Below are 55,925 nucleotides of genomic sequence, written 5' to 3' on the forward strand. Positions count from 1 at the left end.
CGTGAAAGAGGAGAGGGACGACACGGTCGAGAAGGTCGAGAAGGTCGAGAAGGTCGAGAAGGTCGAGAAGGTCGAGAAGGTCGAGAAGGTCGAGAAGGTCGAGAAAGTCGAGAAGGTCGAGAAGGTCGAGAAGGTCGAGAAGGTCGAGAAAGTCGAGAAGGTCGAGAAGGTCGAGAAGGTCGAGAAGGTCGAGAAAGTTGAGAAGGTCGAGAAAGTCGAGAAGCCCGAGAAAGTAGAAAAAGTAGAAAAGCCTGAACGGGTCGAAAAGGTGGAGTTACCAGAGAAAGTTGAAAAGGTGGAGAGGCCGGAAAAGGCAGAGACGGTGGAAAAAGTTGAGCATCCAGAGCGATCCGGGCGTTAGCCAACTAGGCTGGGTAAGTCTGGCCATGCTTCCCGAAAGAGTACTGAGTTGCAAATGAGACCCACGCTCCCTCTGTTCGCCTGTTTGCTCTCGTGCACCTGCGTGTCGGCGCTGGCCGATACCTTCAGTGCCGCCATTGGCATGGATTATTCAAGTGGCGACTATGGTACCGGCACCACTTCGGAAATCTGGTATGTGCCGGTGGTCGGCAAGTATGAGAGCGGCCCCATGACCTACAAGGTTACCGTGCCTTGGTTGCGTATCACCAACCCCGAAGTCGGCCCCAATGGTGACCCCTTGCCCGGTGGTTGCCGAGACGTGGAAAGCGGGTTGGGTGACACGGTTGCCAGCGCCGCCTATGCACTGCTCGATGGTCGTGACGGCGGCCTGATGCTGGACCTGATCGGCAAGGTCAAATTCCCTACCGCTGATGAAGACCAGTGCCTGGGCACCGGCCAGTACGATTACACCACCCAGGTCGACATAGCCAAGGGCTTTGGCCCGGTCACCGGTTTCGCGACGCTGGGTTGGAAGAAGTTCGGTGACCCGCCCGATAGCGACTTCGATGACCCGGTATTTGCCAGTCTCGGCTTTGCCCTGCCGGTGGCGGTCGGTACTTCGGCCGGCGCCTCCTACGATTGGCGGCAGAAAGTGGTCTCGACCGGGGCGCAGATCAAGGAGCTTACCCTGTTCCTCACCCACAAGCTCAACCAGCAGTGGAAAGTCCAACTCTATGCAGTCAAAGGCTTCTCGGATGCCAGCCCGGATGCCGAGGGCGGCCTGATGCTGTTTCACACGTTCTGACAAAAAAGCCCCTGCGCCGGTCATTCCCTATGGAGAACGCCGGGGCAGGGGCTTTGCAGGCTTCAGCCGTTTTAGATGGGTTCAGCCCACATGTCGTACTCGTCGGCATCCACCACACGGCAACGCACTTTGTCGCCTGGCTTGAAACCATGGTCGCCATCGATGAACACGCTGCCATCGATTTCCGGTGCATCGAAGAAGCTGCGGCCAACCGAACCTTGTTCCTCGACTTCGTCGATCAGCACGTCGATTTCCTTGCCGATGCGCAATTGCAGGCGGGCAGCACTGATGGCCTGCTGGTGGGCCATGAAGCGGTCCCAGCGCTCTTGCTTGACGTCGTCCGGTACTTCGGCCAGGCCCAGGTCGTTGGCCGGGGCGCCTTCCACCGGCGAGTACTGGAAGCAGCCCACGCGGTCGAGCTGGGCTTCGGTCAGCCAGTCCAGCAGGTACTGGAAGTCTTCCTCGGTCTCGCCCGGGAAGCCGACGATGAAGGTGGAGCGGATCACCAGCTCAGGGCACTGCTCGCGCCAGTTCTTGATGCGCGCCAGGGTGCGGTCTTCGAAGGCCGGGCGCTTCATCGACTTGAGCACTTTCGGGCTGGCGTGCTGGAACGGGATGTCCAGGTACGGCAGGATCTTGCCGGCAGCCATCAGCGGGATCACGTCGTCAACGTTCGGGTAAGGGTACACATAGTGCAGGCGGACCCAGGCGCCCAGGCTGCTCAGTGCTTCGCACAGCTCGAGCATGCGGGTCTTCACCGGGCGGCCGTTCCAGAAGTCGGTCTTGTACTTGACGTCGACGCCGTAGGCGCTGGTGTCCTGGGAAATCACCAGGATTTCCTTCACCCCGGCCTTGACCAGGCGCTCGGCCTCGCTCAGCACTTCACCCACCGGGCGGCTGACCAGCTTGCCGCGCATCGACGGGATGATGCAGAAGCTGCAGCTGTGGTTGCAGCCTTCGGAGATCTTCAGGTAGGCATAGTGGCGCGGGGTCAGCTTGACGCCCTGTGGCGGCACCAGGTCGATCAGCGGGTTGTGGTCCTGACGCGGCGGCACCACTTCGTGAACGGCGTTGACTACCTGCTCGTACTGCTGCGGGCCAGTGACCGACAGCACGCTTGGGTGCACGTCACGGATGCTGCCTTCTTCGACGCCCATGCAGCCGGTGACGATCACCTTGCCGTTTTCCTTGATGGCTTCGCCGATCACTTCCAGCGATTCGGCCTTGGCGCTGTCGATGAAGCCGCAGGTGTTGACCACCACCACGTCGGCGTCCTCGTAGGTGGGTACGACTTCATAGCCTTCCATGCGCAGCTGGGTCAGGATGCGCTCGGAGTCGACCAGGGCTTTTGGGCAACCCAGGCTTACGAAACCTACCTTGGGGGTGGCGGGCGTGGTGGACATGACTAACCTCGGTATTGAATACAGGTCGCCCGGCCGGAATCGGGGGCGAACTTGACGGGCGCTTTTGGCGCCTCTGATCAAAAAGTGCGCAATTCTAGCGAGCGCAAGGGCGCTTGACCAGCAGAAATACGACGAACGCTGCGCTATGCTTCGCGCCGTTGCGCCGGGGTACCTTCCAGGGCCTGGTGGCAGATTGATTACCAAGGGCCGTGAAGGCCGTTTGCGGGAGTGGTCGATGGTTCAGGCAAGCAGTCACGCTGAGGGCGGGCACGAGGGGAAGCAGGGTGCGTCACGGTCGGTGGGCCTGCTCGTGGCGGCGGTCGGGGTAGTTTATGGCGATATCGGCACCAGCCCGTTGTATACCCTCAAGGAAGTCTTTACCGGCGGCTACGGGGTGTCGGTCAACCATGATGGCGTGCTGGGGATCCTGTCGCTGATCCTTTGGTCGTTGTTGTGGGTGGTGTCATTCAAGTATGTGATGTTCATCTTGCGTGCCGATAACCAGGGGGAGGGCGGCACCATGGCGTTGACCGCTCTGGCGCGGCGGGCCACGGCGGCGTACCCGCGGCTGCGCACACTGATGGTGATCTGTGGCTTGATCGGCGCTTCGCTGTTCTATGGCGACAGTATGATCACCCCGGCGGTGTCGGTGCTGTCGGCGGTGGAGGGCGTGGGCCTGGCCTTCGACGGTATCGACCACTGGGTGGTGCCAATTTCGCTGGTGGTGCTGGTGGCACTGTTCCTGGTACAGCGGCACGGCACCGAGAAGATCGGCAAGCTGTTTGGTCCTATCATGGTTACCTGGTTCCTGGCGCTGGGCGCGCTGGGTGTGCATGGCATCTCGCAGAGCCCGGAAGTACTCAAGGCGTTCAGCCCGGTCTGGGCAGTCAATTTCTTCGTGGTGCACCCTGGCATCGGCGTGGCCATTCTCGGCGCGGTCGTGCTGGCGCTGACGGGGGCCGAGGCGCTGTACGCCGACATGGGGCACTTTGGCCGCAAGCCGATTGCCCGGGCCTGGTTCATCCTGGTGCTCCCGGCGCTGGTGCTCAATTACTTTGGCCAGGGTGCATTGCTGCTGCAAAACCCGGAGGCCGCGCGCAACCCGTTCTACCTGCTGGCGCCGGGCTGGGCGCTGCTGCCTTTGGTCGGGCTGGCCACCATGGCCACGGTTATCGCTTCGCAGGCGGTGATTTCTGGGGCCTTCTCCTTGACACGCCAGGCCATCCAGCTGGGCTATATCCCGCGTATGCACATTCAGCACACTTCAAGCGACGAGCAGGGGCAGATCTACATTGGTGCGGTGAACTGGACGTTGATGGTGGGCGTGGTGTTGCTGGTCATCGGTTTCGAGTCGTCAGGCGCACTGGCGGCTGCCTACGGGGTTGCGGTGACCGGTACCATGCTGATCACCACCGTCCTGGTGTCAGCGGTGATGCTGCTGCTGTGGAAGTGGCCGCCGCTGCTCGCAGTGCCGATTCTGGTCGGCTTCCTGCTTGTCGACGGGCTGTTCTTCGCCGCCAACGTGCCGAAAATTGCTCAGGGCGGTGCCTTCCCGGTGTTGGCCGGTGGTGTGCTGTACCTGCTGATGAGCACCTGGAAGCGCGGCAAGCAGATTCTGGTCGAGCGCATCGATGAAGGTGCCCTGCCATTGCCATTGTTCATCAGCAGCATCCGCATTCAGCCACCGCACCGGGTCGAGGGTACGGCGGTGTTTCTGACGGCACGCTCCGATGCCGTGCCGCATGCGCTGTTGCACAACATGTTGCACAACCAGGTGTTGCACAGCCAGGTGGTGCTGCTGACTGTGGTCAGCGAAGACCGGCCGCGGGTACCGGAACATGAGCGTTTCGAGGTGGAAGCCTATGGCGACGGATTCTTCCGTGTGTTGCTGCACTTTGGGTTCATGGATGAGCCGGACGTGCCTGCCGCGTTGAAGCTGTGTCATCTGGATGACCTGGACTTCACGCCAATGCGCACTACCTACTTCCTCAGCCGCGAGACGGTGATCGCGTCACGGCTGGAGGGGATGTCGCGCTGGCGGGGCAACCTGTTCGCGTTCCTGCTGAAAAATGCCAACGGCAACTTGCGCTTCTTCAACCTGCCGTTGAACCGGGTGATCGAACTGGGGACGCAGGTCGAGATCTGAATGGGTTTGCACAGCAAGGGTCCGGGCCGCAGAGCGGCCCTGACCCTTGTCAGTTCTGCTCAGCTACGCTGGTCTTGCCTTGGCGCGTCTCGATCTCGCCAATCAACCGCTTGGCAAGTGCCGGGTAGTTCTCGTCGAAGTGGTGACCACCAGGCAGTTTCAGGCGCTCACCCACTGCCGTCTTTTCCGTGCAACCGCTCTCGTCGGTTTCCTCGACGCCATATACGCACACGACCTTGGATGCTGGCAGCTTGGCCATTTCCGGCCCGGTTGGCGCTTCCTGGCCTTCCTTGCCCAGCCAACCCTCGACCTCGATCTCGAAGCTGCCACTGCGCGCAAAGGCTAGCAGCACCACCGCGTCGATACGCTGCTGGTCCTCGACGGGCAGGCGGTTGTAGATTGCCGGCAGCACGTCGGCGCCGAACGAATAGCCGGTCAATACGAAGCGCTTGGTACCCCACTTCTGCCGGTAGTGATGCATCAGCTCGGAAAGGTCGGCGGCGCTTTGTTCCGGGGTCTTGTGCTGCCAGTAGTAGCGCAGCGTGTCGATGCCCACCACCGGGTAACCCAGCTTGGCCATTTCCCCGGCCACGTCGCGGTCCAGGTCGCGCCAGCCGCCATCACCAGAGAGGAACAAGGTAACCGTGTCTGTGGTTTGCCCGGCCGGCACTTCGACCACCGGGATGGCCAGTGCGTTACCGTCGCGGCCGACCAGGGCTTGGGTCAGTTGCGCCTTGAGCACTTGTGGCAAGTGGATGTCGTAGTCGCTGATGCTGGTTTCGGCGTTGGCCTGGTCGCGCACGAAGGCGGCGCTGGCGTCATCCGGGTTGTCGTTCCAGGCGACGTTCCAGTGGCCATGGGCAGCCGATTTGGGCAGCGGAGCCTGGCAGTCAGGCTGTTCTAGGGTGAAGCCCACGGAAATGGCCCGCGCCTTGTCATCTTTCTGGCTGGCCAGCCAGCGCCAGGCCTGGGTGGCACCGGGACCGATGCCGGCGACCAAGGTCGGTTTTTCCTGCAGTTGGGTCAGCGCCTGGTCCATGGCCTGCTGCTGCTTGCTGCAGTCGCCAGGCGGCAGAATCACCTGCACCAGCTGGGCTTCACCGGCCTGGCTCAGGTCGAGCAGTTGCTTGCCCGTCAGTGCCTGGTCTTGTGGCACGCCGATGGCCACCCGGGCCTTGGGGTGCACGCCAGGGGTAACACGGGTGATGCTGGTGTCATTGATGCTCATTTGCTCCAGGCGCGCCTCGGGGGCCGGGCGCGTCCACAGCCAGAAGGCCAGCCCACCACCCAGGGCGGCCAGCAGCAGGGGAACCAGCAGGTACAGCCAAAAGCGTCGGGTCATCAGCGTTTCACCAATCCAGTCAGGCCGCCTGCAATCAGGGCGGCGGTGTCGGCCAGTGCCACCAGCGGGTCGAGCCCGGCTGGCACGGCCATGTAGCGGGGTTCCCAGTCCGGCTGGAACTTGTCCTTGAAGCGTCGAAGCCCCTGGAAGTTGTAAAGCTGTTCACCACGGCGGAACACCAGCGAACCCAAGCGTTGGGTCAAGGGAGCGCCGCGCCTGGGTTGCAGGCCGGACAGCGGTACCATGCCCAGGCTGAAACGCCCGTAGTCATGGCTTTTGTAGTGCAGGATCAAGCCGATCATCATGAACTCCATGGTCAGCTTTGGCGCTTCGGGGTGCGCACGCATCAGGTCGAGGCTGGCCAGCTCGTTTCCATGGGTTTCCAGCAAGTTGGCGAAGGCTACCGGGCGGCCCTGGAAGCGAATCAGGGCTATGCGGAAGTGCTGCAGGTAGTCTGGGCTGAAGCGCCCCAGCGAGAAGCCTTTCTCGCGCACGTTTTTACCGCCGAGCCAGGCGTCTGAGATTTCCTTCAGCTCAGCCAACGGGGCGTGGCCGGGCTCATGGATCTCCAGGCTCAGGCCATCGCGTCCACCGCGGTTCCAGGTGTAGCGCAGGTCTTTCATCTCCTTGCCTTTGGCTTCAAGGTCGAAGCGGCGCAAGTCGACCCGGGCTTCTTCGCCGAGCTTCAATGCGGTCAGGCCGATGTCCATGTAGAACGGCAGGTTCTCCGCGCGTACCTGGTAGAACACGGGCCGTGCGTGGTGCAGGTCGCACAGGTCGCGGAACTGCCAGATCATCTCGGCGCGTTCCTGGGCCGGGCCTATCGGGTCGTACAGCGCCACCAGGCTGCGGCCGCGCCGGGCGTACATGAGGAACGCGTTACCACGCGGGTGGAACAGCAACGCCTTGTCGCCAGTCAGCGCCAAGCCGCCGTCGGGCTGGTCGGAGGCCTGCAGGATGCGGCTGGCGCGTTGCAGCTCTTCTTCATCGGGCAGGTGGATCACTGGCGGCGCTGTGCGCAACAGCCACGTCAGTGCCACGGCAGCCAACAGCAAGGCACTGCCCATGGCGGCGCGCAGGCCCCGTGGCGCGTCGGCATCGAGGGTGAACTGCCACCACAGCTGATGGCTGTAAGGCACATCCTGGTAGGCGAACAGCAGAAGCCACACTGATGCGCCCACCGTACAGGCGCTGGCCACCAGGAAAACCGGCGAGAAGGGCAGCTCCAGCAGTCGGCTGGGGCGATAGAACGAGCGGCGGAACAGCGCGAGCAGGGCGGCGGTAAAGGTCAGCAGGCAAGCCTCTTCCCAGTCAAAGCCCTTCAACAGCGACAGCAGGGCGCCGACCAGCAACAGCACGGTGGTCAGTAGCCAGGCGGCGGACAGGCGCCGGCGTAGGCCTTGGGCCAGCAGCAGGCATAGCACACCGATCAGGCTGGCGCCGAAATGAGAGGCGTCGATCAGCCGGTGTGGCACCAGGAAACCCATATGCTCCAGGCGCGTATCTATCTCGGGCGTGGCACCGGAAAAAAGCAGCACCACGCCGGACAGGAACACCAGAATCGACAGGATCGGTGCGGCCAGACCTGAAGCGGCCTTGATGGCCTGTTGCGCAAACAGCAGGCGTCGGGCTTCATTGGCCAGCAGCAACACGCAGGCCAGCAGCAGTGGCAGCACCACATAGATCAGCCGGTACAGCAGCAAGGCAGCCGCCAGCGGTGCGGCACCGAGCTGGTCGGCAAAGGCCGCCAGCAGGATTGCTTCGAACACCCCGACGCCGCCCGGTACGTGGCTGAGCACGCCCGCGGCCAAGGCCAGCAGGTACACCAGCACGAACGCGCCGAAAGGAGGGGCTTCGGGCAGCAACAGGTAGAGCACGGTGGCCGCCGCCGCCACATCCAGCGCGGTTATCAGCAATTGCAGGGCCGCCAGGCGTGCATCCGGCAGCCGAAGTGTGCGCCGCCCCAGTTGAACGAGCAGGTTATTGGCCGCCGGTTGCTCGGCCAGGCGTCGGCGGTACAAGCCAATTACCAGTAAGGCAGACACCACCAGCACGGCGCTGGCAACAGCTGCCAGCAGGCCGGGCGCCAACCCGAGCGCTGTCGAGGCCGCCGGCAGGTTGCTCAATGTCGCCAAGGCGGCCAGGGGCGGCAGCGCGCAGCCCAGTGACAGGCTGGCAAACACGGTCATGCGTGCGACTTCGCCAGCACCAAGCCCTTGCCGTGCGTACAGGCGATAGCGAACCGAGCCGCCAGAGAGCATCGACAGGCCGATGGCGTTGCCGATGGCAAAGGCGCTGAAGCCGCCCAGTGCCAGGCTGCGTGCTGGCAGTTTCACGCCCGCATAGCGGCTGGCCGACCACTCGTAGCCCAGCAGGATCACAAAGCCGATCACCGTTGCCAGCAAGGCGCCCAGCAATGACTGGGTGGGCACGCTGAGCATGGCATCGTGCAAGGCATAGATGTCCAGCTCGCTCAGCAGGTGGCGGCAGGCAATCAAGGCCATCGTGAACAGTAACAGGGTCACCATCAGGCCTATGGGCTGGCGGTAGCGACTCAGGCGTTCGAGTAGGGGTAGGCGCTGCACAGCACCGGGTAGCGCCGTAGCGAGTGGCACCGGCGGTTCGGGATTGTGCGAAGTCATGAGTTGCCCCGGGCATGCGGCGCGAGGTGAAGGAAAGGTGCGGCCAAGTGAAAGTCCCTTAAGAAAACGTATCCAATGTTACTCCGGCCTCAAGCGTTTGCAGCGGCTTGGCAGGGTTAAAGATAGTTCATCCTGGGCACGACATCTCAAGCCTGCGGGTTGGCATGAGGGGAGGGAAAATCGAGGCGACGAAAATCAGGGAGGTATAAAGCAACAAACCCCGCGCTGCTTTTACACAGGCGGGGTTTGTTCTGACGAGTATGGTTGCGGGAGCCGGATTTGAACCGACGACCTTCGGGTTATGAGCCCGACGAGCTACCAGGCTGCTCCATCCCGCGTCAGTGGGGCGGATTCTACAGCGTATGGTTTGTATGTCAAGCGCTAGGCTTTGATTTTTCGACGTTTTTTCGCAAATGCTTATCAGCAGGCAAAGAAAAAGGCCACTGTGTTAACAGTGGCCTTTTCTTGAATCTGGTTGCGGGAGCCGGATTTGAACCGACGACCTTCGGGTTATGAGCCCGACGAGCTACCAGGCTGCTCCATCCCGCGTCAGTGGGGCGGATTCTACAGCGTGTAGTTTATATGTCAAGCGCTAGGCTTTGATTTTTCGAGGCTTTTTCGGAAAAGCTTTTTAACGGGCAAAGAAAAAGGCCACTGCGTTAACAGTGGCCTTTTCTCGAATCTGGTTGCGGGAGCCGGATTTGAACCGACGACCTTCGGGTTATGAGCCCGACGAGCTACCAGGCTGCTCCATCCCGCGCCTGTGAGATCGAATTCTACGGATTTACGCACTGATGTCAAGCAATTGTTTTGGAAAAACCTTTTTTGTTCAAACCCTTAGCGCTTCATAACAGTGTACAGCTCAGTCACGGCGGGGCTTTCAGGCCGATTATCGTGTAGCAAAGCAGGTGAGCTGTTTCAGAAGAGGGCGCATGCGATACTATCTGTATGAATTTACAGTGCTGACGGTCGTCCATGTCCTTGCGCAAGATCATCCACGTCGACTGCGATTGTTTCTACGCTGCGATCGAGATGCGTGATGACCCGCGCCTGGCCGGTCGCCCCATGGCGGTGGGGGGCTCGCCCGACCATCGCGGGGTAATCGCCACCTGCAACTATGAAGCGCGTGCCTATGGCGTGCGCTCGGCCATGTCATCGCGGCATGCGCTGAAGCTCTGCCCCGATCTGTTGATCGTCAAGCCGCGCTTCGAGGCCTACCGTGAGGCCTCGCGGGAAATCCACACGATCTTTCGCGACTACACAGAGCTCATCGAGCCTTTGTCCCTGGACGAAGCCTATCTGGATGTAAGCGACAGCCAGTGGTATTCGGGCAGCGCCACGCGCATTGCCGAGGATATACGCCGGCGTGTTGCCCGCACCCTGCATATCACCGTGTCGGCTGGCGTGGCGCCTAACAAGTTTCTGGCCAAGATCGCCAGTGACTGGCGCAAACCCAACGGGCTGTTCGTGATTACCCCAAATGAAGTGGAAACGTTCGTTGCAGCCTTGCCGGTGGCCAGGTTGCATGGGGTGGGTAAGGTGACGGCCGACAAACTGACGCGGCTGGGCATCGAAACCTGCCTGCATTTGCGTGAGTGGTCACGGCTGGCATTGGTGCGCGAGTTCGGCAGTTTTGGCGAGCGGTTGTGGGGGTTGGCGCGGGGGATTGATGAGCGTGCAGTGCATAACGACAGCCGACGCCAGTCGGTGAGTGTGGAAAACACCTACGACACCGACCTGCCAGACCTGGCCAGTTGCTTGGCGCGGCTGCCAGATCTGCTGGCTAGCCTGAACGAACGCATCGCTCGAATGGACAGCAGTTACCGGCCAGACAAGCCGTTCGTCAAGGTCAAGTTCCATGACTTCAGCCAGACCACCATGGAGCAAGCCGGGGCCGGCCGGGACCTGGAGAGTTATCGGCAATTGCTGGGGCAGGCGTTCGCCCGTGGCGGCAAGCCGGTACGCTTGCTAGGGGTAGGGGTGAGGTTGCGTGACTTGCGGGGCGCGCATGAACAGCTGGAGCTGTTCCCGCCTAAATGAAAGGGGCTGCAATGCAGCCCCTTCTATTAATGCACGCCTGGATCCGCCACCAACCGGCCAGTGGCCTTGGTCAGCGACTGTAGGAACTCCTGTTGCAGCTCCGGATCGTTGCGGGTCAGCTCGATCAGGCTCTGTTCCATTTCACTGGCTTCCTCTTCAAGGCCCAGTTCGGACAGGCGCTTGACCCGGTGCACCCACTGGCCGACATCATCATCTTCGAGGTCATCGAAGATCAGCTCATGGGCTTCGAGCAGCTTATTGCGCAGGGTAGCGCTGACCAACAGGCTGGCATCGCCTCGTACCGCATTGTCCTCGTCAAGTACTTGCAGGTGCAGGGTGCCGACGTGGTTGAGGTTTTGCTCGGAGAACGGGCTGTCGAGCAGGTTCAGGCGCAGCACGCCGTTGCGGTCCGTGGTCAGCTCGTGGGTCATCTTGCCGGCCTTGACCTCGACCAGGCGCTCGCTCCAGGGCAGGCTGGTGGATTCCTCTCGCTGGCCTTTCTGCACTTCGCTGATCCCGGCCAGGTTCTGCTGGGCGCGGCCGTTGGATGGCACGTTCATGAACGGATTGAGCCCATCCACGCCATAGCTGAGCCAGTCGTGGGTGATACTTTGCGGCAGGTTACCCAAGGCGAAGACGTTGACCACATTGGCGCCGACACCCGCCACCACGGCCACTGCACCCAGCGGGATCTCGTAGATCTCCCTCCAGGGTTGGTAAGGCGTGTAGCGGTCATAGCGACGGGTCACTTCGAATTCGGTCACTTCGAAGCGCTTTTGCTCATGCACGCGCACACGTCGCTGCGGAAGCTCCATCACCTTCGGCTCGCCGACATCGATCTGCAGGGTGTGCTCGAGCAGTTTGCGCTCGACGCGCTCCTCATGGTCGCTGCGCTGGGACATCTGGTTGGCGCAGCCGCTGACGAGCAGGGCGCCGCACAGTGCGGCGCCCCCAAGGGTAAAGGTACTTCGCTTGTACATGATCACTCGTGCATTGGTTATCAGCGGCGAACGCGGGCCTGCAGGAAGGCCAGCACTTCATTGAGCGGCAACGCCTGGGCGTCCTGCTCGGTGCGGTGCTTGTACTCCAGGTTGCCTTCGGCCAGGCCGCGATCGCTGACGACGATGCGGTGTGGGATGCCGATCAGCTCCATGTCGGCAAACTTGATGCCTGGGCTGGTCTTCTTGTCGCGGTCGTCCAGCAGCACTTCGAAGCCGGCAGCAGTCAGTTCGGCGTACAGCTTGTCGGTTGCCTCACGGACCACCTCGGTTTCATAGCGCAGCGGTACCAGAGCGATCTGGAACGGGGCCAGGGCGTCGTTCCAGATGATGCCCTTGTCGTCATAGCTCTGCTCGATGGCCGCGGCGACCACGCGGGAAACGCCGATGCCATAGCAGCCCATCGACAGAACCACCGGCTTACCGTTCTCGCCCAGTACCTGGCATTTCAATGCCTCGCTGTACTTGGTACCCAGCTGGAAGATGTGGCCCACTTCGATGCCGCGCTTGATCACCAGGGTGCCCTGGCCATCCGGGCTTGGGTCGCCTTCGACCACGTTACGCAGGTCGGCAACCTGTGGCACCGGCAGGTCGCGTTCCCAGTTGACGCCGAAGTAGTGCTTGTCGTCGATGTTGGCGCCAATGCCGAAGTCGCTCATCAGGGCAACCGAGCGGTCGATGATGATTTCCAGTGGCAGGTTGAGCGGGCCGAGCGAGCCGGCGCCGGCGCCAATGGCGTCGCGCAGTTCGGCTTCGGTGGCCATGACCAGCGGGTCGGCAACCTGTTCCAGCTTGGTGGCCTTGATTTCGTTCAGTTCGTGGTCGCCACGGACGATCAGGGCAATCAGCTTGCCCTCTTCGGCACCGCGTACGATCAGGGTCTTGACGGTCTTTTCGATCGGCAGGCCGTGGTTTTCCACCAACTGGGCGATGGTCTTGGCGTTCGGGGTGTCGACCAGGCGCAGCTCCTCGGTAGGGGCAGGGCGCACGGTTTCACGCGGGATAGCCTCGGCTTTCTCGATGTTGGCGGCGTAGTCGGAGCTGTCGCTGAAGATCACGTCGTCTTCGCCGGACTCGGCCAGCACGTGGAACTCGTGCGAGTAGCTGCCACCGATCGAGCCGGTATCGGCCTGCACTGGGCGGAAGTCCAGGCCCAGGCGGGTGAACACATTGCTGTACGCCTGGTGCATGCGATCGTAGGTTTCCTGCAGGGAAGCCTGGTCGGCATGGAACGAGTAGGCGTCCTTCATGATGAACTCGCGGCCACGCATCAGGCCGAAGCGCGGGCGGATTTCGTCACGGAACTTGGTCTGGATCTGGTACAGGTTGAGCGGCAGCTGTTTATAGCTGGACAGCTCGTTACGGGCCAGGTCGGTGATCACTTCTTCGTGGGTAGGGCCGACGCAGAAGTCACGCTGGTGGCGGTCTTTCAGGCGCAGCAGCTCCGGGCCGTATTGCTCCCAGCGACCCGATTCCTGCCACAGCTCGGCGGGCTGGATGCTCGGCATCAGCACCTCCAGGGCGCCGGCGGCGTTCATTTCCTCACGCACCACGGCTTCGACCTTGCGCATTACCCGCAAGCCCATCGGCAGCCAGGTGTACAGGCCGGAGGCCAGTTTGCGGATCATGCCGGCACGCAGCATGAGCTGATGGCTGATGACCACTGCGTCGGCAGGGGTTTCTTTCTGGGTGGCGAGCAAATATTGACTGGTGCGCATGGTTAGCCGTGTCGATTGCCTAAGACGTTGAAATAGCCCCGCATTGTACGGGGGGGAAACGAAGGCGTACAGGATGCCCCAGGGCGTGACACTTGTCAGCCAAGAAAAAGCCCGGCGTGATTGCCGGGCTTTTTCAGGTGCGGGGCACTGCAAGCCAGGCTTACAGGATGCTCAGCGGGTACTCCACGATCAGGCGCAGTTCGTCGATCGATGGGGAATCGTAGTAGACACCATCGGAAGAACGGTAGGTGGCTTGACGCACGCGGAAGCTCAGGTCTTTCGCCGGGCCTTCCTGCAGCACGTACTTGATGTCGACGTCGCGTTCCCATTCTTTGCCGTTGGTGGTGCCGGCGACGTTGGCGTCGGAACCGCGTACATAACGGGTCATGAAGGTCAGGCCTGGAATGCCGTATTCGGCAAAGTTCAGGTCGTAGCGAGCCTGCCAGGATTTCTCGTCTTCGGCGTTGAAGTCGGAGCGGGCCACGGAGTTGGCCAGGAAGATGGTGCCGCCACCGTCGATACCATAACCATAGTCGCCGTCGCCGGTGACTTTCTGGTAGGCCAGGGTGAAGGTGTGAGCGCCGATGTTGTAGGCGCCCGACAGGCTGAACGCGCGGTTGTCCAGCTTCTCGCCATCGAATGCGCGGTACTCGGCAGAGCCTTCGCTCTTGGTGTCATAGATGTTGAAGTCGAACACCAGGCCTTGATTGTCGGAGATTGGCAGCGCCCAGTTGACGTTGGCGTAGTATTTGCGCCAGTAGTCTTCAACCTTCGAGTAGTACAGGCTGGTGCTGAGGTTGTCGGTGAAGGCGTAGGTGCCGCCGACCACGTTGGCTTCCTTCAGGCCGAAGCTGTCGCGGTTGGTTTGTTCCTGGGCAGTCAGGCTGGTGAAGTGACCAGCGTGCAGGGTCAGCCCTTCGATCTCGTTGCTGGTGATCAGGGTGCCCTGGGCGATTTCTGGCAGCAGGCGGCTGTCATCGGTGGCGAAGACCGGCAGCGCGGTGAACTGGTCACCCACTTTCAGCACGGTGTCGGAGATGCGGAATTTGACCGCGCCGCCGCCCTTGGAGTAGTCATCCTGCGAACGGCCGTCGGAACCGGTCGGGAACAGGCCGGTACCGGCACGGCCCTTGCCGCTGTCCAGTTTCAGGCCGAGCATGCCGATGGCGTCGACACCTACACCCACGGTGCCTTGGGTGAAGCCGGACTCGAAGGTGCCGACGAAGCCCAGGCCGGTTTCTTCGCGACGGCTCTGACCGCCTTCGTTGTTGCGGAAGTCACGGCTGAAATACAGCATGCGGGTCTTGACGCTCAGCTTGCTGTCTTCGATGAAACCTTTGGACTCGTCCTGTGCCGAGGCCATTGCCAACTGCGAGGTCCCTGCCGAAACGGCCAGGGCGATCATGCTCCACTTCATCACGCGCATCGTGATTTGCTCCTTTGGTTTTTAGGAAGAGTACCGCTGCGTCCAAGTCTTTTAGTTATATGGGGCAGCTCTTTCTTGTTATGTCGGCGAAAATGTATAGCACGCAGACTGTTGTTGGCGATATGGCTATAAGCACTCTTTGCGGAACTTTTTCACCGTGTCGCTTTTAAGTATTTCCATGTCGCAAATCACGCCCCGGTTCAGGGGCCGTATAACCTCAGCGCTGTTCCTGTCACCGTAATGAATCGGTAACTGCCGATTCCGGATGAGGAAACTCCCTGGTAACCCATGTCGCTGTTGTTATTTGTCGCGTACAGCTGCCACTGCAGGTGTCGTGCCGACTTGGCGTGAAGGGAATGCAACAAGCGTGCTCAAAATTCGCAACAGTTCATGAATTTTTCACAAAACTGGCTACCGAGGGTCGGAAAGTGCAGTAAATGCGGGACGAAGGCGGCTTGAGTGATTTTTTGGATCGAGAATCATTAAAATTTAAAAACCTGCCATTAGAGTCAAGGTGTTACCGCAACTTGTTAATCCGGCGTCGTTTGTGGGGTGGTCAGTGTGGGGAGGGCGGGCAGGTGGCCTCATTTTGGTGCGAAAAGTAGCGCTGTGTTACCGGGAGTGTGCAAGGTATCCTTGCTGGCCTGTTTTCCGCCTGAAGCGGGATGGTATTGCCTGAAGGAGATATGCCGTGTTCGTCCTCGATTCGCGTTTGCAGCAGGATTCGCTGGTGTTGGGAGAGTTTTCGCTGTGCCAGTTGCTGCTGAGCAAGGATGCCAATTACCCATGGTTCATTCTGGTGCCCAAGCGCGCTGGTGTCAGTGAGCTGTTCGAGCTGGATGCGGCAGAGCAACAGCAGTTGTGGCAGGAGACCACCTTGTTGGCAGAGGCGCTGAAGGCCAGCTATGGGGCCGACAAGATGAACGTGGCTACCTTGGGCAACGTGGTCAGCCAGTTGCACATGCATGTGATCGTGCGCCAGCGCGACGACGCCGCGTGGCCGGCACCGGTATGGGGCAAGTGTGCGCCTGTGGGCTACACCGATGATCAACTGCAAGCCGTTCGCCAGCGCCTGCGCGGGCTACAACTTGCTGGTTACCAAGAGGCCTGAGATGACACTGGAAATGCGGATGGTCGAACTGGAAACCCGTCAGGCGTTTCAGGATGACGCTATCCAGGCGCTGAATGACGTGGTGGTGGAGCAAGCGCGTGTGATCGAGCGGCTGCAATTGCAGATGGCCGAGCTGATCAGGCGCCATGAAGAGATGGTTGGCCAGTATGGCAGCGAAGGGGAAGAGGCCCCGCCTCCTCATTATTGAGTTGTTCCCGGCTGCTATCGCCGGCAAGCCAGCCCCCACAGGTGTGATGCTGCCTTCAGGTGCAGCACGGCCCTTGTGGGCGTTGGCTTGCCGTTGATAGCGTCGGCCGGTCAGCCGTTGGTCAGCGGCGGGTTACTGCAACCACGTCTTCGGCCTGCAGGCCCTTGTCGCGGTGCATCACCGAAAACTCCACGCGCTGGCCTTCGACCAGAATGCGGTGGCCCTCGCCGCGGATGGCCCGAAAGTGCACGAAAATGTCATCACCCGAGTCTCGGGAGATAAAACCAAAGCCTTTCGATGTGTTGAACCATTTGACGGTGCCGGTATCACGGTTGCCGGCATCTTGTGCAACGTGTTGACTGCCGCGTGCCTTGCGCGGGCTGCGGGCAAAGCCCACGGCCAGATGCAGGGCCACGGCCAGCGCCGCGCACACCAGGGCTGCCAGGTTGCCCATTTCCGGGCGGGCCAGTAGCGTCAGAGTCTGCAGCACGACGGCGACCACCAGCAGGGCGCAGGCCAGGTGCTGCAGTTGTTGCCGCGCGCCGCGATGATACAGCGGCACGACCGGGGCCAGCACCAGGTTGAGCAGGCCGAGCAGGGCCAGGTAGACCGCGTCGGGTTGCTGCAGGAAGGGTGTCGCATCGGTTTTCAGGCTGGGTATGAGCGATAGCAGCAAAGCTGCGACGCCCGTCACCAGATGGACGATCTTGAACATGGGGTTGGCTCACTGTTGATAAGGCCGATCACAGGAAGAGCTGGCAGCACGGTGCGCATGAGATATAGAGCGCGAACACGTGGCAGGCCAGCCTATGCACCCGGCAATGACAGTCCGCACGGGTGGCACAGTGCCTATTTAACAGTAAAGCCACAGCCTACTCAAACCGCGGGCCGCCCAGTGGCGATGTATTGCGCCATGTCACATGCGGGATGCGACAAGTGTTGCTACAGTGGTCGGCGCCCGCTTGAGTCTCAAGCCTTATGGAAAGGGGAGCTTCATGGCAATCGATATCGGTATCAGTGAAGAAGATCGCAAGTCCATCGTCGATGGGCTGTCCCGCCTGTTGTCGGATACCTACGTGCTGTATCTGAAAACCCATAACTTTCACTGGAACGTCACCGGCCCGTCGTTCCGCACCCTGCACCTGATGTTCGAAGAGCAGTACAACGAACTGGCGCTGGCAGTCGATTCGATCGCCGAGCGCATCCGTGCCTTGGGCTTCCCGGCACCGGGTTCGTATGCATTTTATGCACGGCACTCGTCGATCAAGGAGGAGGAAGGCGTCCCCCCGGCAGACGAGATGATCCGCCAGTTGGTTCAGGGACAGGAGGCCGTGGTACGCACTGCGCGCAGCATTTTCCCTGTGGTGGACAAGGTCAGTGACGAGCCGACCGCCGACCTGCTGACACAGCGCATGCAGGTACACGAGAAAACCGCCTGGATGCTGCGGGTACTGCTCGACGGCAAGTAACCGTTGCTCAAGGCGGAAAGCTTGCGCAACCGCTGTGGGAGCGGGCACGCCCGCGAACACCGGCGCAGCCGGTGCCCAACCATTCATCGGCAGCCGCCTGCCAGGTGCAGTGCGTTATACCTTGGTCGACGGGCACCTCTGCCACGAGGCCTGAGTAACCCCTGTGGGAGCGGCCTGTGTCGCGATAGGGCCGCAAAGCGGCCCCAGCAATCTATGCATGATGCCGAGATCCTGGGGCCGCTGCGCGGCCCTTTCGCGACGCAAGGCCGCTCCCACAGGCTCCGCCTGGCAATCCGGTATTTGCGAAGGAACATTTTGCCGCTGCTTTAAGCTCGCCCGTCAGCGCTTCATAGGCCACCTGGTACCTGTGACGAGGAAGTGTGGCGCATGATGCAAGCGAGCAAACGTATGGCTGGCCAGGGCAGCTGGCCAGGAAAACAGTGCATCGACCCGTTCAAGGCGGACTTCGACATGTTGCAGACGCAGCCGGTGTCACGTTCCGTGCGGCTCAACGGCTTTTCTACCTGTCTGCGCCTGGAGGCTGTCTACTGGGGTATCCTTGAGCGCATTGCTGCTGCCAACCGTTGTTCGGTCAGTGCGGTGTTGTCCTACGTGGACCGTGAAGTGCACCTGCGCCAGGGCGGAGTGCGCAATTTCAGCGGGCTGATCCGGGTAATCTGCGTGGCGTGGCTGCAGGACCCGCCAAGTGTGCGCTGATCGCCAGGCGGGCTGCGCAGTGCTTGCTAACCATATATAATCCCGCTTTTTGCTGCCCCCCGGCAGCCAGCGTTATGGTTGACGAGAGACACCCATGCCCCTTTATGACTATCAATGTGCGTCCTGCGAGCACCGCATGGAAGTGCTGCAGAAGATCAGCGCCGCGCCGCTGACCGATTGCCCGGCCTGTCAGGCGCCGGCACTGAAAAAGCTGCTGTCGGTGCCAGGCTTTCGCCTGAGCGGTAACGGTTGGTACGAAACCGACTTCAAGACCGGGGCGAAAAAGAATCTGGCAGGCGGCGACAAGGCCGACTGAGTTGAATGCTGTGACCGGGTCTTGCAGTATTAGCCCTCCGGGCGGCCAAGGCCTCCACCGAATACACGAATCACGAGAAGCGAAACCACCATCATGATGCGCAGCCATTATTGCGGCCAACTGAACGAGAGCCTGGACGGCCAGGAAGTCACCCTTTGCGGCTGGGTCCATCGTCGCCGCGACCACGGCGGGGTGATCTTCCTCGACATCCGTGACCGCGAAGGCATGGCCCAGGTCGTGTTCGACCCGGATCGCGCCGAAACCTTCGCTGCTGCCGACCGTGTGCGCAGCGAATACGTCGTGCAGATCACCGGCAAGGTCCGCAAGCGTCCTGAAGGTGCAGTGAATGCCAACATGGCATCCGGTGCCATCGAGATCCTCGGCTACCAGCTGAACGTGCTCAACGAAGCGGAAACCCCGCCGTTCCCCCTGAACGAATACTCTGACGTCGGCGAGGAAACCCGCCTGCGTTACCGCTTCATCGATCTGCGTCGCCCGGAAATGGCCGACAAGCTGCGCCTGCGCTCGCGCATCACCAGCAGCATTCGTCGCTTCCTCGACGAAAACGGCTTCCTCGACGTCGAAACCCCGATCCTCACCCGAGCCACGCCGGAAGGCGCGCGCGACTACCTGGTGCCAAGCCGTACCCACGCCGGTAGCTTCTTCGCCCTGCCGCAATCGCCACAGCTGTTCAAGCAGCTGCTGATGGTCGCTGGCTTCGACCGTTACTACCAGATCGCCAAGTGCTTCCGTGACGAAGACCTGCGTGCCGACCGTCAGCCGGAATTCACCCAGATCGACATCGAGACCAGTTTCCTCGATGAAAGCGAGATCATGGGCCTGACCGAAAGCATGATCCGCAAGCTGTTCAAGGAAGTGCTCGACCTGGAATTCGGCGAATTCCCGCACATGACCTTCGAAGAGGCCATGCGCCGCTACGGCTCCGACAAGCCAGACCTGCGTATTCCGCTGGAGCTGGTTGACGTTGCCGACCAGCTGAAGGATGTCGACTTCAAGGTGTTCGCCGGCCCGGCCAACGATCCGAAGTGCCGCGTTACCGCCCTGCGTCTGCCAGGTGGTGCCAGCATGCCGCGCAGCAAAATCGACGAGTACACCAAGTTCGTCGGTATCTACGGTGCCAAGGGGCTGGCCTACATCAAGGTCAACGAGCGCGCCAAGGGCGTCGAAGGCCTGCAGTCGCCGATCGTCAAGAACATCCCTGAGGCCAACCTCAACAACATCCTCGATCGCGTTGGCGCCGTAGACGGTGACATCGTGTTCTTCGGTGCCGACAAGTTCAAGGTGGTCAGCGAAGCCCTGGGTGCGCTGCGTATTCGTCTGGGTCACGACTTCGAGCTGCTGACCTGCGAGTGGGCGCCGATGTGGGTCGTCGACTTCCCAATGTTCGAAGAGAACGAAGACGGCAGCTTCACTGCATTGCACCACCCGTTCACCGCGCCGAAGTGCACCCCGGAGGAGCTCGAGGCCAACCCGGCCACTGCCCTGTCCCGTGCCTACGACATGGTGCTGAACGGTACCGAGCTGGGTGGCGGTTCGATCCGTATCCACCGTAAAGAGATGCAACAGGCGGTATTCCGTCTGTTGGGTATCGAGGCAGAAGAACAGGAAGAGAAGTTTGGCTTCCTGCTCGACGCTCTGAAGTTCGGGGCACCGCCTCACGGTGGCCTGGCGTTCGGTCTGGACCGTCTGGTCATGCTGATGACCGGCGCTCAGTCGATCCGTGAAGTGATCGCGTTCCCGAAAACCCAGAGCGCCGCATGCGTCATGACCCAGGCCCCTGGCATGGTCGACGCCAAGGCCCTGCGCGAGCTGCACATCCGACTGCGCGAACAGACCAAGGTCGAGTAAGCAGTCCCCGGGCGCATCCACATGGATGCGCCTTTGCGTTTCGACGCAGGTATTTTCCCGTCCCGCCCCGTCATGGGGCGGGGCTGTTTGTGATTCAAAGGATTCGGAGTCGTTATGGCTGGTCATTCCAAGTGGGCGAACATCAAGCACCGCAAAGAGCGCCAGGATGCCAAGAGGGGCAAGGTCTTCACCAAGTGGATCCGCGAACTGACGGTCGCAGCCAAGCAGGGTGGCCCTGATCCGGCATCCAACCCGCGCCTTCGCCTGGCGCTGGACAAGGCGTTGGGCGCCAACATGAGCCGCGACATCATCGATCGTGCCGTGGCCCGTGGTGCTGGCACCAATGAAAGCGACAATGTCGAAGAGCTTAGCTACGAAGGTTACGGCCCGGGTGGCGTGGCGATCATGGTCGAAGCCATGACCGACAACCGCAACCGTACCGCCGCGGCCGTGCGCCATGCCTTCACCAAGTGCGGCGGCAACCTGGGTACTGACGGTTCTGTGGCCTACCTGTTCGAACGCAAAGGCCAGATCAGCTTTGCTCCGGGCGTGGAAGAGGACGCGTTGATGGAAGCGGCAATGGAAGCCGATGCCGACGACGTGGTCGCCAACGACGACGGCTCCTTCGATGTGTTCACCTCGTTCAACAGCTTCTATGCCGTACGTAATGCCTTGGAAGAGGCTGGCTTCAAGGCCGCTGACGCGGAAATCGTCATGCAGCCGACCACCAGCGCCGAACTCGACCAGGACGGTGCCGAAAAGGTGCTCAAGCTGATCGACATGCTCGAAGACCTGGATGACGTGCAGAACGTTTACTCCAACGCCCAGATTTCCGATGAGATCATGGAAAACCTCGGCTAAGGTGATTTGGCATTTTGTGCCAACTCTGAGCGTTTGATAGCGCCTGTGCCGGCCCTTTCGCGGGTAAACCCGCTCCTACAGGTATTACGCCCATTTCAAATGTGGTGCAGTACCTGTAGGAGCGGGTTTACCCGCGAAAGGGCCGGCGCAGTTTGTAGAGATGCATCATTTTTTCGACGGGCTTTATGACTCTGATTCTAGGTATCGACCCCGGCTCGCGCATCACCGGCTATGGCGTGGTACGCCAGACCGCCCGTGGTTGCGAGTACGTGGCGTCGGGCTGCATCCGCACCGGCAGCGGTGAGCTGCACGAGCGGCTGCAGATTGTTTTTCGTGGTGTCAGTGAAATCATCGCTCAGCACGGCCCGGTGACCATGGGCATCGAACGGGTGTTCATGGCCCGCAACGCCGATTCGGCGCTCAAGCTTGGCCAGGCACGTGGCGCGGCTATCGTCGCCGCCGCCGAGGCCGGCCTGGAGATCGCCGAGTACAGCGCCACCCAGGTCAAGCAGGCCGTGGCCGGCACGGGGGGGGCCAACAAGGAGCAGGTGATGATGATGGTCATGCACCTGCTGAAATTGACGCAAAAACCGCAGATCGACGCTTCCGATGCCCTGGCCATCGCCCTGTGCCACGCCCACACCCGCTCCAGCCTGGTGCCGCATGGCTTGAGCACAGCGCGGCGACGCGGCGGGCGCTTGCGTCTGTAAGCGCTTCATGCGCTGATACACATTTTGTTCGGGTGATGCATTCACCCGCTGCATTTGCTGATAGGGTTGAGCGGTCTTTGACCGGCTCCCCGAGAGGAAGGATCGGAACGTGATTGGACGTTTGCGCGGCACCCTGGCGGAAAAACAACCGCCTCACCTGATTATCGACGTCAACGGCGTGGGTTACGAACTGGAAGTTCCCATGACCACGCTGTACCGTCTGCCCAAAGTGGGTGAAACCGTCACGGTGCATACCCACCTGGTCGTGCGCGAAGATGCCCACTTGCTCTACGGCTTTGCCGAAAAACGTGAGCGCGAGCTGTTCCGCGAGCTGATCCGCCTGAACGGCGTAGGGCCTAAGCTGGCCCTGGCGCTGATGTCCGGGCTGGAAGTGGATGAACTGGTGCGCTGCGTGCAGGCCCAGGACACCTCAGCCCTGGTGCGCGTGCCGGGCGTCGGCAAGAAAACCGCCGAGCGCTTGCTGGTCGAGCTCAAGGACCGTTTCAAGGCCTGGGAAACCTCGCCGGCCATGTTCACCCTGGTGTCCGATGGGCCTTTGCCGGTTGCCAGCGAGTCCAGTGCCGAGGCCGATGCAGTCAGTGCCTTGGTCTCGCTGGGCTACAAGCCGCAGGAAGCCAGCAAGGCAATTGCCGCGATCAAGGACAAGGCCGGCCTGAGCAGTGAAGAGCTGATCCGCCGTAGCCTGAAAGGGATGATTTCCAAGTGATCGAAGCCGACCGCCTGATCGCCGCCAGTGGCCGCGACCGCGAAGAAGTCCAGGACCGTGCGATTCGCCCGCTGAGCCTGGACGAGTACATTGGCCAGCCGGTGGTGCGCGAGCAGATGGCGCTGTTCATCCAGGCCGCCCGCGGCCGCGGCGAATCGCTTGACCACACGCTGATCTTCGGCCCGCCCGGCCTGGGCAAGACCACCCTGGCCAACATCATCGCCCATGAAATGGGCGTGTCGGTGAAGAGCACTTCGGGGCCGATTCTCGAGCGCCCCGGCGACCTGGCAGCCATGCTGACCAACCTCGAGCCGCACGACGTGCTGTTCATCGACGAAATCCACCGGCTGTCGCCTGTGGTCGAAGAAGTGCTTTACCCGGCCATGGAGGACTTCCAGCTCGACATCATGATCGGCGAAGGCCCGGCAGCCCGTTCTATCAAGCTCGATCTGCCACCCTTCACCCTGGTGGGGGCTACTACCCGTGCCGGCATGCTGACCAACCCGCTGCGTGACCGCTTCGGTATCGTGCAGCGCCTGGAGTTCTACAACGACAAGGATCTGAGCACCATTGTCAGCCGCTCGGCCAACATCCTTGGCCTGGCCATCGAAGACCAGGGGGCCTACGAGATCGCCCGCCGTGCCCGTGGCACGCCGCGCATCGCCAACCGCCTGCTGCGCCGCGTGCGTGACTATGCCGAGGTGCGCGGCAAGGGCCAGATCACCAAGGCCGTGGCTGACATGGCGCTGAACCTGCTGGATGTCGACGAGCGTGGTTTCGACCATTCGGACCGTCGCCTGCTGCTGACCATGATAGAGAAGTTCGACGGCGGCCCGGTGGGCGTGGACAACCTGGCTGCAGCCATCAGCGAAGAGCGTCATACCATCGAAGATGTGCTTGAGCCGTACCTGATTCAGCAGGGCTACATCATGCGCACGCCACGCGGCCGCGTGGTCACCCGGCATGCCTACCTGCACTTTGGGCTGAATATTCCCGGGCGCTTGGGGGAGGGGGGCGATTTTTCCGAGCCAGGCGATGAATGACAGATCAAAAGCGACTTTTCGTGGTCCTACCGCTGGCATGCCCTGGGTGCGCTGGCAATAAGACATTAATGAAGAAAAAACAGTTGCCACAGCGGATTGGCAAGCTGAGGAGTAAGCACTAGAGTATGCGCGCGCAAAATCAGCTCGAACCGTTCGCACACCGGTGTCGCGTCTATTACGAAGATACCGATGCGGGCGGCGTGGTGTATTACGTCAACTACCTGAAATTCATGGAGCGCGCGCGCACCGAACGCCTGCGGCACCTGGGCTTTTCCCAGTCGCAGCTGGCTGAAGACAACCTGCTGTTCGTGGTCCATTCCAGCGAAGCGCGCTATCACGCGCCGGCGCGGCTGGATGACGAATTGCGGGTGACCGCGCAAGTACTTGAACTCAATCGCGCCAGCTTGCGTTTCGTACAGCAGGTCTGGCGGGAAAAGGATGAAACGCTGCTTTGCGAAGGGCAGTTCCTGGTGGCTGCCGTGCGCGCCGACACTTTCAAACCCCGAGCCCTACCCCCCCAGCTGCGCGACGCCTTTGCGGCGGACGGCTCGGGTAATCAATCGAATGCAGGAGAATAAGCGTGGAAGCTAACGTCGTCGACCATACCTCCATGTGGAGTCTGGTCAGCAATGCCAGCGTGGTGGTACAGCTGGTAATGCTGACCCTGGTGGCCGCCTCGGTCACCTCATGGATCATGATCTTCCAGCGCAGCACCATGCTGCGCGCCGGTCGTCGTGCGCTGGATGCCTTCGAAGAGCGTTTCTGGTCAGGCATCGACCTGTCCAAGCTGTACCGCCAGGCAGGCAGCAACCCAGACCCGGACTCCGGCGTGGAGCAGGTGTTCCGTGCCGGTTTCAAGGAGTTCTCGCGCCTGCGCCAGCAGCCGGGTGTCGACCCGGACGCTGTCATGGAAGGTGTTGGCCGTGCCATGCGTGTGGCCATCTCGCGCGAGGAAGAAAAACTCGAGCAGAGCTTGCCGTTCCTGGCCACCGTTGGTTCGACCAGCCCGTACATCGGCCTGTTCGGCACCGTGTGGGGCATCATGAACTCCTTCCGCGGCCTGGCCAGCGCACAGCAGGCCACCCTGGCCACCGTTGCACCGGGCATTGCCGAAGCACTGATCGCAACCGCCATCGGCCTGTTCGCGGCAATCCCGGCTGTCATTGCCTACAACCGTTTCGCCGCGCGCAGTGAAATACTGATCGGCCGTTACTACACCTTCGCCGACGAGTTCCAGGCGATCCTGCACCGCAAAGTGCACACCAGCGAAGAGTAATCAGGTAGAAGCCCATGGCCCGAGTTCGCCACAAACGCAAGCCCGTCGCCGAGATGAACGTGGTGCCCTACATCGACGTGATGCTGGTGCTGCTGGTCATCTTCATGGTGACGGCGCCCATGCTCAACCAGGGCGTGAAGGTCGACCTGCCCAAGGTTTCCAGCGAAGCCTTGCCGCAGGACAACAACGTCCAGATCCTCACCATCTCCATCAAGGCCGATAAAACCTATTACTGGAACCTCGGCAGTGAAGTCGATACCGACAAGCAGATGGACAAGGCCATGACCTTGCCGGCCATGACCGACGCCGTTACCAAGATCATTGCTGCCGGCCGTGACCAGGGCAAGCAGACCCAGGTGTTCATTCGTGGCGACAAGGCTGTCGACTATGGCGCGGTCATGGGTGCCATGGGCGGGTTGCAGAAGGCCGGTGTCGGTAACGTTGGCCTGATTACCGAGGCGCCCTGATGCAACAGCGAGAGCCATCCGCCTCGGAAAGCTACTTCTGGCCCAGTGTCTGGGCCATCGGCCTGCATGTACTGGTGTTTGCCCTGCTGTTCGTCAGTTTTGCCATGACGCCTGAGCTGCCGCCTTCCAAGCCGATCGTTCAGGCTACCCTGTACCAGCTCAAGTCCAAGAGCCAGGCAACCACCCAGACCAATCAGAAGATTGCCGGGGAGGCGAAGAAAACCGCTTCGCGCCAGACCGAAGTCGAGCAGCTGGAACAGAAGAAGGTCGAGCAGGAGGCCGTGAAGGCCGCGGAACAAAAGAAAGCTGACGCCGCTCAAAAGGCCGAAGAGGCCCGCGAAGCCGCCGAGGCGAAAAAAGCCGAGGATGCTGCCAAGGCCGCCGAAGCTGCCAAGGCTGCCGAGGCCAAGAAAGCCGCCGAAGCCAAGAAAGCCGACGAGGCGAAGAAAGCCGCCGAGAAACAGCAGGCCGACATCGCCAAGAAAAAGGCTGAGGACGAAGCCAAGAAAAAAGCCGAAGAAGAGGCCAAGAAAGAGGCCGCTGAAGAGGCGAAGAAGCAAGCCGCCGAGGAAGCCAAGAAAAAGGCAGCCGAAGAGGCCAAGAAGAAAGCAGCCGAGGACGCCAAGAAGAAAGCGGCGGCCGAGGACGCGAAGAAGAAGGCAGCTGAAGAGGCCAAGAAAAAGGCCGCTGCAGATGCCCAGAAGAAGAAGGCACAGGAAGCGGCCCGCAAGGCGGCAGAAGACAAGAAAGCCCAGGCACTGGCCGAGCTGTTGTCTGATACCACCGAGCGGCAGCAGGCGCTGGCCGACGAGCAGGGTGACCAGGTGGCCGGCGACTTCGACGACCTGATCCGTATGCGCGCGGCCGAGGGCTGGGCACGTCCGCCTTCCGCGCGCAAGGGCATGACGGTGGTCCTGCAGATCAACATGTTGCCGGACGGTACCATCACCAGTGTCAGCGTGGCCCGTTCCAGTGGTGACGGCCCGTATGACAGTTCGGCGGTGGCTGCGGTGAAGAACATTGGTCGTTTGACCGAGATGCAGGGTATGAAGCCGAGCGATTTCAACCAATATCGTTCGTTCAAGATGACATTTACACCTGAGGATCTAGCGTTGTGATTAAACGTCTGAGAGGACTGCTGGTCATGCTCTGCTGCGTGGCAGGCATGGCGGTGGCAGAAGAAAAGAACATCCTGGTTACCAGCGGCAGTGATCGGGCCACGCCCATCGCGGTAGTGCCGTTCGGTCTGCAGGGCGGCAGCGTGCTGCCCGAAGACATCGCCGACATCATCGGTAATGACCTGCGCAACTCTGGCTACTACTCGCCAATTCCGCGGCAGAACATGATCAGCCAGCCGTCGCAGGCCAGCGAAGTGATCTTCCGTGACTGGAAAGCGCTGGGTGCACAATACGTGATGGTCGGCAGCATCGTGCCGTCGGGCGGTCGCCTGCAGGTGCAGTACGCGCTGTTCAACGTCGCCACCGAGCAGCAAGTGCTGACCGGCAGCGTGGCGGGCAGCACCGACCAGCTGCGCGACATGGCGCACTACATTGCCGACCAGTCGTTCGAGAAGCTGACCGGCATCAAGGGCGCGTTCTCTACGCGCATGCTGTACGTGACGGCTGAGCGTTTTTCCACCAACAACACCCGCTACACCCTCCAGCGTTCGGACTACGACGGTGCGCGTGCGGTGACCCTGCTGCAATCGCGTGAGCCGATCCTGTCGCCGCGCTTTGCGCCAGATGGCAAACGGATCGCCTACGTTTCGTTCGAGCAGAAGCGCCCACGTATCTTCGTGCAGAACATCGATACTGGCCGCCGCGAGCAGGTGACCAACTTCGAAGGCCTGAACGGTGCGCCAGCCTGGTCGCCAGACGGTTCGCGCCTGGCGTTCGTGCTGTCCAAGGACGGCAACCCGGACATCTACGTGATGAATGTGGCCTCGCGCCAGATCAGCCGTGTTACTGCAGGCCCGGGTATCAATACCGAGCCGTTCTGGGGCAAAGATGGCAACACCCTTTACTTCACTTCCGACCGTGGCGGCAAACCGCAGATCTATAAACAGTCGGTCAGTGGTGGTGGTGCCGAGCGCGTAACGTTCGTGGGTAACTACAACGCCAACCCGAAACTTTCGGCGGACGAAAAGACCCTGGTAATGATCCATCGCCAACAGGGCTTTACCAACTTCAAAGTGGCGGCACAGGACTTGCAGCGCGGAAGTGTAAAGATTCTGTCTGAAACAAGTCTTGATGAGTCTCCCACTGTTGCGCCAAACGGCACCATGCTAATCTACGCCACCCGCCAGCAGGGCCGGGGAGTCTTGATGCTCGTGTCGCTTAATGGCCGCGTGAGGCTCCCACTTCCTACCGCTCAAGGCGAAGTCAGAGAACCGTCCTGGTCCCCTTACCTGAACTGATTGCGGCGTAATACATTTTGCTTAACACACTGGGGTTTCATTAGGAGTTTCACGATGGAAATGCTGAAGTTTGGTAAATTTGCTGCGCTGGCCCTGGCCATGGCCGTAGCTGTAGGTTGCTCCTCGAAGGGCGGTGATAACGCAGGCGAAGGCGCTGCTGTAGACCCTAACGCTGGCTACGGTGCCAACACTGGCGCTGTTGACGGCTCCCTGAGCGAAGAAGCCGCCCTGCGCGCAATCACCACCTTCTACTTCGAATACGACAGCTCGGACCTGAAGCCAGAAGCCATGCGCGCTCTGGACGTTCACGCCAAGGACCTGAAAGCCAACGGCAACCGTGTTGTTCTGGAAGGTAACACCGACGAGCGCGGCACCCGCGAGTACAACATGGCTCTGGGTGAGCGTCGTGCGAAAGCCGTTCAGCGCTACCTGGTTCTGCAGGGCGTTTCCCCTGCTCAGCTGGAACTGGTTTCCTACGGCGAAGAGCGTCCAGTTGCTACCGGCAACGACGAGCAGTCCTGGGCTCAGAACCGTCGCGTAGAACTGCGTAAGTAAGTTCTTATGCGTATGTGCCGCCGTGTAGTAACCGTCCTCGCACTCAGCCTGCCGCTTGCGGCCTGGGCTGAGGTCCCTGTAGTAGATGACAACGCAGGCAGCTATCCGCCTGCGGGTTATGGCACGAGCGGCGCCTATGCCGGGTCAGGGGCTTCGGCCCCTGCCTCTGCACAGGGCCAGCTGTTCATGCAGCTGCAACAGATGCAGGATCAGCTTTCCCGCCAGCAAGGCATCATCGAAGAGCTGCAAAACGATGTGTCGCGCATGAAGCAGGAAAACCTGGAGCGTTACCAGGACCTGGACCGTCGCATCAACAGTGGCGCTGCGCCTGCCGCAACCCCTGATAATTCCTCCGGTGGTGGTGCGTCCAATGCCGCCCCCGATGCCGCAGCAGGTGCTGCTGCGCAACAACCGGCCGGCAGTAGCCAGCCCGGTGATCCGGCGAAAGAGAAGCTCTATTACGACGCAGCTTTCGACCTGATCAAACAGAAAGACTTCGACAAGGCCAGCCAGGCGTTCAACGCCTTCCTGCGCAAGTACCCCAACAGCCAGTACGCCGGTAATGCCCAGTACTGGTTAGGTGAAGTGAACCTGGCCAAGGGTGACCTGCAAGGCGCCAGCCAGGCTTTTGCCCAGGTCAGCCAAAAGTACCCGAAGCACAGCAAGGTGCCAGATTCGCTGTACAAACTGGCTGATGTCGAGCGCCGTATGGGCCATACCGACAAGGTAAAAGGCATCCTCCAGCAGGTCGTCACCCAGTACCCCGGCACCTCTGCCGCTCAACTGGCGCAGCGTGACCTGCAGAAGCTCTAGGCGTTGTCGCTGTACCGCTCGAAAGAAACCCGCGCCAGTCGCGGGTTTTTTCGTTAGAATCACTGCCCTTTTTTCGTAAACACGCTGCTGCGGATAACGCGATGTCGAGTCCGCGACAGTGCCTGACGGAGGCGGACAGCCTGTTTAGCTGTCACGCCCGTGGCGAGCATGCAAGACACATTACGCATCACCGAAGTCTTTTACTCTTTGCAGGGTGAGACGCGAACGGCCGGGCTGCCTACGGTATTTGTGCGCCTCACCGGTTGCCCCCTGCGTTGCCAGTACTGCGACAGTGCCTATGCCTTCAGTGGCGGTACCGTTCGCACCCTTGATTCGATCCTTGAGCAAGTGGCCGGCTTCAAGCCGCGCTACGTCTGTGTCACCGGTGGCGAACCGCTGGCCCAGCCCAACGCCTTGCCATTGCTGCAGCGGCTGTGTGACGCCGGTTACGAGGTGTCGCTGGAGACCAGCGGCGCGCTGGATATTGCCGGCACCGACACCCGCGTCAGCCGTGTGGTCGACCTGAAAACCCCAGGCTCCGAAGAGTCGCACCGTAATCGTTACGAGAACATCGAGCAGCTGACGCGCAACGACCAGGTCAAGTTCGTCATTTGTTCCCGTGAGGATTATGACTGGGCGGTATCCAAGCTGATCCAGTACAACCTGGCAGAGCGTGCCGGTGAGGTGTTGTTCTCACCCAGCCATCATCAGGTGAACGCCAGTGACCTGGCTGACTGGATCGTTGCTGACAACCTGCCCGTACGCTTCCAACTTCAGCTGCACAAGCTGCTGTGGAACGACGAGCCCGGACGTTGATTGAGGAGCACGTACACATGACAGAAAAACGCGCAGTAATCCTGTTGTCCGGCGGCCTGGACTCGGCCACCGTGGTTGCCATGGCCAAGGCCGAAGGCTACAGCTGCTACACCATGGGCTTCGACTACGGCCAGCGTCATCGCGCCGAGCTGAACGCCGCTGCCCGCGTGGCCCGCGACCTGGGTGTGGTCGAGCACAAGGTGATTGGGCTGAACCTCGACGGCATCGGCGGTTCGGCATTGACCGACAGCAGCATCGACGTGCCGGAAGCCCCGGGTGAAGGCATCCCGGTCACTTATGTGCCGGCGCGCAACACCGTGTTCCTTTCGCTGGCGCTGGGTTGGGCAGAAGTGCTGGAAGCGCGCGACATCTTCATTGGTGTCAACGCCGTCGATTACTCTGGCTACCCGGATTGCCGTCCCGAGTTCGTCGAGGCCTTCGAGCGCATGGCCAACCTGGCGACCAAGGCTGGCGTAGAAGGGCAGGGCTTCCGCATCCAGGCGCCGCTGCAGAACATGAGCAAGGCGCAGATCGTGCAGGCCGGTATGGCCCGTGGTGTGGACTACAGCCTGACTGTTTCCTGCTACCAGGCCGACGATGACGGCCGCGCCTGTGGCAAATGCGACAGCTGCCGCCTGCGCGCCGACGGTTTCAAGGCCGCCGGTATCGAAGACCCGACTCGGTATTTTTGAAAAAAATCGTGATGGGGTGTTGAATTCTCGTTAAAAATCAGTATTATACGCGCCATCAAATGGGTCGTTAGCTCAGTTGGTAGAGCAGTTGGCTTTTAACCAATTGGTCGTAGGTTCGAATCCTACACGACCCACCATACGCAGTCCGTGAAAGCCCGCTACCAGAAATGGTCGCGGGCTTTTTCGTTTGCGCTACGGGTTTCGGAAAAAGGGCGCAGCGCGCCCACACATTACTCGGCCCATTCCGGGTCGCCAGTGAACACCACTGTCAGCCAGCGGTCCGGCCCTTCGCCGCCTACCGCGTCGCCAATCTCGTTGCGCCAGGCATCCCATTCATCGATGGTCTTCGCCGCCATGGTTTTGGGCACGATGAAATACAGTTCGATCTCCCGCGAACGCCCGACCTTGGCGACATAGGCGCGGTAAGACTGCAGGCCGTGGCGAGCGACGAAGGCCTTGGCCACCTCATCTACGTGCAGCTTGAGGTCGCCAGGGGTGACCAGGAAGATTTCAGACAGCGCCTGACGCACCACCGACATCGGCAATGGCACGATCACCAGGCACACCAGCGCCAGCACCGCCGGGTCAATATAGGGTGATACCCATTCCAGCGAAGTGCCTTGCACGGCATAGCCAAAGCAGAAGGCGATCAGCAGTGCGGCAGTGATGCTGGCCGACATCACCCAGCCCTTGACGTCCATGCGCACGAAGTCTGACTTCAGTTTGCGGTTGGCGCGGGCCTCGATGACGGCGATGGTCACGCAGGTGATCACCGTCAGTGTCGCGTAGACCATGGCAATGCCGAACTCCAGGTGGCGCCCGCCTTGCAGCAGGCTGCTGACGGCATTGATCAGCGCGTAGATGGCCACGCCGCCGAGCAGAATGCCGTTGAGCGCCAGTACCATGGGTTCCAGGTGCCAGAAACCCATGGTGAAGCGCTCGCGCAGCTTGCGTGACATCTGCACGCTGGTGGTGTGCGAAGTGATCAGCTTGACCACCACCAGCGACAGCCCGCTCATGCTGGCGTCGACCAGCGAGTACACACCGTCGAAGACGATGGAGAACGAGCCGGAGGCAAGGCCGAAGGCGATGCCGATGGTGGCGATGAACAGGGTGGCGGCGATCGAGGTGCGTAAAAGCCCTTGTTCGCTGGTGATGTCGAAGAAGGTGGATCGGGTTGCGGTTTGCATGAGTAGTGCTCAGTAAAAACGATGATGCTGTTGTGTCTGTGCCGGCCTCTTCGCGGGCAAGCCCGCTCCTACAGGGGCTGGCGCCGCCTACAAGAGCAGTGCAAATCCCGTGTAGGAGCGGGTTTACCCGCGAAGAGGCCCTGACAGGCTAGACGCGAAACTGCTCCATTAGCGCTTGCTGCTGGTTGGCCAGCCGGTTCAGGGCCTGACTGATGCGTGCCGATTCATCGGCCTGCCCGGCCAGTGATTCTGTCACGTCTCGAATGCCGGCCACGTTACGGTTCACTTCCTCGGCCACCGCACTCTGCTCTTCCGCCGCCGAGGCTATCTGCAAATTCATGTCGCTGATCACCGCCACGGCCTCGCCAATACGCTGCAGTGCCGGTAATGCCTGCTCCATGCGTGCGGCGCTGTCCTGGGCCTGGCGTTGGCCTGCATGCATGGCCCCCACCACGTCCTGGGTGCCTTGCTGAAGGCCTTCGATGACCTGGCGAATTTCCTCTACCGAAACCTGCGTGCGCTGGGCCAGGCCGCGCACCTCATCGGCAACCACGGCGAAGCCACGCCCGGCTTCGCCTGCGCGGGCCGCTTCGATGGCGGCATTCAGTGCCAGCAGGTTGGTTTGCTCGGCAATGGTGCGGATCACTTCAAGTACCGAGCCGATTTGCCCGCTGCGGTCTTCCAGTGCCCGGGCCTCGTCCATGGCAGTGTTCATGCCTGCGGCCAGGCGGTCGATGCCCTGGCGCGTGCTGTCCACCAGTTGCAAGCCTTCCTGGCTGGCCTGATCCGCGGCGCGTGCGGCCTGGGCCGCCTGCGAGGCGTTGTGGGCGACATCCAGTGCGGTGGCGCTCATTTCATTGGCCGCTGTGGCCACCTGTTCGATTTCGCGATGCTGTTGCTGCATGCCGTTGCTGGTCTGGCTGGCGATGGCAGCCGATTGGTCGGCGGTGTCGCGGGCCTCCTGCAGCGACCCTTTGACCTGGGCAATGACCGGTTGCAACTTGTCGAGGAAGCGGTTGAACCAGCCGGTGAGCAGGCCCAGTTCATCCTGGCGGGCGTAGTCCAGGCGACGGGTAAGGTCGCCTTCGCCACTGGCAATGTCTTCCAGGCGTGCCGCCACGGCCAGGATTGGCCGGCTAACGCCGCGAGCGGTCAGCCACACCAGCAGCAAACCCACGATTGCCGTGCCAAGGCCTATCAGCAGGCTGGTGAGGTTGGCATTCTGGTTATGGGCATCAAGGCGCTGGTTGAGGGCTACGGCAGGGGCCTGCAGCACGCTTTCCGGCACTTCCAGCCATACCTGCCACGGGGCTGTGTCAGGGATTGGTGTGAAGGGGTGGGCCACGCGCAGCAGACCGTCGGCTGCCGCATTTGCCATGGGCTTGCCGAGCGTGCTGTCGTCGCGGCTGTTGCCCGCCAGCAGGCCGGCGGCGGTGGCGATACTCACCTGGCCCTGGCCGTCGAACAGGTCGCGGCGGCCGTCCACACTCAGTTGCTGCAGGTTGGCCAGGCCGATGTCCAGGCCGACCACGCCGACTACCTTGCCGTGTTCCAGCAATGGCAGAGCGATGCTGGTCATCAGCACCTGACGGCCGTTGACCTCGTCGAGGTACGGTTCGAGCATGCAGGTCCTGGCGGTGTCCTGCGGGCAGGTCAGCCAGCGGTTCTTCGCCGCGCCGTTGCTGCCGATGCTGGTGTCGCCGAGCATCGTTTCCGGCATGGCTTCAAGTTCCAGGGTGCCGGGGCTTGGTTGGGACCAGTACAGCGAGAAACGCCCGCTCTCATTGCTGCCCAGGGCGTCCTGCCCGAGGTAGTGGCTGTCCTGCTGGTCCAGGGCATTGGGCTGGAACACCAAATACAGGCCAATCACATCCGGGTTGCCGGCCAGGCTGGCACGCGCCTGGCGGGTCAGTTCGGCGCGCAGGTCGCTACCACCACGGGCCTTCAGCACGTGTACCAGGCGGGCAAAGCCATTGCCGTACTGGTAGGCGTCCATGAAGTAGCGCTGGATACGCAAGGCCTGGGTTTCGGCGTGGGCCTGCAGGCGCTGGCGGGCGCTGTCTTCGAGCATGGCAGTGTTGGCCTGGTTAACCAGGGCGGCGCTGCGATGGGCCTGGGTCAGCGAGGTGGCTACCAGCAAGGCGACAATGGCCAGCAGGCACAGGCCGGCGAGGAGTGTGATCTTCCACTGGATGGAGAGGCGACGCAGCGGCATGAGGGCTTTCCTTTTCGAACAAATGCAACGCCCGCGATCAGGCGCGGGCGTTGTTGGCAGCGTGGGTCATTCGGCGACGTAGTTGGGCGGTGCCGCGCGGAAGGCTTTGGTCAGCCAGCCCAGGTAGATCAATCCGAGCGCAGCCCAGATGCCGCCAAACATCAGCGAATGTGCGTTCAGGTCCAGCCACAGCGAGACGATGATGCAGAAGCCGATGGTCGGCAGCACCAGGTACTTCAACTGGTTGCTCAGGCCTTTGCGATTGCCTTCACGCAGGTAGCAGTGGTTGATGACCGACAGGTTGACGAAGCTGAACGCGACCAGGGCGCCGAAGTTGATGATGGAAGTGGCGGTGACCAGGTCGAAGAAGATCGCCGACAGCGAAATCAGCCCTACGACTGCAATGTTCAGCACTGGCGTCTTGTAGCGCGAATGCAGGCGGGCGAAGACGCTGGCCGGGATCACGTTGTCGCGGCCCATTACATACAGCAGCCGTGACACGCTGGTTTGCGAGGCCAGGCCCGAGGCGATGGTGTTGATCACGGTGCAGGCAATGAAGATCGACTGGAAGAGCTTGCCGCCAACGTACAGGGCAATTTCCGGCAGGGCTGCTTCCTGGTCGTGGAAGCGGGCCATGGTCGGGAAGTAGGCCTGGATGAAGTACGACACGGTGATGAACACCACACCGCCAATCAGTGCGGTGAGGAAGATTGCCCGGGGAATGGTCTTGGCCGGATCGCGGGTTTCCTCGGACAGGCAGGTGACCGCATCAAAGCCCAGGAACGAGAAGCACAGGATGGTTGCACCGGCGGCCAGGGCACTGAACTGGGTCTGGCTGTCGGCGAACGGTATCAGGCTCCAGGTGGTACCCAGCCCTTCACCCTGGTCCAGGCCGCGCACGCACAGGTAGATGAACACGGCGATGATCGCCACCTGTACACCCACGAACAGCAGGTTGAAGTGGGCCACCAGGTTTACGCTGCGCATGTTGATCAGGCTGATCAGGGTGACGAAGCCGGCGACCCACATCCACTCAGGTACTTCCGGGAACATGGCCGAAAGGTACAGCTTGGCCAGTAGCGCGTTGACCATCGGCAGCAGCAGGTAGTCCAGCAGTGAAGACCAGCCCACCAGGAAGCCCACGTGCGGGTTGATCGCGCGCTGGGTGTAGGTGTAGGCCGAGCCCGACTGCGGGAAGCGTTTTACCAGGGTGCCATAGCTCACCGCGGTGAACAGGATGCCGGCCAGTGCCAGGATGTAGGCGCTGGGTACATGGCCAGCGGTGATCCCGCTGACGATGCCGAAGGTGTCGAACACGGTCATCGGGGTCAGGTAAGCCAGGCCGATGATGATCACGTGCCAGAGGCGCAGGGTTTTGCGAAGTTGGCCGTTGCCGGAAGCGCTGTGGTCAGGCTGCATGCTGGCATGGCTCCTGCTGCTGGGCGTAAACGACGGGCACGGTGTATTGCGCATGCGGCAAGGGCGAGCGGGTGGGCTCCATATTGTTCACCTTTTATGTTGGAGCGGCGGAAGGCGCGGTGGGGCGCGCAAAGTGGTGAAAATAAAAAACGATGGGTAGGTGGGTGTCAAGTTAAACATGACAAGATGTTGCAAAATTGAAATATTTATCGATTAAATACGGGATCTGTTCGGTTGTTGCGCGTTTTTTTGCGATTCTGATTAATTTGAGTGTTCGTAAAAATTAACGAATCCTTTGCTTGTTTCACCTGGCTGTCGGATGTGTCCGAAAAATGGCATTTCCCGAGCTGGGCCAGCACTCGGCCCAATCGGGGGTGGTACTCTTCGATTTCTGCGTGGCCTCTGGCCGCCTTCGAAGCCCTTACGGACAGCAATCGGTTCTATTCATGAAGAAATCAGTTGGCATCCTTTCCGGCCTGGCTATCGCCATTGCCGTCGCAACCACCGCAGGCGCCTGGTACACCGGCAAGCAGCTGCCGGCAGAGCTGGACAACGCCCTTGCACGCAGCAACGCCGAACTCAAAAAGGCCCTGGTCAGTACCGGTGGTAGCATGAGCATCGAGCGTGTGTCGCTGGAGCAGCATCTCTTCAGCAGCACTGCCCAGTACCGGCTCAAGGCTCGCGACATCAACGTGGGGCAGGGCGAGGTGATCAATTTTGACGTGGGCGTGACCGACCAGATCGAGCACGGCCCGTTTCCCTGGTCGAGGGTCAGGGCACTGAAGCTGATGCCGGTAATGGCGGTCAGCAACAGCACGCTGCAGAAGGATGAAGCCGTCGCGCCATTGTTCGCCGCTGCGGGTGAAAAGGCACCGATCAGCGCACAGACCAGCCTGGGTTACGGGGGCAGCGTGGTCAGCCAGGTTCAGCTGGCGCCGCTCAAGATTGACGAAGCGGATGGCAACACCTTCGACTTCTCGGGCATGCAGTTCGAAGTCAGTGGAGACAAGGAGGGCAAGGCCTCCAAGTTCCGCGGCCAGGCCGACAGGCTGGTGATGAAGCGTGTGCATGGCGACCAGCCGCCGGCCACGTTCGAGCTCAACGGGCTGACGTTTGGCGGTAACCTCGCAGCCACCGCGCACGATGCCATCTATGTCGGCAACGTCGATCTGGCGTTGGCTGAAGCCAAGGTCACACTTGGGCCGAAACAGCAGGTGCTGTTGATCAAGGGCCTGGAACAGAACGCCTTGCAAACCCTCGACGGCACGGACACCGTAGGTGGCCGCGCGGCGTACAAGGTCGGCGACATCAGCTGGGATGGCCGCGCGGTAGGCAAGGCGCAGATGGCGGTGAGCGTGACTTCGGTAAACGCCCCGGCGCTGCAGGCCTTGTCGAAGTGGTACCAGTCGCACTTGCCGGAGTTCGAGGCCGCCAGTGCGGCTGGCCAGCCGGTGCCGCAGATCCAGATGGACGACGCCGAAAAGGCCCGCTTCCAGGGTGACTTGCAGAAGTTGCTGGCCGCCAAGCCCAAGCTGGCGGTGGAAAACCTGTCGTTCAAGACCGCCAATGGCGAGAGCCGCTTCAACCTGTCGATGGACCTCGCCGCACCGGCCAGCTTCGACCTGCCGCCGGACCAGCTGAGCAAGCAGATCATCACGGAGGTGAAAGGCAAGCTGTCGCTGTCCAAGCCGATGATCGGTGACCTGGCGACCTTGCAGGCCTTGCTGGATGGCCAGACCGATGCGCAAGCGATTGCCATGCAGTCGAGCCAGGCGGGGGAGATGGTCGGCATGATGGCGCTGCAGAGCGGCATGGCCACCGTACAGGGCGATGATGTGGTCAGCAGCCTGCACTATGCCGATGGCATGGTCGATTTCAATGGCCGAAAAATGACCGTGGAAGAATTTGCCATGTTCATGGCGGCGCATCTGGCGGCCCTGTCGCCGCAGGGGTGATGGTTTCTCCTGTTGCAGCCTCTTCGCGGGTGAACCCGCTCCTACAAGGATTTCACCGTGTAGGAGCGGGTTCACCCGCGAAGAGGCCCGCACAAGCACTACAAAAACCCCTTTAGTAATCGCTGGATTGTCTGTAGCCTTCGGCCTCCGATAATAATCCGCGCCCGCAGAGGGCCGTGGCGGTCACCATGCCGTCCGGCACCCTTAGCCGATCTGCCAGGGCCGGGTGATACACTCGATTTGACGCGCAAGCGCGCCTGCAGGTCCAGCGATCATGACCCAGATTTCCGAACGCCTTTTGGTTCAGGCCCACCTCGACGCCAAGCAGCCCAACCCGCTGACAGCCGAGCAGGAGGCCGAATACCGTGCGGCCATCGCTGCCGAGCTCAAAGCCCAGAATGCCGTGCTGGTTGCCCATTACTACTGCGACCCGGTCATCCAGGCGCTGGCTGAAGAAACCGGCGGCTGCGTGTCCGACTCGTTGGAAATGGCCCGTTTCGGCAAGAACCACCCGGCCGAAACAGTCATCGTGGCCGGTGTGCGCTTCATGGGCGAGACGGCAAAAATCCTCACCCCGGAAAAGCGCGTGCTAATGCCGACACTGGAGGCCACTTGCTCGCTCGACCTGGGCTGCCCGGTAGAAGAGTTCTCGGCCTTCTGCGACCAGCACCCTGAACGCACCGTGGTGGTCTACGCCAACACGTCCGCAGCGGTGAAGGCACGCGCCGATTGGGTGGTGACTTCGAGCTGTGCCCTGGAAATTGTCGAAAGCCTGATGGACAACGGCGAAACCATCATCTGGGGCCCGGACCAGCACCTGGGCCGTTACATCCAGAAGCAAACCGGTGCCGACATGCTGCTGTGGGACGGTGCCTGCATCGTTCACGAAGAGTTCAAGTCGCGCCAGTTGGCTGACATGAAGGCGCTGTACCCGGATGCTGCGATCCTGGTGCACCCCGAGTCGCCGGAAGCGGTGATCGAGTTGGCCGACGCGGTGGGTTCCACCAGCCAGCTGATCAAGGCTGCCCAGACCCTGCCGAACAAAACCTTCATCGTCGCCACCGACCGCGGCATCTTCTACAAGATGCAGCAGCTGTGCCCGGACAAGGAATTCGTCGAAGCCCCCACCGCCGGCAACGGCGCGGCATGCCGCAGCTGTGCGCATTGCCCGTGGATGGCGATGAACACCCTGGAGCGGGTGCTGGATTGTCTGCGTAATGGCACCAACGAGATTTTTGTTGACCCGGCGCTGGTGCCCAAGGCGATCAAGCCGCTTAATCGCATGCTGGACTTTACCCAGGCGGCGCGGCTGAAGCTGTCTGGTAATGCCTGACGCCAGACCGCGTCATACTCTTCGCGGGCTCGCCCGCGAATCGCCTTCAGCGCCCCATCATTTCCTGAACCATGCGCCGCTGCTCCATGATCTCGCGCTGGCGCTGGTCAATCTGTGAGGCCAGCGGAAAGTTACCGCCCGCCCGACGTTTGGCGTAATCCAGCTGCTGGATTGCCTGATCAAAGTCGCCGACCAGCGTGAAGTACTCGGCACGCGCCCGGTGCAAGCCAATGGTATTGCCCGACAAGCCACGCACCTCGGCCATGTCGTACCACACATCCGGGTCATCCGGCCGACTCTTCACCAGCTCGTTCAACACCTTCTCGGCCTCAGCCGGCTTATTCTGTTTCACCAGCAGGTCGGCACGCACCTGTTTCAACGGGTAGTTGCCCGGGTACAGCCCCTGCATCCGTTCGGCGCGCTGCTGGGCGTCGGCAAGACGGTTGTTGGTGATGTCCAGGTCGATCTGCGCCAGGTTGTAGGTGATGTCGTTGGGCGCCTTGGCCAGCAGCGGCTTGAGCATTTCACGGGCCTCGTTCAATTGCCCGCCCTTGATCTGTGCCAAGGCCAGGCCATAACGTGCGGCATCCAGTTTTGGGTCTTCGTCCAGCTGGGCGCGGAAGCGCTTGGCGGCAAGCCCCGGCGTGCCTTCGTAGGTCAGTGCCACCCGGGCGCGGATCAGCTGGTAGCGCATGCTGTCTTCGATACCACCCTTGGGCGCCTGGTCGGCGCGGTTACGGGTGTCGGCAATACGTGATTCGGTCACCGGGTGGGTCAGCAGGAACTCCGGCGGTTTTGCGTCATAGCGATACTGGCGTGCCAGGCGCTCGAACATGGTCGGCATGTTGCGCGGATCGTAGCCGGCCTTTTCCAGGTTCTGGATACCGATGCGGTCAGCTTCCTGTTCATTCTGGCGCGAGAAGCGCCGTTGCTCCTGAATGGCCGCCGCCTGGGTGCCGGCAATCATGCCGATGCCCGCATCGCCGGCGCCACCTGCGGCCAGCACGATGCCGGCCAGCAGTGCTGCCATCATCGGCAACTGCATACGCTGCTGGGCCTCGACACCCCGCGCGAAGTGGCGTTGCGACAAGTGCGCCAGTTCGTGGGCCAGTACCGAGGCATATTCACCCTCGGTCTGGGCGTTGAGGAACAGCCCGCCGTTGACCCCGACAATGCCACCCGGGGCGGCAAAGGCGTTCAGCTCGCGGCTGTCGATCAGGATGAACTCCAGGCGCCGGTCCTGCAGCTGGCTGGTTTCGGCCAGCTTGTACACGCTGGTTTCGACGTAGTCCTTGAGCTGTGGGTCGTTGAGCTGATTGACCTGGCCGCGCAGCAGGCTGAGCCAGGCACGGCCCAGTTGGTGCTCCTGTTGCGGCGAGACGATCGCAGAACTGGCATCACCCAGTGATGGCAGGTCGTCAGCATGGCCGGGAAGGGCCATCAGGCAGGCCAGCGTCAGCAGGGTAGGGCGCAGTAGATTCATGCATGAAGCTCGCGTCGGATCAAAGATACCTACTGTAGCGGGCTCACACGTTGGCGACCAGTGGCGCTATCCTAGCCAGCCATGCCAAGAAGCACCCTGGCGATGCCTTTGGAGACCCTGCGATGAGTAACACCCTGACCTGCGACGCCGAACTGGACGCCAGCGGGCTGAATTGCCCTTTGCCACTGCTCAAGGCCAAGATGGAGCTCAATCGCCTGGCCAGTGGCGCGGTGCTCAAGGTTATCGCCACGGACGCAGGCTCCCAGCGCGACTTCCGCACTTTCGCCCAGTTGGCCGGTCATACTCTGCTGCAAGAAACGGCCGAGGCCGGTACCTATACTTACTGGCTGCGCAAGGCCTGAGTCTTTTCCAAGGATCGTCAATGTTCAAAGTGCTTCGCGACTGGGTGCAGCGCTACTTCTCCGATGAGGAAGCGGTGGTGCTGGCGGTCCTGTTGTTCCTGGCTTTTACCGCCGTGCTCACCCTGGGCGGCATGCTCGCGCCGGTGCTGGCGGGCATGGTGCTGGCGTTTCTGATGCAGGGGTTGGTCAACGCCCTGGAGCGCGTGCGCGTACCTACACGGCTGGCAGTGATGCTGGTGTTCGCCTTGTTCATGGGCGCACTGGCGGTGTTCATGCTGGTGCTGGTACCGCTGCTGTGGCATCAGCTGATCACGCTGTTCAACGAGCTGCCGGGCATGCTCGGCAAGTGGCAGTCGTTGTTGCTGCTGCTGCCGGAGCGCTATCCGCACCTGGTGTCGGACGAGCAGGTATTGCATGCCATCGAATCGGTGCGCGGTGAAATTGGCAAGTTTGGTCAATGGGCGCTGACCTTCTCGTTGTCCAGCCTGCCACTGCTGGTCAATGCCATGATCTATCTGGTGCTGGTGCCGATTCTGGTGTTCTTCTTCCTGAAGGATCGCGAACTCATTGGCCGCTGGGTCAGTGGCTACCTGCCGCGCCAGCGCACCTTGCTGAACCGGGTGGGCAGCGAGATGAACCGGCAGATCGCCAACTACATCCGCGGCAAGGGTATCGAGATTCTGATCTGCGGCATTGCCACTTACATCGCCTTCATCAGCCTGGGGCTCAATTACGCAGCGCTATTGGCGTTGCTGGTGGGGCTGTCGGTGGTGGTGCCTTACGTGGGCGCGGTGGTCGTGACCGTGCCGGTGACCCTGATTGCGCTGTTCCAGTGGGGCTGGGGCGACCAGTTCATCTACCTGATGACGGTGTACGCGATCATCCAGGCGCTGGATGGCAATGTGCTGGTACCGCTGCTGTTCTCCGAAGCGGTGAGCCTGCACCCGGTGGCGATTATCTGCGCGGTGCTGCTGTTTGGCGGGCTATGGGGGTTTTGGGGGATATTCTTCGCCATCCCCCTGGCGACGCTGATCAAGGCCGTGCTGGATGCGTGGCCCAAGCAGGAGCCTAGCGTTTCACCGATGCTTTGAATGTCATTGGGGCCGCTCTGCGGCCCTTCGCGGGCACGCCCGCTCCCACTGGGCCCTGCACAATTCCTGTGGGAGCGGGCGTGCCCGCGAAGGGCTGCAAGGCAGCCCCATTCAATTTCAAGCCTTGTTCAGGGTCTGAGCAGCAGCCAGAACTGCATCCACATGCCCGGGCACTTTCACGCCACGCCATTCCTGGCGCAGCACCCCGTCCTTGTCGATCAGGAAAGTGCTGCGGTCAACGCCCATGTACTCCTTGCCATACAGCTTCTTCAGCTTGATCACGTCGAACAGCTGGCACAGGGCCTCGTCCTTGTCGCTGATCAGCTCGAACGGGAAACCTTGCTTGGCCTTGAAGTTCTCGTGCGACTTGATGCCATCACGCGACACACCGAATACCACGGTGTTGGCCGCGGCGAAGGCGTCATGCTGGTCGCGGAAGCCCTGGCCCTCGGTGGTGCAGCCTGGGGTGCTGTCCTTGGGGTAGAAGTACACCACCACCTGCTGGCCCTTGAGTTCGGCAAGGCTGACGGTTTGCCCGCTGGTGGCCTGGGCCTGGAAGTCGGCGACAGGTTGGTCGAGTGCTACAGCCATGATCGGTTTCCTTACATTGGGTTCTGGGGACGCCATGGCTCGATCAGTGCGTCGAGGTTCAGGGCATCGGCAAAGTCCAGGAACTGGTCGCGTAGCCAGCTGATCTGCGTGCCGGCCGGCAGAATCACGGTGAACTGGGCGTTGAGCATGCTGCTACCGGTTTGCGGCGCCAGGTAGGTGTCGCAGGTCATGGCTTCCAGCTCGACGCGGTGGTCAAGGAAGAACTGGCACAGCTCGTTGATGATGTCCGGGCGGTAGGCAGCGCTGACGTAGGCTACATACGGAAGGGCCTGCGGGCGCACTTCCTGGTCCGCGCTGCGGACCACGTCGAGGGTCAGGCCGTGCTTCTTGCCCAAGCCTGGCAGGGTGGACTCGAGACGTGCCAGGGCGTCCCAGCTGCCGCCCACCTGCAGCACCAGGGCGCTGGTCTCGCCGTGGCGGCTCAGGCGCGAGGTGACCACCGCGCAGCGGTTTTCGAAGGCAGCGCGGCTGAGGACGTTGGCCAGCTCCATGGGGTTCGGGCCCAGGGCACTGATGACAAGGAATTGTTCGCGGACGGTGGGGGTGGACATGCAGCATTCCTAAAGCGATGAGCGGTCGGCACAGGACGGGCAAAAGCCTCCTGTCGGCAGGGCCCGGGGCTCGCATGCGAGGTCTTGGACGCTGGCGGGGAGCAAGGTCGACGGCCCGGCGGGCCGCGCTGCACCGATCAAAGGGCCAAGGGTAGCGAAATAAGCCGCCGAGGGGAATGCTCCACCCGCCTGCTTCGCTTGTGCAAGGTCGATGCCCCCAGTACCATTACCGCTCTCTTTTTCCGGCAGGAGCAGTTACATGATTGCGGGCAGTATGGTGGCATTGGTCACACCCATGGATGCACAAGGGCGTGTTGACTGGGGCAGCCTCGACAAACTTGTAGACTTCCACCTGGAAAACGGCACCCATGCGATCGTCGCTGTCGGCACCACCGGTGAGTCGGCCACGCTGGATGTCGAAGAACACATCCTGGTCATCAAGCACGTGGTCGAGCGCGTCAAACGCAGCGCCAAACCGATTCCGGTCATCGCCGGCACCGGTGCCAACTCCACCGCCGAAGCCGTGCACCTGACCCAGAACGCCAAGAATGCTGGCGCCGACGCCTGCCTGCTGGTTGTGCCCTACTACAACAAGCCAACGCAAGAAGGCCTGTACCAGCACTTCAAGCACATTGCCGAAGCCGTCGACATCCCGCAGATCCTCTACAACGTTCCCGGCCGTACCTCCTGCGACATGCAGGCCGAGACCGTGATCCGCCTGTCGACCGTGCCGAACATCATCGGCATCAAGGAAGCCACGGGCGACCTGGCCCGCGCCAAGGCCATTCTCGATGGCGTCAGCAAGGACTTCATCGTCATGTCCGGCGACGACCCGACTGCCGTCGAGCTGATCCTGATGGGCGGCAAGGGCAACATCTCCGTCACCGCCAACGTCGCTCCGCGCGAAATGGCGGACCTGTGCGAGGCCGCCCTTGAGGGCAATGCCGAGAAGGCCCGCGCAATCAACGAAAAACTCATGCCGCTGCACAAAGACCTGTTCTGCGAGTCCAACCCGATCCCGGTGAAATGGGCGCTCGTCGAAATGGGCCTGATGCAAAAAGGTATTCGCCTGCCACTGACCTGGCTGAGCGAAGGCTGCCACGAAAAAGTCCGTACTGCCTTGCGCCAGTCCGGCGTACTGGTTTAAGAGGAAGTACACCGCATGAAGCGACTGGCTGGTCTTTCCGCCCTTGCCCTGATTATCTCCACCACCAGTGGGTGTGGCTGGCTGTGGGGTGAGGATGGCTATTTCCGCGACCGCGGCAGTGACTACCTGCAGGCGCACCCGACCGCGCCGATGCAGCTGCCGCCGGACGCCAGCAACGTCAAACGCCTTGACCCGCTGCTGCCGATTCCGCGTAACGTCGCTGACGATACCGTCAAGGGTGAGTTTGAAGTGCCTCGCCCGCAACCGTTGACGGGCGGTGCCGCCCAGGTCACCGACTACAGCCTGCAACGCAGCGGCAGCAGCCGTTGGGTGCTGGCCCAGCATTCGCCAGCCGAAGTGTGGCCGGTAGCCCGGCAGTTCTTCGAGGATAACGGCTTCCGCATTGCCGAAGAGCGCCCGCAGACGGGCGAGTTCAACACCACCTGGCAGCGCTTCGACGAACTGTCGGCATCGCTTGGCCAGCGTCTGGCCAGCACTGCCAGCAGCGGCGACAGCGAGGTGCGTGTCCGTGTGCGCATGGAGCCTGGCGTGCAGCGCAACACCTCCGAGGTGTATGTGGTCAGCGTCGAGCGCCCGGCCGGCAGCACTGCCGAGCCTGCGTTCCCGTCCAGCTCCAGCAATACCGGCACCGATGCCCTGCTGGTCGACGAAATGCTTGCCAGCATGAACCGCAGCGCCGAGAAGGGCGGTTCGGTGTCGCTGCTGGCCGCGCGCGATTTCGACGCCCCAAGCCGCGTCAGCCTGAGCGAAGACGGCAGCGGCAACCCGGTGCTGTACCTGGGCTCCGACCTGGACCGCGCCTGGTCTGGCGTGGGCCGTGCGCTGGAGCAGGGTGGCGAATGGCGTGTTGAAGACATCAACCGCAGCCTGGGCCTGTACTACATCAACCTGTCCGAAAAGCCTGACGACAAGCAGAACCAGCCTGGCTTCTTCAGCCGCCTGTTCGGCAGCGAGCCGACCAAGGAAGAGCGTGAAGCCCGTGCCGAGCGTTACCAGGTTCGCCTGAGCAAGGTGGGTGAGAGCGTGCAGGTCACGGTCGAGAAAAACATCAACACCGTGGCTCCGGCCGATGTCGCCCGCCGTGTGCTGAGCGCCATTCAGGACCACCTGGGCTAAGTGCGCTTCGCGGTACTCGGAAGCGGCAGCCAAGGGAACGGCACGCTGATCGCCAGTGGTGACACGTTCATCCTGGTCGATTGCGGCTTTTCCCTGCGTGAAACCGAGCGGCGCCTGGCGCTGCTCGGGGTTTCTGCCGCTCAGCTCAGTGCAGTGCTGGTCACCCACGAACATGCCGACCACGTGCATGGGGTCGGCTTGCTGTCACGGCGCTACAATGTACCGGTCTACCTCAGCCAAGGGACTTTGCGCGGCATGCGCAAGCCGGTGGAGGTGGCCGGTTTTCTCGCGTGTGGCCAAAGCCTGCGTATCGGCAGCCTGGAAGTAACCGCAGCGCGGGTCGAGCACGACGCCTACGAGCCGTTGCAGTACGTGGTCAGCGACGGCAAGCGGCGCTTTGGCATGCTGACCGACCTGGGCTCTTACGACGCGCTGTTGCTGGAGCGTTACCAGGGCCTGGATGCACTGCTGATCGAGGCCAACCACTGCCGCGACCTGCTGGCACGTGGTCACTACCCGGCTTTTCTGAAGCAGCGGGTGGGTGGCATGCAAGGGCATTTGAACAACCACCAGGCCGCGCGCCTGGTGCACGAGTTGGGCTGGAACAACCTGCAACACCTGGTGCTGGCCCACCTCAGCAGCAAGAACAACCTGCCACACTTGGCCCGCCAGTGCTTTGTCGACACCCTCGGGTGTGACCCGGACTGGCTCCAGGTGGCGAATCAGGAACACGGGCTCGACTGGCGCGAAATCGCCTAGCCCAACACCTCAAGCAAGCGGAGCCCAATCATGGAAAAACGCGAAGAACTTTACCGCGGCAAGGCCAAATCGGTTTACAAGACCGACGACGCCGACCGCTTGATCCTGCTGTTCCGTAACGACACTTCGGCGTTCGACGGCAAGCGTATCGAACAACTCGACCGCAAAGGCATGGTGAACAACAAGTTCAACGCCTTCATCATGCAGAAATTGGAAGAAGCCGGCGTGCCGACCCAGTTCGACAAGCTGCTGGGCGACAACGAGTGCCTGGTGAAGAAGCTGGACATGATTCCGGTCGAGTGCGTGGTGCGTAACTACGCTGCCGGCAGCCTGGTCAAGCGCCTGGGCGTGGAGGAGGGCATCAAGCTGGAGCCGTCCACCTTCGAGCTGTTCCTGAAGAACGACGAGAAGGGCGACCCCTTCATCAACGAATCCCACGTTGTCGCGTTCGGCTGGGGCACCGCCGAGCAACTGGTAGAAATGAAGAAGCTGTCGTTGAAGGTCAACGAAGTGCTGAGCAAGCTGTTCGATGACGCCGGCCTGCTGCTGGTCGACTTCAAGCTGGAGTTCGGCGTATTCCACGGCCAGATCGTGCTGGGCGACGAGTTCAGCCCGGACGGCTGCCGCCTGTGGGACAAAGAAACCCGCAAGAAGATGGACAAGGACCGCTTCCGTCAGGGCCTGGGCGACGTGATCGAAGCCTACGAAGAAGTTGCCAAGCGCCTGGGCGTGCCGCTGTAAGCGGCACGTTCACGCAAGCGCCTGATACCACGCGGTTTTTTTGAAAAAAAGATTTGCGTTTTAAAAGAACGCTGGTATGATGCGCGGCATTGGAGAGATGCCGGAGTGGTCGAACGGGACGGATTCGAAATCCGTTGTACTGGCAACAGTACCTAGGGTTCAAATCCCTATCTCTCCGCCATACATAGAAAACCCTTGCAATTCAATGAGTTGCAGGGGTTTTTTATTTCCTGTTGTACTACTCATTTGTATCACTTTGCCGACTGGTATTAGTGGCAGGTGCATGTCTTTTGCGTGGTGACGTTGTGGGCAATGTCACGCTTAGCAATGTCCTTGGGCGGCTCCTGTGCCTACACTCCCTGTGGGCTGTCGAAAGCTCTGCAGAACGTGCGAAAAACACATAGTATTCGTGTCCCAACAAGGACAGTTCAGAACGCAGGCGTTGGTGACAGTCGTCACGGTCGCTGAGCGGACTGGCCACCAGATGCCAATGCAGGCGCGATCTATGAAATCCAGACCTGAAGACGTACTGATCTACCACATCACAGATATTGCCAATCTGCCCGGAATTATTGCCTCTGGCCTTCAGTCAGATGCAGTGATGGTTCAATCGGGGCAGCATTCGGTCATTGGCTACGATCACATCAAGCTTCGCAGGCTCCAAGAGATAAGCGTTGACTGCTGCGAATCTATGTATGTTGGGGAGTTTGTACCTTTTTATTTTTGTCCGCGTACTCCGATGCTTTACACCGTCAACATGGGTAATACGGGCAAGCCTGCGGGGTGTCAACGTGACATCGTCCACCTCGTGAGTTCAGTCGGTACCGGTATCGAGCTTCAACGGCATTGGGCCTTCAGCGACGGCAATGCTGGCGCTAGGCACACAGACTTTTATAACGATATTGATAAGCTCGCTGACTTGGATTGGTCCACAATCAATGCCAAGTATTGGGGAGAGAAACGGCATCAAAAGCAATCAGAGTTCTTGGTTGCAGGGCAATTCCCTTGGCGGGGAATCCATTTTATTGGCTGTCATAGTCAGGCGGCGGTTGAGAGAGTGCAAGAGGTTATGCGCGAGTCGACACATCAGCCTGAAGTGAGCGTCAAAAATGCCTGGTACTTTTAATATGATCAAGCTTAGCAAAGGAAACCTTCTTACAGCACCCGCTGAGGCATTGGTGAACACCGTGAACACTGAGGGTGTCATGGGCAAAGGTATCGCGCTGCAATTCAAGCAAGCATTTCCTGGTATGTTCAAAAGCTATCAGGATGCCTGCAAGAATGATGCCGTAAAGCTGGGTAAGGTTCATGTGTTTGATCTTGGCGGGTTAGTTGGTGGTCCGCGTTGGATTATAAACTTTCCAACCAAAGGGCATTGGAAGTCAAAGAGCAAGCTGGAGAACATCCAAAGCGGCCTTGATGATCTAGTGCGTAAAGTGAATGAGTTGGATATCAAGTCGATTGCAATTCCTCCACTTGGTTGCGGATTGGGTGGCCTTAAGTGGGAGGAAGTTCAGCCGGCAATTGTGGAGGCGTTTTCGGTTTTGCCAGAGGTCGAGGTTTTGTTATACCCGCCATCTGGCGCGCCAGCAGCAAAGGAAATGCCGAACAGAACAGAGCGTCCAAAGATGACCGATGGCCGTGCCGCGCTGATTCTATTGATGGATCGATATCTAAAAGGGCTCCTTGACCCATTTGTCAGTTTGCTCGAAGTGCATAAGCTTGTGTACTTCTTACAGGAAAGCGGCAAGCCACTTCGACTTCAGTTTGAGGCTAAGCAGTATGGCCCATATGCTAAGAATCTTAGGCAGGTACTGATTAAGTTAGATGGCCACTTTATCCATGGCTATGGTGATGGTCAGGATGACCCCACTAAGCCGTTGGAGCTAAAGATGGGGGCTGTCGAAGAGGCCGAACAGTTTCTGTGTAATGATGTTGAAACCATGCATCGTATGGAAAGAGTTGTAGAGCTAATTGACGGATTTGAAGATCCGTATGGAATGGAGCTGCTAAGTACCGTTCACTGGGTTATGTGCAATACCACCGGGGCGAAAGATTATCCTGAGCTGGCCATCAGGGCTGTGCATGACTGGAGTGAGCGGAAGAAGATGTATCTAAAGCCCGCTCACTTAGAGAGAGCCTGGTACCGTCTGAAGGAGATGAGCTGGGATTCCGAGTCTCAAAGCAGCCTTCGTTAGTTCTAACAAAGGGTCGAGCGTCTGTTCGGCCCTACTTTTCACGTGGACGTCCAGTTTTTATTGGGTTTACTGGGGGGGAAATCGATTGGTTGAGGGGCCCTATCTCTCCGCCATACGCGAAGTAGTCGAAGCCCCCGAAAACGTTGATGTTTTCGGGGGCTTCGTCGTTTCAGGGGTTTCAGTTAGGGCAGATTTGGGGCAGATTTGCGACCTTTCTTGACATTCAAACCTTCGGTTCAGAGAGCTGGTAGAGCTGGAAGCAAACCTGAGTCTTCAAGTGGCACTCAGTCGTGCTCAAATCGTACACGTCGGATTTTAAGTCCGGACGCCTTCCACCCCTCGAGTTTTTTCAGGTGGTTTTTGACGTAGGCCAAGGTGTCAAAAGGCGTTAGATAATGACCGCTTTCGTTATTTAGCTGAATAACCCCGTCCTTTATTGTAAGCATGCCAGCAGAAATTGCTGTGGGATGCGAAATTTCAGATTTTGCAGCAATGGCCACTATGCTTGAGTGCGAAGGGTCAGTACCTGAGGCATCATCGTAGCTGCCGATAATGAATTTATTATCCTCTGTCATTACCCATTTATGCTTCTGCTCCGGGCGGATGTCATTTTTGAAAAAATTCACATGCGTAGGCATATTAATCTGTGCCTTGTTATCGTCCATATAGCCTTTCATTAGCTCGACCTCACTGCTGAGTTTTCCTTGTTTAACATCTGTCAGTGGACGAGGTCTTTGGGGGCGCCACCAGCTATAGCCGCTAGGGTCAGTTCTGTTCACCGGGTCACAAGCGCAATAGGCGTATGCATTTAAGCCGCCACGATGAAATGGGCTGAGCGGGTCTGGATTTAGAAAGCGCATCAGAACGGGGCTGTAGGCTCGCTTGCCATTGCCGAGTAGATAACAATTGATCCTTGTCAGTATATGTTCGCTATTAAATGCAAGCTGCGTTGAAATTCCAGGCACCAGTGTGTGGTATCCGTAGGGGCTGTAGGTACGATGCAGTAAAAACGACGCTTCCGTGCTGCTTCGAGTGTTGCTCATAACGGATGGCCCCTTTCGATTTTCTCACTGATGGTTGCTGAGGTCATTATGTGTTATCTCTAGTGACTTGCTGAACTGGCAGAAATACCAGGGTTTAGCTGCTTCGGGGTGGGGCCGCTATGCCCCCTAAGGCCAGCATCAACTGCTGCATCGTGGAGCCGCCTGTTTTATCCATTCCCAATTGACGGCTGCACCTTGCGCAAGATATTCATGCCTTGGCTTTCACCTCTTCACCCAAAGCAAACACTAAGGTTTGAGCGTCATTAGCCTTCGTTGTATCTGCCAGAAAAGCCCCGATGGCCTCGGAGCTGTCGAGAAAGCGGCAAGCCTCGAAGCGCTTGGTATTGCTCAAGTCCAGTTCAAGGATGGGCATATCCTCGGGGGGGCATGTGTCGCTCTTAGTTGTTTGCCTCGTAACGCATCAAGAATTTCCTTGGGTCGGTTAGGGGCTCCGATTCGATCCGATTTATCGCTACGCTTGAGCATCAGGTAGCCAGTCAAGCCCGTTCGTACGAAGTATTTCCGATATTCGGCGCAACAAACGGGCTATTGGGTTGACCTTACTTTTTCATCACCCCCAGCTCAGCATCATCCAACAGCGCCTTGGCCATCGCGCTCAGGTAATGCGAGGCCCAGATCAGTTTCTGGTCGCCGTCCATCAGGCCGGTGATGATCAGGTCGCGCACGTAACCCATCAGTTCGGACGCCTGTTCGCGGGCGTCCTGGCAGGGGGTGCCGGGTTCGATGCGGAACAGCGGGTGGGTGTTGTTTTCGCCTTGGTAGAAGCAGGTCTTGCCGACTGTGGTGGGTTCTGTTGTGTTGTCGGTGGGCATTGTTTTGTTTCCCTGGATTCTGGGTTGCCTGGGCTGGCCTCTTCGCGGGCATGCCCGCTCCCACAGGTGCTGTGCAGTGCATGACGGCTGTGATGACCCTGTGGGAGCGGGCGTGCCCGCGAAGAGGCCTGACCTGCTAATGCAAGGTGTGAGGCTCTGTGGGTAAATGCGGCCGCATCTGCAACTGCATCAATGCCGACTCGACCAGCCCCTGTACCGCTTCCATTTCATGGATCACGGCCTGCATCACGATCGAGCTGTGGGCGGTAGGTTTGAGTTGCACGGATTGACGCGCGACGGACAGGGCGCAGAGTACGTACTCTGAGGACTGGACCAGGGTGTCTTGCAGGATCTGGGTGGAATGGGGGGAGTAGGGTGGATCGGGGACTGTCTTGCGCATGTAAGCTCCTTGGGTAGTGGAGCCGCCTGGCAACGCTGTCAAACGAATGGAGGCAGCTATACATGGGTTGACAGACCGGTACCCAAGGACCCGGCGCACACGAATGTGCCCCATGCACAGCTGCCATTAAGCGCTGCAACGGAAACTTGAGTAGTCGGCCTGTCAAAGCCGGTCGCTGATTTCACAACGACGAGCCGAGACTAGAGCGCGACCGAATCCGTCGCAACCGTTTGAGCGGGTTGGCAGTATGTTTGGGAAACGCCCTACAAGGAAGGGGATAATTCTGAGTAGAAGTTGTAGGACGGATTTCTACTAATCAATCAGACAGGCTTCCTGCAACATTTTGTCTTGAACTGCCAATGGCACCTTGGGCTACAATGCGGCCCTCTGATACGCCACTCACGCCCAGGCCACACGCCGTAATGATTACGCGCGCTGGGCGATGAACTCTTCCTGACATGGATTCGTTGGATGCTTTGCGCCGTACTGGTCTCCCCCTGCGCCCCTCGCTGGACGGCTGAATTGTCGTCTGCGGCCAGTGCTGCACACTTTCTGAAAACCCCGCACAAACTCGAATGCTGCCGCCAACCATTGGCTGCGGTACGCGGCTGTGCGCCCCACCGAAAATGGAGTGCTCCACTTGCGTAAGAAATTCGTCGCGTCCCTTCTGGCGGTCGCCATCGCCTCTACCACGGCCTGTGCACAGCTCGGGATCAGCAAAGAGCAAGCGGGCACCGTGATCGGTGGCCTGGCCGGTGTGGCCATCGGCTCGACCATGGGCAGTGGCAACGGCAAGATCGCCGCTGCGCTGATCGCAGGTGGCATTGGCGCCTACGTGGGCAACCGCATCGGCCACATGCTCGATGAAAAGGACCAGCAAGCCCTGGCGCTGCGTACGCAGGAAGTGCTGAGCCAGCAGCAAACCACTGCCAGTGCCCAGCCAGTGACCTGGAAGTCCGACCACTCCGGCGCCACCGCGCAGATCGTGCCGGGCAAGGAATACACCAAGACCAAGCAGGTCGAGGTCAAGCGCGCGCCGAAGATCCAGGCGGTGCCGTCGATGAAGCTGATCAACGAGCCGTATGTGACCATCAGCGACAACCTCAACGTGCGTGCTGCGCCTAACCAGACTGGCGAGAAGGTCGGCAGCCTGAAGAACCACACCGAATTCACCGCCGTGGGCTCCACCGGTGACTGGATTCTGGTCGGCCGCAAGGGTGTGACCGTGGGCTATGTGCACAAGAACTACGTCTAGCCCAAGGCGCAAGCGGTTGCCAAGCGTGTAACGCCAGCCGTCAACCTGGACGAGCTGGACGTTGCCGCCAGCAAGGAAACCCAAGGCTTCGACCTGGACTCGGTGCAGTCGCTGCCAACCCAGACAGTTGCCGCCGAAGCGGCCTGCCGCCCGGTCACCGTCAGCCTGAAATCGCAAAGCGGCCAGACCGAACAAGAGCAGAACACCTTCTGCAAACAAGCCAACGGCACCTGGGAACTGATCTGAGGAACTCCATGAAAAAGCACGCGCTCGCGCTGGCTGTGATCGGCGCTTGTGGTCTGGTACCGCAGGCGTTCGCCCACGAGCTGGCCTTTTCCAAGAAAGACAACATCAAGGTCGAAGTGCCCGGGGATGCCACCACCTGGTGCAAACCCCAGGTAGACCTGACCATCACCCGCCCGGCCTGGGATAACCAGGAACTGCTGTCGGGCCTGCTGACCAAGCTGCCGTTCGTGTTCGCCAAGGACTGCTCGACCGCCAAGGTGAGCTGGAAGGCGGTCGATGCCAAGGGCAACCTGTACGCCAGCGGCTCGGGCAATGCCAGCAACCTGGGGCTGGTAACTCTGGCTGCTGCGCCTGCCACTGCCGCCCCGGCGCCGGCTGCAGCAGTTGCCCCCGCTCCGGCACCTGCCACAGCAGTCGCCGCAGCCCCCACTTCGGACTTCGGTCGCTCGGTGGTCCTGGAAAACCGCAACCTGATGCAGGTAACGGACGGCACCGGCTGCAAATGGGTGCTCAGTACCTCGATCATCGGCGATGGCGACACCCTGTCGTTCGGCACCACCCCGGCCATGCCGTGCCCGGCGTCCGGCTTTGGTGAAGGCAGCTTCGACAAAATCAGCTGGAAGGCCGTGGGTACCTACCGGGGTGATAACTGGACCCGCGTCTATGCTCACCCGAGTGGTTTGATCTTCAACAAGAACCTTGAGCCTGCGGTAAAGGACAAGGCCGTTTCTTATCTCACGCCGCAAGCTGACCAGGCCGCGTTCCTGGTCGGTGAGATCCCCGGCCGGCAGATGAAGGTGTACCTGACGTTCACCCGCTCCAGCTACGGCGTGCTCCGCCCGTTCAGCAGCGACCCTTACTACGTCGCGGTCACCCCGGACGAGTCGTTTGCCCTGGACGCGACCAAGTACAAGGAAGCTGCGCTGGAAATCTTCGACCTGATCAAGACCACCTCGCCGACCACCACCGATGTGGCCAACCTGTTCATCGTCAAAGACCTGTCGGCGATCTCGAACAACATTTGGGGCAACGACGCGCAGAAGATCACCCGCAATCGCATCGGCATCAACCGCCAAGGCCTGTTCTTCGATGTGCGCGACGGTGCCAACTGGGCGGTACAGCGAGAGCAGCAGCGTGTGCGTGAGCAGCGTCAGCGCCAACAGGAACTGGCCCGCGTGCACACCCGTGTGCTGGAGCGTTACCAGCAGTTGCAGGACGGCATGAGCGACTTCAAGGGGCGCGAAACCGAGGCGTTGGCGCAGATGGCCGGTATCAAGGTGCGCTTCGCTTCGCCACTGGAGCAGCAAAACCCTGCGACCTCGGCCAGCGTAGTGCCGATGATGGTGCACGTCACCGGCAAGAAGGGTGACTTCTACAGCATCGACTTCCCGAGCAACGGCCGCCTGGTTGCGGACGAGGAATACAGCGAAGGCTGGTACGTGACCCAGGTGGCCAACGCCACGCCGTACTACCCGCTGGACGACGGCCGCGCCGTGCCTACCTACCGTGCCTACAGCGCCGGTGAACCCGAGGCCTGCAAGCAGGACCACTGTGCCGACCGCGTGTCGTTCGGCGCCGTGCTGGCCAAGGAATTCCCCAACGCCGGTATCGATTTCAGCTGGACCCCCGAGGTCTCCCAAAAGTACGTGAACGACTGGAACAACGCTTCCGCCATGGTCCAGTGAGGCAAACACCATGATCAAACAGATGAACAAGAAGCAGCTGCTGATTGGCGGTGTGGCCGCAGCGGTGCTGGTGCTCGGTGGTGGCTATGCGATGGTCGCCAGCTCGGGCAAGAAGGCTGCGCTGGCCTACTACGACGACTTCAAGGAGCGCTATTTCCTTGAGGATGTGCTGTCGGAGGGGGACATTTCCTACTCGGCGTTTTCCGGCAACCTGACGGTAGCCGACCCGGAGATCCGCGTGGCGGCGGCGCAGACCAATGGCGCCCAGCAGTTCCTGCGCGGCCTGTCGGGCTTGATGGAGTCCGTACAGGGTGGTTCGGCTGAAGAAGGCCTGGCGGGCTGGGCCAAGTACCAGCTCAATGTCAGCCGCAATGTGGCCGGGGTGTACCTGAAGGCTGATGCGCTGAAGCTGGCCCATGACGGAGACAGCAAGGATGGCAGCATTCATATCCAGTTGCTGGGCATGCAGATGGCCAACCCTTACGTTGCCAGCAAGGGGGCTGAAGTCGTGCTGGTGGCGGATGTCAGCGACGAAGTCCAGCCACGTGCCGAGCTGGCCGCCAATGGTCGGGCCGCCCCGTCGAATTTCACCTGGGGCGCCAACATGGCGGTGCGCCAGCCAGTAACCGGCGCGTTTCTGGTCAGCAGCACCGGTGACTTTGGTACCACGGTCGACCTGGACTTCACCATCAAGCGCTCCAGCGATGGCGAAGGCTCGATGGCGTTCGTGGTCACCCACCGCAACGACGGCTCCAAGGTGGGGGAGATCGTGCGCAAGGCCGACTTCCAGTCGCTGCCGGAGCTGGACGATGTCGAAACCCAGCTCAAGAGTGCCCTGAGCGCGATGCTGATTGGCGCGTACAGCCCGTACACCGGCCAGGCGGTGTTGGCTGAAGCGGTCAGCGGCTTTGCCCGCAAGGCCAAGGTCGAGAACTACTCGGTGAGCTACAGTGGCTTCAAATCGCTGAAAGAGGCTTTCAGCGATTACCAACAGCAAGTCCCCAAGGCGAAGTTCGCGGCCTTCTGCCAGGAGGTTGGGCTGTCGTCGTGGAGCAGTGACTTTGGCGCCAAGGCCAAGAACCACAGCGATTCGGAATGCGCCATCGGGCAGAAGCTGGTCGAAGACGGCAGTTTCGAAGAGCAGTACACCTTCAAGGAAGGCAAGAGCCTGTTTGCAGCGTTGTTCGTGAGCAAGGCGTATCAGCTGGAGACCAATTGATTGGGTAATGGCTGAGTGAACAAGCCCCCGGGAACCCTGAGTTGCCGGGGGCTTTTTTTGCTGTCAGGTGTGCCCGGACCCTGTCGGGCTTGGGATCAGCGCATC

52 protein-coding genes, 5 tRNA genes and 4 pseudogenes (1 of these 61 running past the window's edge) are annotated in these 55,925 nt (G+C 60.7%); 39 read left to right on the forward strand and 22 right to left on the reverse strand.

What is annotated here, in order from left to right:
* Both ACK59Z_RS15090 and ACK59Z_RS15095 read left to right on the forward strand, forming a co-directional pair.
* Window positions 1-361: pseudogene (locus ACK59Z_RS15090) on the forward strand (hypothetical protein); the annotation flags it as partial.
* A gap of 54 nt (window positions 362-415) precedes the next feature.
* A complete protein-coding gene (locus tag ACK59Z_RS15095) occupies window positions 416-1,165 on the forward strand; it encodes a hypothetical protein (protein WP_012051465.1) in 750 nt (249 codons plus the stop codon).
* Window positions 1,166-1,236: 71 nt separating this feature from the next.
* Here ACK59Z_RS15095 and rimO read toward each other — a convergent pair whose 3' ends face one another.
* Window positions 1,237-2,568, reverse strand: coding sequence for a 30S ribosomal protein S12 methylthiotransferase RimO (gene rimO, locus ACK59Z_RS15100; protein WP_004576169.1), 1,332 nt, complete (start codon window positions 2,566-2,568; stop codon window positions 1,237-1,239).
* Window positions 2,569-2,803: 235 nt separating this feature from the next.
* On the opposite strand from rimO, the gene ACK59Z_RS15105 reads away from it, so the two are divergent.
* Entirely contained in the window at window positions 2,804-4,714 is a 1,911-nt protein-coding gene (locus tag ACK59Z_RS15105) for a potassium transporter Kup (protein WP_003254794.1), read from the forward strand.
* Window positions 4,715-4,763: 49 nt separating this feature from the next.
* On the opposite strand, the gene ACK59Z_RS15110 is transcribed toward ACK59Z_RS15105, so the two are convergent.
* The 5 genes from ACK59Z_RS15110 to ACK59Z_RS15130 form a co-directional block, all read right to left on the reverse strand.
* Entirely contained in the window at window positions 4,764-6,056 is a 1,293-nt protein-coding gene (locus tag ACK59Z_RS15110; RefSeq protein ID WP_108190679.1) for a virulence factor family protein, read from the reverse strand.
* Window positions 6,056-8,698 (reverse strand): bifunctional lysylphosphatidylglycerol flippase/synthetase MprF, encoded by a 2,643-nt coding sequence (mprF, locus tag ACK59Z_RS15115; RefSeq protein ID WP_003254792.1) that lies wholly within the window; start codon window positions 8,696-8,698, stop codon window positions 6,056-6,058. Before mprF ends, ACK59Z_RS15110 begins: the two co-directional genes overlap by 1 nt.
* Before the next feature lie 261 nt (window positions 8,699-8,959).
* Window positions 8,960-9,036 (reverse strand) — tRNA-Met (locus tag ACK59Z_RS15120).
* 134 nt (window positions 9,037-9,170) lie between these two features.
* Window positions 9,171-9,247 (reverse strand) — tRNA-Met (locus tag ACK59Z_RS15125).
* 134 nt (window positions 9,248-9,381) lie between these two features.
* A tRNA-Met gene (locus ACK59Z_RS15130) sits at window positions 9,382-9,458 on the reverse strand.
* Window positions 9,459-9,679: 221 nt separating this feature from the next.
* Between ACK59Z_RS15130 and dinB the strand changes: the two genes are divergently transcribed.
* Window positions 9,680-10,738 (forward strand): DNA polymerase IV, encoded by a 1,059-nt coding sequence (dinB, locus tag ACK59Z_RS15135; RefSeq protein ID WP_161775046.1) that lies wholly within the window; start codon window positions 9,680-9,682, stop codon window positions 10,736-10,738.
* A 26-nt stretch (window positions 10,739-10,764) separates the two neighbouring features.
* On the opposite strand, the gene ACK59Z_RS15140 is transcribed toward dinB, so the two are convergent.
* From ACK59Z_RS15140 to ACK59Z_RS15150, 3 genes are all read right to left on the reverse strand, one after another.
* Window positions 10,765-11,718, reverse strand: a complete 954-nt coding sequence (locus ACK59Z_RS15140; protein ID WP_003254789.1) for a hypothetical protein — start codon at window positions 11,716-11,718, stop codon at window positions 10,765-10,767.
* Window positions 11,719-11,738: 20 nt separating this feature from the next.
* Window positions 11,739-13,454 carry a proline--tRNA ligase gene (locus ACK59Z_RS15145; protein ID WP_003254788.1) on the reverse strand — a complete coding sequence of 572 codons (1,716 nt, stop codon included), beginning with the start codon at window positions 13,452-13,454 and terminating at the stop codon, window positions 11,739-11,741.
* A 160-nt stretch (window positions 13,455-13,614) separates the two neighbouring features.
* Window positions 13,615-14,880 (reverse strand): OprD family porin, encoded by a 1,266-nt coding sequence (locus ACK59Z_RS15150; RefSeq protein ID WP_012051471.1) that lies wholly within the window; start codon window positions 14,878-14,880, stop codon window positions 13,615-13,617.
* Window positions 14,881-15,571: 691 nt separating this feature from the next.
* Here ACK59Z_RS15150 and ACK59Z_RS15155 point away from each other — a divergent pair.
* Complete coding sequence (locus tag ACK59Z_RS15155) at window positions 15,572-15,991, forward strand: HIT domain-containing protein (RefSeq protein ID WP_003254786.1); 420 nt, start codon at window positions 15,572-15,574, stop codon at window positions 15,989-15,991.
* A gap of 1 nt (window position 15,992) precedes the next feature.
* Window positions 15,993-16,199, forward strand: coding sequence for a SlyX family protein (locus tag ACK59Z_RS15160; protein WP_003254785.1), 207 nt, complete (start codon window positions 15,993-15,995; stop codon window positions 16,197-16,199).
* 121 nt (window positions 16,200-16,320) lie between these two features.
* Here ACK59Z_RS15160 and ACK59Z_RS15165 read toward each other — a convergent pair whose 3' ends face one another.
* A complete protein-coding gene (locus tag ACK59Z_RS15165; protein ID WP_003254784.1) occupies window positions 16,321-16,914 on the reverse strand; it encodes a cold-shock protein in 594 nt (197 codons plus the stop codon).
* 280 nt (window positions 16,915-17,194) lie between these two features.
* Here ACK59Z_RS15165 and ACK59Z_RS15170 point away from each other — a divergent pair, with 280 nt between their 5' ends.
* The 19 genes and pseudogenes from ACK59Z_RS15170 (at window position 17,195) to ACK59Z_RS15260 (ending at window position 31,083) form a co-directional block, all read left to right on the forward strand.
* Complete coding sequence (locus ACK59Z_RS15170) at window positions 17,195-17,668, forward strand: Dps family protein (RefSeq protein ID WP_003254783.1); 474 nt, start codon at window positions 17,195-17,197, stop codon at window positions 17,666-17,668.
* Window positions 17,669-17,717: 49 nt separating this feature from the next.
* Window positions 17,718-17,822, forward strand: a pseudogene (locus ACK59Z_RS15175) (dihydroorotase); the annotation flags it as partial.
* A 233-nt stretch (window positions 17,823-18,055) separates the two neighbouring features.
* Window positions 18,056-18,385, forward strand: coding sequence for a ribbon-helix-helix domain-containing protein (locus ACK59Z_RS15180; protein WP_003254778.1), 330 nt, complete (start codon window positions 18,056-18,058; stop codon window positions 18,383-18,385).
* Between the two features lie 94 nt (window positions 18,386-18,479).
* On the forward strand, window positions 18,480-18,701 hold the full coding sequence (locus ACK59Z_RS15185; protein ID WP_003254776.1) for an FmdB family zinc ribbon protein: 222 nt from the start codon (window positions 18,480-18,482) through the stop codon (window positions 18,699-18,701).
* A 93-nt stretch (window positions 18,702-18,794) separates the two neighbouring features.
* A complete protein-coding gene (gene aspS, locus ACK59Z_RS15190) occupies window positions 18,795-20,570 on the forward strand; it encodes an aspartate--tRNA ligase (RefSeq protein ID WP_004575741.1) in 1,776 nt (591 codons plus the stop codon).
* Window positions 20,571-20,684: 114 nt separating this feature from the next.
* Window positions 20,685-21,431 (forward strand): YebC/PmpR family DNA-binding transcriptional regulator, encoded by a 747-nt coding sequence (locus tag ACK59Z_RS15195; RefSeq protein ID WP_003254770.1) that lies wholly within the window; start codon window positions 20,685-20,687, stop codon window positions 21,429-21,431.
* Between the two features lie 185 nt (window positions 21,432-21,616).
* Window positions 21,617-22,141, forward strand: coding sequence for a crossover junction endodeoxyribonuclease RuvC (gene ruvC / locus ACK59Z_RS15200; RefSeq protein WP_003254769.1), 525 nt, complete (start codon window positions 21,617-21,619; stop codon window positions 22,139-22,141).
* Between the two features lie 109 nt (window positions 22,142-22,250).
* Window positions 22,251-22,868, forward strand: a complete 618-nt coding sequence (gene ruvA / locus ACK59Z_RS15205) for a Holliday junction branch migration protein RuvA (protein ID WP_003254768.1) — start codon at window positions 22,251-22,253, stop codon at window positions 22,866-22,868.
* Window positions 22,865-23,911 (forward strand): Holliday junction branch migration DNA helicase RuvB, encoded by a 1,047-nt coding sequence (ruvB, locus tag ACK59Z_RS15210; RefSeq protein WP_003254766.1) that lies wholly within the window; start codon window positions 22,865-22,867, stop codon window positions 23,909-23,911. The genes ruvA and ruvB overlap by 4 nt, the downstream gene beginning before the upstream one ends.
* Before the next feature lie 125 nt (window positions 23,912-24,036).
* Window positions 24,037-24,489: a tol-pal system-associated acyl-CoA thioesterase gene (ybgC, locus tag ACK59Z_RS15215; RefSeq protein WP_003254764.1), complete on the forward strand. Its 453-nt coding sequence runs from the start codon at window positions 24,037-24,039 to the stop codon at window positions 24,487-24,489.
* Window positions 24,490-24,491: 2 nt separating this feature from the next.
* Window positions 24,492-25,187, forward strand: a complete 696-nt coding sequence (gene tolQ / locus ACK59Z_RS15220) for a protein TolQ (RefSeq protein WP_003254762.1) — start codon at window positions 24,492-24,494, stop codon at window positions 25,185-25,187.
* A 14-nt stretch (window positions 25,188-25,201) separates the two neighbouring features.
* Window positions 25,202-25,654: a protein TolR gene (gene tolR / locus ACK59Z_RS15225; protein ID WP_003254760.1), complete on the forward strand. Its 453-nt coding sequence runs from the start codon at window positions 25,202-25,204 to the stop codon at window positions 25,652-25,654.
* Window positions 25,654-26,772 carry a cell envelope integrity protein TolA gene (gene tolA / locus ACK59Z_RS15230; protein WP_012051476.1) on the forward strand — a complete coding sequence of 373 codons (1,119 nt, stop codon included), beginning with the start codon at window positions 25,654-25,656 and terminating at the stop codon, window positions 26,770-26,772. Before tolR ends, tolA begins: the two co-directional genes overlap by 1 nt.
* Before the next feature lie 26 nt (window positions 26,773-26,798).
* Window positions 26,799-28,070, forward strand: coding sequence for a Tol-Pal system beta propeller repeat protein TolB (tolB, locus tag ACK59Z_RS15235; RefSeq protein ID WP_012051477.1), 1,272 nt, complete (start codon window positions 26,799-26,801; stop codon window positions 28,068-28,070).
* A 54-nt stretch (window positions 28,071-28,124) separates the two neighbouring features.
* Window positions 28,125-28,625, forward strand: a complete 501-nt coding sequence (pal, locus tag ACK59Z_RS15240) for a peptidoglycan-associated lipoprotein Pal (protein WP_003254755.1) — start codon at window positions 28,125-28,127, stop codon at window positions 28,623-28,625.
* 6 nt (window positions 28,626-28,631) lie between these two features.
* Entirely contained in the window at window positions 28,632-29,438 is an 807-nt protein-coding gene (gene ybgF, locus ACK59Z_RS15245) for a tol-pal system protein YbgF (RefSeq protein WP_003254754.1), read from the forward strand.
* A gap of 168 nt (window positions 29,439-29,606) precedes the next feature.
* The gene (gene queE, locus ACK59Z_RS15250; RefSeq protein ID WP_003254753.1) at window positions 29,607-30,254 is read left to right on the forward strand and encodes a 7-carboxy-7-deazaguanine synthase QueE; all 648 of its coding nucleotides are present in this window, start codon (window positions 29,607-29,609) and stop codon (window positions 30,252-30,254) included.
* The gene (gene queC, locus ACK59Z_RS15255) at window positions 30,254-30,946 is read left to right on the forward strand and encodes a 7-cyano-7-deazaguanine synthase QueC (protein ID WP_409293386.1); all 693 of its coding nucleotides are present in this window, start codon (window positions 30,254-30,256) and stop codon (window positions 30,944-30,946) included. Before queE ends, queC begins: the two co-directional genes overlap by 1 nt.
* 61 nt (window positions 30,947-31,007) lie before the next feature.
* Window positions 31,008-31,083, forward strand: a tRNA-Lys gene (locus tag ACK59Z_RS15260).
* A gap of 93 nt (window positions 31,084-31,176) precedes the next feature.
* On the opposite strand, the gene ACK59Z_RS15265 is transcribed toward ACK59Z_RS15260, so the two are convergent.
* The 4 genes and pseudogenes from ACK59Z_RS15265 to ACK59Z_RS15280 all read right to left on the reverse strand — a co-directional run bounded on the left by ACK59Z_RS15265 (window position 31,177) and on the right by ACK59Z_RS15280 (window position 35,770).
* Complete coding sequence (locus ACK59Z_RS15265; RefSeq protein ID WP_409293357.1) at window positions 31,177-32,136, reverse strand: cation diffusion facilitator family transporter; 960 nt, start codon at window positions 32,134-32,136, stop codon at window positions 31,177-31,179.
* 148 nt (window positions 32,137-32,284) lie between these two features.
* Window positions 32,285-33,040, reverse strand: coding sequence for a methyl-accepting chemotaxis protein (locus tag ACK59Z_RS15270; protein ID WP_370688784.1), 756 nt, complete (start codon window positions 33,038-33,040; stop codon window positions 32,285-32,287).
* Window positions 33,041-33,142: 102 nt separating this feature from the next.
* Window positions 33,143-34,351 (reverse strand): annotated as a pseudogene (gene mcpU, locus ACK59Z_RS15275) (methyl-accepting chemotaxis protein McpU); the annotation flags it as partial.
* A 66-nt stretch (window positions 34,352-34,417) separates the two neighbouring features.
* Window positions 34,418-35,770 carry an APC family permease gene (locus tag ACK59Z_RS15280; RefSeq protein WP_003254749.1) on the reverse strand — a complete coding sequence of 451 codons (1,353 nt, stop codon included), beginning with the start codon at window positions 35,768-35,770 and terminating at the stop codon, window positions 34,418-34,420.
* A 446-nt stretch (window positions 35,771-36,216) separates the two neighbouring features.
* On the opposite strand from ACK59Z_RS15280, the gene ACK59Z_RS15285 reads away from it, so the two are divergent.
* Both ACK59Z_RS15285 and nadA read left to right on the forward strand, forming a co-directional pair.
* Entirely contained in the window at window positions 36,217-37,725 is a 1,509-nt protein-coding gene (locus ACK59Z_RS15285) for a YdgA family protein (protein ID WP_409293360.1), read from the forward strand.
* A gap of 274 nt (window positions 37,726-37,999) precedes the next feature.
* On the forward strand, window positions 38,000-39,058 hold the full coding sequence (gene nadA / locus ACK59Z_RS15290; RefSeq protein WP_003254747.1) for a quinolinate synthase NadA: 1,059 nt from the start codon (window positions 38,000-38,002) through the stop codon (window positions 39,056-39,058).
* Window positions 39,059-39,104: 46 nt separating this feature from the next.
* On the opposite strand, the gene ACK59Z_RS15295 is transcribed toward nadA, so the two are convergent.
* Window positions 39,105-40,541, reverse strand: a complete 1,437-nt coding sequence (locus ACK59Z_RS15295) for a M48 family metalloprotease (RefSeq protein WP_014590004.1) — start codon at window positions 40,539-40,541, stop codon at window positions 39,105-39,107.
* 122 nt (window positions 40,542-40,663) lie between these two features.
* Here ACK59Z_RS15295 and ACK59Z_RS15300 point away from each other — a divergent pair, with 122 nt between their 5' ends.
* Window positions 40,664-40,903, forward strand: a complete 240-nt coding sequence (locus ACK59Z_RS15300; RefSeq protein WP_003254745.1) for a sulfurtransferase TusA family protein — start codon at window positions 40,664-40,666, stop codon at window positions 40,901-40,903.
* Window positions 40,904-40,923: 20 nt separating this feature from the next.
* Entirely contained in the window at window positions 40,924-41,994 is a 1,071-nt protein-coding gene (locus ACK59Z_RS15305) for an AI-2E family transporter (protein ID WP_003254744.1), read from the forward strand.
* 117 nt (window positions 41,995-42,111) lie between these two features.
* Here the strand turns inward: ACK59Z_RS15305 and ACK59Z_RS15310 are convergent, their stop codons facing one another.
* Window positions 42,112-42,585: a peroxiredoxin gene (locus ACK59Z_RS15310; RefSeq protein WP_014755600.1), complete on the reverse strand. Its 474-nt coding sequence runs from the start codon at window positions 42,583-42,585 to the stop codon at window positions 42,112-42,114.
* An 11-nt stretch (window positions 42,586-42,596) separates the two neighbouring features.
* Window positions 42,597-43,157: a glycine cleavage system protein R gene (locus ACK59Z_RS15315; protein WP_003254741.1), complete on the reverse strand. Its 561-nt coding sequence runs from the start codon at window positions 43,155-43,157 to the stop codon at window positions 42,597-42,599.
* Window positions 43,158-43,416: 259 nt separating this feature from the next.
* On the opposite strand from ACK59Z_RS15315, the gene dapA reads away from it, so the two are divergent.
* From dapA to ACK59Z_RS15350, 7 genes are all read left to right on the forward strand, one after another.
* Window positions 43,417-44,304, forward strand: a complete 888-nt coding sequence (dapA, locus tag ACK59Z_RS15320; protein WP_003254739.1) for a 4-hydroxy-tetrahydrodipicolinate synthase — start codon at window positions 43,417-43,419, stop codon at window positions 44,302-44,304.
* Window positions 44,305-44,319: 15 nt separating this feature from the next.
* A complete protein-coding gene (gene bamC, locus ACK59Z_RS15325) occupies window positions 44,320-45,441 on the forward strand; it encodes an outer membrane protein assembly factor BamC (RefSeq protein WP_003254738.1) in 1,122 nt (373 codons plus the stop codon).
* Window positions 45,442-46,200, forward strand: a complete 759-nt coding sequence (locus tag ACK59Z_RS15330; RefSeq protein ID WP_003254735.1) for an MBL fold metallo-hydrolase — start codon at window positions 45,442-45,444, stop codon at window positions 46,198-46,200.
* Between the two features lie 30 nt (window positions 46,201-46,230).
* Complete coding sequence (gene purC, locus ACK59Z_RS15335) at window positions 46,231-46,941, forward strand: phosphoribosylaminoimidazolesuccinocarboxamide synthase (RefSeq protein ID WP_003254733.1); 711 nt, start codon at window positions 46,231-46,233, stop codon at window positions 46,939-46,941.
* A gap of 91 nt (window positions 46,942-47,032) precedes the next feature.
* Window positions 47,033-47,122 (forward strand) — tRNA-Ser (locus ACK59Z_RS15340).
* Between the two features lie 324 nt (window positions 47,123-47,446).
* A complete protein-coding gene (locus ACK59Z_RS15345; protein ID WP_230064936.1) occupies window positions 47,447-48,067 on the forward strand; it encodes a DUF4433 domain-containing protein in 621 nt (206 codons plus the stop codon).
* Window position 48,068: 1 nt separating this feature from the next.
* Complete coding sequence (locus tag ACK59Z_RS15350; protein ID WP_230064937.1) at window positions 48,069-49,139, forward strand: macro domain-containing protein; 1,071 nt, start codon at window positions 48,069-48,071, stop codon at window positions 49,137-49,139.
* Between the two features lie 284 nt (window positions 49,140-49,423).
* Here the strand turns inward: ACK59Z_RS15350 and ACK59Z_RS15355 are convergent, their stop codons facing one another.
* The 4 genes from ACK59Z_RS15355 to ACK59Z_RS15370 all read right to left on the reverse strand — a co-directional run bounded on the left by ACK59Z_RS15355 (window position 49,424) and on the right by ACK59Z_RS15370 (window position 51,415).
* Window positions 49,424-50,182, reverse strand: a complete 759-nt coding sequence (locus tag ACK59Z_RS15355) for an RHS repeat-associated core domain-containing protein (protein ID WP_409293363.1) — start codon at window positions 50,180-50,182, stop codon at window positions 49,424-49,426.
* Between the two features lie 208 nt (window positions 50,183-50,390).
* Entirely contained in the window at window positions 50,391-50,534 is a 144-nt protein-coding gene (locus ACK59Z_RS15360) for a hypothetical protein (RefSeq protein WP_180688697.1), read from the reverse strand.
* Between the two features lie 208 nt (window positions 50,535-50,742).
* Entirely contained in the window at window positions 50,743-51,015 is a 273-nt protein-coding gene (locus ACK59Z_RS15365) for a DUF3077 domain-containing protein (protein ID WP_409293365.1), read from the reverse strand.
* A 136-nt stretch (window positions 51,016-51,151) separates the two neighbouring features.
* A complete protein-coding gene (locus ACK59Z_RS15370; RefSeq protein ID WP_003254728.1) occupies window positions 51,152-51,415 on the reverse strand; it encodes a hypothetical protein in 264 nt (87 codons plus the stop codon).
* Window positions 51,416-52,055: 640 nt separating this feature from the next.
* Between ACK59Z_RS15370 and ACK59Z_RS15375 the strand changes: the two are divergent.
* From ACK59Z_RS15375 to ACK59Z_RS15385, 3 genes and pseudogenes are all read left to right on the forward strand, one after another.
* A pseudogene (locus ACK59Z_RS15375) lies at window positions 52,056-52,916 on the forward strand (SH3 domain-containing protein).
* A gap of 8 nt (window positions 52,917-52,924) precedes the next feature.
* The gene (locus ACK59Z_RS15380; protein WP_409293367.1) at window positions 52,925-54,601 is read left to right on the forward strand and encodes a hypothetical protein; all 1,677 of its coding nucleotides are present in this window, start codon (window positions 52,925-52,927) and stop codon (window positions 54,599-54,601) included.
* A 10-nt stretch (window positions 54,602-54,611) separates the two neighbouring features.
* The gene (locus ACK59Z_RS15385) at window positions 54,612-55,820 is read left to right on the forward strand and encodes a hypothetical protein (protein WP_409293369.1); all 1,209 of its coding nucleotides are present in this window, start codon (window positions 54,612-54,614) and stop codon (window positions 55,818-55,820) included.
* Window positions 55,821-55,915: 95 nt separating this feature from the next.
* Here the strand turns inward: ACK59Z_RS15385 and ACK59Z_RS15390 are convergent, their stop codons facing one another.
* A protein-coding gene (locus tag ACK59Z_RS15390) for a LysE family transporter (protein ID WP_004575730.1) crosses the window boundary here: on the reverse strand, window positions 55,916-55,925 show its 3' portion. The gene runs 608 nt beyond the window's last position; 10 of the gene's 618 nt are visible here — the last part of the coding sequence; the start codon falls outside the window, past its right edge; its stop codon occupies window positions 55,916-55,918.

Origin of the sequence: Pseudomonas sp. KCJK9058 (genome assembly GCF_046230975.1) — a bacterium.
Lineage (GTDB): Bacteria > Pseudomonadota > Gammaproteobacteria > Pseudomonadales > Pseudomonadaceae > Aquipseudomonas > Aquipseudomonas alloputida.

Coding starts and splice junctions, on each gene's coding strand:
- ACK59Z_RS15140 (WP_003254789.1), bottom strand. CDS start 11,718: ATGTACAAGCGAAGTACCTTTACCCTTGGGGGCGCCGCACTGTGCGGC.
- aspS (WP_004575741.1), top strand. CDS start 18,795: ATGATGCGCAGCCATTATTGCGGCCAACTGAACGAGAGCCTGGACGGC.
- ACK59Z_RS15160 (WP_003254785.1), top strand. CDS start 15,993: ATGACACTGGAAATGCGGATGGTCGAACTGGAAACCCGTCAGGCGTTT.
- ACK59Z_RS15145 (WP_003254788.1), bottom strand. CDS start 13,454: ATGCGCACCAGTCAATATTTGCTCGCCACCCAGAAAGAAACCCCTGCC.
- bamC (WP_003254738.1), top strand. CDS start 44,320: ATGAAGCGACTGGCTGGTCTTTCCGCCCTTGCCCTGATTATCTCCACC.
- ruvC (WP_003254769.1), top strand. CDS start 21,617: ATGACTCTGATTCTAGGTATCGACCCCGGCTCGCGCATCACCGGCTAT.
- ACK59Z_RS15310 (WP_014755600.1), bottom strand. CDS start 42,585: ATGGCTGTAGCACTCGACCAACCTGTCGCCGACTTCCAGGCCCAGGCC.
- ACK59Z_RS15370 (WP_003254728.1), bottom strand. CDS start 51,415: ATGCGCAAGACAGTCCCCGATCCACCCTACTCCCCCCATTCCACCCAG.
- ACK59Z_RS15180 (WP_003254778.1), top strand. CDS start 18,056: ATGATGCAAGCGAGCAAACGTATGGCTGGCCAGGGCAGCTGGCCAGGA.
- purC (WP_003254733.1), top strand. CDS start 46,231: ATGGAAAAACGCGAAGAACTTTACCGCGGCAAGGCCAAATCGGTTTAC.
- dapA (WP_003254739.1), top strand. CDS start 43,417: ATGATTGCGGGCAGTATGGTGGCATTGGTCACACCCATGGATGCACAA.
- ACK59Z_RS15345 (WP_230064936.1), top strand. CDS start 47,447: ATGAAATCCAGACCTGAAGACGTACTGATCTACCACATCACAGATATT.
- ACK59Z_RS15195 (WP_003254770.1), top strand. CDS start 20,685: ATGGCTGGTCATTCCAAGTGGGCGAACATCAAGCACCGCAAAGAGCGC.
- ACK59Z_RS15295 (WP_014590004.1), bottom strand. CDS start 40,541: ATGAATCTACTGCGCCCTACCCTGCTGACGCTGGCCTGCCTGATGGCC.
- ACK59Z_RS15165 (WP_003254784.1), bottom strand. CDS start 16,914: ATGTTCAAGATCGTCCATCTGGTGACGGGCGTCGCAGCTTTGCTGCTA.
- tolA (WP_012051476.1), top strand. CDS start 25,654: ATGCAACAGCGAGAGCCATCCGCCTCGGAAAGCTACTTCTGGCCCAGT.
- ACK59Z_RS15365 (WP_409293365.1), bottom strand. CDS start 51,015: ATGCCCACCGACAACACAACAGAACCCACCACAGTCGGCAAGACCTGC.
- ACK59Z_RS15305 (WP_003254744.1), top strand. CDS start 40,924: ATGTTCAAAGTGCTTCGCGACTGGGTGCAGCGCTACTTCTCCGATGAG.
- ACK59Z_RS15355 (WP_409293363.1), bottom strand. CDS start 50,182: ATGAGCAACACTCGAAGCAGCACGGAAGCGTCGTTTTTACTGCATCGT.
- ybgF (WP_003254754.1), top strand. CDS start 28,632: ATGCGTATGTGCCGCCGTGTAGTAACCGTCCTCGCACTCAGCCTGCCG.
- ACK59Z_RS15285 (WP_409293360.1), top strand. CDS start 36,217: ATGAAGAAATCAGTTGGCATCCTTTCCGGCCTGGCTATCGCCATTGCC.
- ACK59Z_RS15150 (WP_012051471.1), bottom strand. CDS start 14,880: ATGCGCGTGATGAAGTGGAGCATGATCGCCCTGGCCGTTTCGGCAGGG.
- tolB (WP_012051477.1), top strand. CDS start 26,799: ATGCTCTGCTGCGTGGCAGGCATGGCGGTGGCAGAAGAAAAGAACATC.
- ACK59Z_RS15300 (WP_003254745.1), top strand. CDS start 40,664: ATGAGTAACACCCTGACCTGCGACGCCGAACTGGACGCCAGCGGGCTG.
- ybgC (WP_003254764.1), top strand. CDS start 24,037: ATGCGCGCGCAAAATCAGCTCGAACCGTTCGCACACCGGTGTCGCGTC.
- ACK59Z_RS15095 (WP_012051465.1), top strand. CDS start 416: ATGAGACCCACGCTCCCTCTGTTCGCCTGTTTGCTCTCGTGCACCTGC.
- ACK59Z_RS15270 (WP_370688784.1), bottom strand. CDS start 33,040: ATGCAGCAACAGCATCGCGAAATCGAACAGGTGGCCACAGCGGCCAAT.
- mprF (WP_003254792.1), bottom strand. CDS start 8,698: ATGACTTCGCACAATCCCGAACCGCCGGTGCCACTCGCTACGGCGCTA.
- pal (WP_003254755.1), top strand. CDS start 28,125: ATGGAAATGCTGAAGTTTGGTAAATTTGCTGCGCTGGCCCTGGCCATG.
- queE (WP_003254753.1), top strand. CDS start 29,607: ATGCAAGACACATTACGCATCACCGAAGTCTTTTACTCTTTGCAGGGT.
- ACK59Z_RS15185 (WP_003254776.1), top strand. CDS start 18,480: ATGCCCCTTTATGACTATCAATGTGCGTCCTGCGAGCACCGCATGGAA.
- ACK59Z_RS15380 (WP_409293367.1), top strand. CDS start 52,925: ATGAAAAAGCACGCGCTCGCGCTGGCTGTGATCGGCGCTTGTGGTCTG.
- nadA (WP_003254747.1), top strand. CDS start 38,000: ATGACCCAGATTTCCGAACGCCTTTTGGTTCAGGCCCACCTCGACGCC.
- ACK59Z_RS15170 (WP_003254783.1), top strand. CDS start 17,195: ATGGCAATCGATATCGGTATCAGTGAAGAAGATCGCAAGTCCATCGTC.
- ACK59Z_RS15110 (WP_108190679.1), bottom strand. CDS start 6,056: ATGACCCGACGCTTTTGGCTGTACCTGCTGGTTCCCCTGCTGCTGGCC.
- rimO (WP_004576169.1), bottom strand. CDS start 2,568: ATGTCCACCACGCCCGCCACCCCCAAGGTAGGTTTCGTAAGCCTGGGT.
- ACK59Z_RS15105 (WP_003254794.1), top strand. CDS start 2,804: ATGGTTCAGGCAAGCAGTCACGCTGAGGGCGGGCACGAGGGGAAGCAG.
- tolR (WP_003254760.1), top strand. CDS start 25,202: ATGGCCCGAGTTCGCCACAAACGCAAGCCCGTCGCCGAGATGAACGTG.
- ACK59Z_RS15315 (WP_003254741.1), bottom strand. CDS start 43,157: ATGTCCACCCCCACCGTCCGCGAACAATTCCTTGTCATCAGTGCCCTG.
- ACK59Z_RS15280 (WP_003254749.1), bottom strand. CDS start 35,770: ATGCAGCCTGACCACAGCGCTTCCGGCAACGGCCAACTTCGCAAAACC.
- ACK59Z_RS15350 (WP_230064937.1), top strand. CDS start 48,069: ATGATCAAGCTTAGCAAAGGAAACCTTCTTACAGCACCCGCTGAGGCA.
- ACK59Z_RS15385 (WP_409293369.1), top strand. CDS start 54,612: ATGATCAAACAGATGAACAAGAAGCAGCTGCTGATTGGCGGTGTGGCC.
- ACK59Z_RS15265 (WP_409293357.1), bottom strand. CDS start 32,136: ATGCAAACCGCAACCCGATCCACCTTCTTCGACATCACCAGCGAACAA.